The following is a 57,671-nucleotide window of genomic DNA, read 5'->3' on the forward strand; positions in this document are numbered from 1 at the left end:
CTTGGCGACCATAGCGTTTTGGACCCACCTGATTTCCATGCCGAACTCAGAAGTGAAACGAAATAGCGCCGATGGTAGTGTGGGGCTTCCCCATGTGAGAGTAGGACATCGCCAGGCTTTAAATTTAAGAAGCCCGCTCGAAAGAGCGGGCTTTTTTGCATCTATAGAGTTTTAAAATTAGCTCACTTTATACCTAAAAAGTGTTCATCTAAGGTGCGATATACTTGCTCTCTGCAACCTTCCAAAAGGCTTTAACAAGCGGATTTTCCAGCTGAGTTTTGTTGCAGCAAACACCAAGTTTAAAAGGTTTAATTGGTAAGACTTTTAAACGATTTATCTTTTCTCTTACCGGACTGTTGTTGATTACAACATCAGGTGCGATACCTACTCCACATCCCAATGCAACCATACTTACGATGGCTTCATGTCCGGAGGTTTGTGCGTAGATCTTTGGCTTTATTTTCATTTGTTTGAGCCAAGTATTGGCCCTGTCCCTTGCCGTTCCTGCTTCTGGGAGTATGAATGGAATGACCGACCAGTCTGGTTTTTCTTTTTGTAGCTCTTCAGCAAACGCACTAACCCCAACAGGTACGATGACAGAAAGTGGGATTTCACTGATCGTTTCAAATGCGATTTTATTTGGCATCTGTTCTGACTTGGCTGATATGGCAATATCGGCTTCATCTGCTAGTATTTTGTCGATCGCTTGAGCTGGATCGCCGGTTGATAGTTTGAACTCAATGAAAGGGTTCTGAATACGAAAGTCAGAGATTAGCTCCGGAAGATGGCTGTAGCTTGCAGTAACAGAACAAAAGAGACGGATTTCTCCTTTCAATTCATCCTCGGTTCCCTTCAGGTGACTCTGATACTGCTGCCATTCGCCAAGAATCTTTAAGGCGACTGGGACTAGCTTTTTACCTTGGATAGTTAAATCAACGCTACGGTTGTCGCGTAAAAACAATTGTTGGCTGGTTTCCTCCTCTAATTTTTGTATCTGTCGGCTTAAGGCTGAAGGGCTAATATGCATTGCCGCTGCGGTCTTGGCGAAACTTTTACTCTCACAGAGATGAATGAAAAGTTGCAGGCTTTTGATATTCATTAAATTTTTATTTCCATGTTGCATAAATTGCAATAACTAATTGTGAATATATCACTTTAAGCAATTTCATGTCTGTTTTAGTATGAAGTTATTCGGTAAGGCAATTACTGACCTCAATGGAAGAATCTCAAAGGAGCACCCAGATGGCTAATTATTTCAATACCCTAAACTTGCGCGAGCAGTTGGACCAATTAGGTCGTTGTCGTTTTATGGACCGCAGTGAGTTCGCTTCAGAAGCGGATTATCTGAAAGGTAAGAAAGTAGTCATTGTAGGTTGTGGTGCTCAAGGTCTTAACCAAGGTCTGAACATGCGCGACTCTGGTCTAGACGTTGCTTATGCGCTTCGCCAAGCCGCGATTGATGAGCAACGCCAGTCATTCAAAAACGCAAAAGACAACGGTTTTGAGGTAGGTAGCTACGAAACGCTAATTCCACAAGCTGATCTAATAGTAAACCTTACTCCAGATAAGCAGCACACAAACGTTGTTGAGACGGTAATGCCGCTAATGAAAGAAGGCGCAGCGCTAGGTTACTCACACGGCTTCAACGTTGTTGAAGAGGGCATGCAAATCCGTAAAGACCTAACAGTAGTAATGGTTGCACCTAAGTGCCCGGGCACGGAAGTTCGTGAAGAGTACAAGCGTGGTTTCGGTGTTCCAACTCTTATCGCTGTTCACCCAGAGAACGACCCAAAAGGTGAAGGTTGGGATATCGCGAAAGCTTGGGCTGCAGCAACAGGTGGTCACCGTGCAGGCTGTCTAGAGTCTTCTTTTGTTGCTGAGGTGAAATCTGACCTAATGGGTGAGCAAACTATCCTTTGTGGCATGTTGCAGGCTGGTTCTATCGTATGTTACGAGAAGATGATTGCTGATGGTATCGATCCTGGCTACGCAGGCAAGCTTCTTCAATACGGTTGGGAAACCATCACTGAAGCACTGAAGTTTGGTGGTATCACTCACATGATGGATCGCCTAACGAACCCTGCAAAAGTGAAAGCATTTGAACTTTCTGAAGAGCTAAAAGAGCTGATGCGTCCGCTATACAACAAGCACATGGATGACATTATCACAGGTCACTTCTCTAGCACTATGATGGCTGACTGGGCAAACGACGATGCGAACCTACTAGGCTGGCGTGCAGAAACGGGTGAAACTGCTTTCGAAAACTACCCAGAAACTGACGTAGAAATCTCTGAGCAAGAGTACTTCGATAACGGTATCCTGATGGTTGCTATGGTTCGTGCGGGTGTTGAGCTAGCATTCGAAGCAATGACGGCATCTGGCATCATCGATGAGTCTGCTTACTACGAGTCTCTACACGAGCTGCCACTTATCGCAAACACTATCGCACGTAAGCGTTTATACGAGATGAACGTGGTTATCTCTGATACGGCTGAATATGGTAACTACCTATTTGCTAATGTAGCAACGCCGCTACTGCGTGAAAAATTCATGCCTTCTGTTAGTACAGACGTCATTGGTAAAGGTCTAGGTGAAACGTCTAACCAAGTGGATAACGCGACTCTTATCGCTGTGAATGAAACAATCCGAAACCACCCTGTAGAATATATCGGTGAAGAACTACGTGGTTACATGACTGATATGAAGCGTATCGCGGTGGGCGGCTAAATTACTGGCCTTAAGGTTCCACTTCGGTGTCGAAGGTGCTCGTTTACTATCGTAAAGTCCGCGCCTTCTCCTAGAAATGAAACCTTAATACTGCGTAATTTACTTAGTCTCAAGTAACGCAGTAGATAAACTCCAGGCAGACTGGAGTGATAAATACAAAATAAAACACAACATCTAATCAAAAGGCTTGGTCGCCGTTGACCAAGCTTTTTCTTTTTAGCAACTTATGAAACAAGTCGGTTTAATCCTCATAAAGAAAACGCTCCTTTATGAGGAGCGTTTTAACACTTATTTTTCTGCAAGCTTCTCTTCAAGCTCCGCCAATTTCTGTTCCATTTCTGTCAGCTTTTGACGCGTACGCAGTAAAACTTGAGTCTGAACATCAAACTCTTCGCGGCTTACGACATCTAACTTATTCAGTTGGCCTTGGATTACTTGGCGAACCTTCTGATCAACATCAGAGCCCAACTCTTTTACAGGTTGAGGCATTGAGTCGTGAATCTGTTTAGCAATTTGCTCTAATTTCTTTGGGTCAAACATAGTGGCTAAAACTCCTTTTGATTTGTCCTCATTTTAAGTAAATGATACGTGAAAGTCGCCATTTAGATGGCAAAAAAGAGAGCGGCAATAAAAAAGGTCACCGAAGTGACCTTTTTGAATGCCTTAAAAGCTTATCTGTTATCCGCTAATTCACGGTGGGCTGCTTTCGCTTCATCAACTCGTGCCAACTTCTCCAAGTCTTTGTCTTCAACAAATACTGGCAGTGGTTTGTGTTTTTCTGCTAGGTAGCTGTAAATCACAGGTAGTACGAATAGTGTGAACAATGTACCAATTGCTAGACCAGCAACGATGACGATACCGATACTGAAACGTTGCGCGGCACCTGCACCTGTTGCGTACATCAGCGGGATCAGACCTGCGATCATTGCTGCGGTTGTCATTAGGATAGGGCGAAGACGCACTTTCGCAGCCTCCATCACCGCATCAATACGAGACAGTTTATTATGTAACTGCTCTTCTTTGGCTACTTCACAGATCAAGATACCGTGCTTGGTGATCAGGCCGACCAGCGTGATCAAACCAACCTGCGAATAAATGTTCATTGAGGCCGTACCCCACGCCAACGCGATCAAGGCACCACATATTGCTAGCGGTACAGATACCATGATGACAATAGGGTCGCGGAGTGATTCAAATTGAATCGCCAGAACGAGGAAGATGATCGCAAGTGCAAGACCAAAGGTTGCATACAAGGCACTACCTTCCGTTACAAACTGACGAGATTCGCCCATGTAATCGTGGTTATAGCCTGCAGGCAGTTTGGTTTGTGCGATGTCTTCAAACCAGTTAATTGCATCACCCATAGCAACGTTAGGCGATGGCACCGCACCTACCGTCGCGGAGTTTAACTGGTTGAAGTGTGGCAAAGAGCGAGGCTCTGCTATCACATCAATCGTAATCAAGCTGCTTAATGGGACGGCTTTACCATCAACAGAACGCACATAGTAGTTCTTCATCGACTCTGGGTTTAGACGCCATTTACGTTCAACTTGAGGAATCACTTCATATGAGCGGCCGTTAAGGTCGATACGGTTAACGTAACCATCAGCCATCATGGTGCTGAGAGTGATACCAATATCTTGCATGGTCACACCGTAGGCACCCGCTTTGTCTTTATCGATCTTAATCTTCATGGTTGCTGAATCGTAGTTCAGGTCTAGATCGGAATAGACAAACATTGGACTACTTGCAACATCGGTCAGGATATCGCTAGCGATAGTAAACAAGCTTTCGAAGCTATTTGGTGTCGTAATTACAAACTGGACAGGTAGGCCAGAGCCCGCACCAGGCAGTTCTGGCATTTGGAACGCAGTGACAGACATACCTGGGACACTTGAAACTAGGCCTCCCACACGTTTTGTGATTTCAGATTGACTTGCTTCTCGTTCACTCCATGGCTTCAATGTGGCTAGACCAAACGCTTGGTTTGAGTTCGGCACACCGTTAAATACCTGAGCGTATTCTACTTCTGGCTGATCAGAGAGAATCTTATTCACGTCATCCATGGTGTTTTGGATGTAGTCCAAGTTCGCGTTTGATGGTGCGGTACCCATCAGAACAACCACACCTTTATCTTCGGACGGCGCCAGCTCACTAGGAATAAACTTAAATAGAATCGGTAAGCTCGCAAATACAATTATCGCAAATGCAATTACAACAGGACGGTGAGCCATGACTGCTGTAAGCATTTTCTCATAGCGATTAGTCATGCCATCAAGGATATGATGAACTTTTTGCTCAAACTTGCTCGGTTTTTCATTCGCCTTCAGCATCTTTGAACACATCATAGGTGATAGCGTTAAAGCGATGATACCGGACACAAATACCGAACCTGCTAGCGTTAAAGCGAACTCTTTGAACAACGAGCCTGTAATACCGCCCATCAACGCGATTGGTGCGTATACCGCACCTAGCGTTAATGTCATCGCAATAACTGGCACTGCAATTTCACGCGTACCAATGATTGCTGCACGGAATGGTGACTCGCCTTCTTTGATATGACGATCCACGTTTTCTAGTACCACGATCGCGTCATCCACCACCAGACCGATGGCAAGTACCATCGCCAGTAGTGTCATCAAGTTCCAAGAGAAGCCCATTGCCTGCATAACCATCGCTACACCAATCAAAGAGAGTGGAATAGTGACGATAGGAATGATGACCGCACGGAACGAACCTAGGAACAGTGTGATCACTACAAGTACGATAATTGCCGCTTCAAGAATCGTTTTCACTACTTCGTGAATTGACTCGTTGATCGCAATGGTAGAGTCGTACATCACGTTCATTTTGATGTTACTTGGTAAGTTGCGCTCAAGTTGAGGTAATAATTCAAGTACATCAGCAGCGATGTTGATTGGGTTGGCACTTGGCGCGGCGTTGATTGCAGCAACCACGGCTTCTTGGCCGTTTGCACTTGCACGGTAAACGTCGTGGCTCTTCTCAAGTGTTACCTTCGCGATATCACCTAAGCGAATAACGTCCCCTTCACCCGTTTTTACGACCAACGCTTCAAGCTCAGCAACGTTTGATACCTGAGTATCCGCGCTGCCGTTATAAAGCACGAACTCACCCGTCGCTTGACCCGTCGCAGATTGGTAGTTGTTGGCGTTAAGAACGCTCATCACATCCGTTGCAGTCAGCTTTAATGCGCCCATTTTTGCTGGATCTAGCCATACGCGCAGCGCGTATTTCATACCACCGTAAAGGTCGACTTTTGATACACCATTTACAGTGAATAGCTGTGGGTTGATTACACGCTCAAGGTAGTCGGTGATCTGGCTGGAAGACAACTCGTCACTGGTAAAACCAATATACAATACCGCGGTAGTTGAACCAGTCGACATCGTTACAGTCGGGTCTTCAGCTTCTTTTGGAAGCTGGGAACGTACCGAGTTAGTTTTCGCTAAGATGTCAGCCAATGCCGCGTTCGGGTCGGTATTCAACTTCATGTTGACGGTAATGGTTGATTTACCTAACACCGATTGCGAGGTCATATAATCAATATTATCGGCTTGCGCCACCGCTTGCTCCAATGGCTGAGTAATAAAGCCCTGGATCAAGTTGGCACTTGCACCGTAGTAACTGGTGGTCACGGTGACCACTGTATTCGTCATTTCAGGGTATTCACGAACTTGCATTTTGAACACGGCTTGCAAACCAAGCAATGCAATCAAAAAACTGATCGATACCGCTAAAACTGGACGTTTTATAAAAACATCTGTAAAGCGCATGATGCCTCCAACTTAAAGCATTGGTGTTTCAGCAGGTGGGGTAGTTGCATCGCTTTCGACAATGCTTACTTTTGCGTGGTTACTTAAACGGACTTGACCCGATGTCACCACTACATCACCTGGCTTCACGCCTTCTAGAATGTGTGCGATATCTTTAGAGCGTTCGCCAACTTTTACCACATGCTGCTTAACGCGTTTCTCACCATCTTCTTCCGTTACGATGTAAACATTGTCGCCGTATAGCGTAAACGTGATCGCAGTTTGAGGCAGAGTGACCTGATTTTCTAATTTAGGCAGAATGATGTTTGCACGTGCGAACATACCACTACGCAGTTTGCCATCACTGTTAGGGATATCTGCTTGAACCTGAATCAAGCCACTTTGTACGTTAACCGCAGGCTCAATTGCAGAAATTGAACCTTTGAAGGGCTGATCTGGGTAGGCATCCACGAAGATATCCACTTCTTGGTCGATATTGATACGTGAAATATCGGTTTGCGGCACGGTAAAGCGTAAGCGCATCACGCTGGTGTCTTCCAGGCGAACAATATCGGTACCCGCTTGTAGGTACTGACCTAGGTACACGTTACGAATACCTACTACACCATCAAATGGCGCTTTGATCTCGCGTCGGTCGATGGTCGCTTTCAAGCTTTCAATGTCCGCTTTTAAGGAGAAGTAGTTCGCTTCTGCTTCGTCATACGCTTCTTTAGAAATAGAGCCTTTTTTAAATAGCCCTTGGTAGCGTTTGTATTTCGCTTCAGCTGCTGGCAACTTGGCTTGCGAGCTCTTTAAATTCGCTTTCTCAACGTCAGAGTCAAGCAGTACTAATGGCTGACCTGCTTTGACTTGAGTGCCGGAATCAAATGCGATTTTGTCGATAACACCACTGGTTTCGTTTGCGACCGTCACACCTTGGTTTGGTTCGATAAAACCGATAGCCTCGATCACTGGTACCCAATCAACCGCTTGTACTTCCGTCACGGTTACTGGGAACTCAGGTTCAGGACGGTTTGCCATGTATTCAGCAATCTTTTGTTGCTTAAATAAATTGAAACCTATCACGCTGCCGAACAAGAGAACGGCGATAAGTAACATAAAGAAAGTCCACTTTTTCATTCTATTAAGAACTCCAAGTTAGTGTTTAATAATTGCATCCCAACTGGCTTCAATAGCAGCTTCTAATGCCGCCTTATCCAGTTGATAAAATCCCAAAGCGTGTTTCCTAGCAAGTGCAACACTTGCCTCAAAACTCAATCCAGAAAGCACTTCGTTATCGAGAGGCTTGAATACGCCCTCTTCTTTCCCCTGATTAAAAAGAAGATCTACTTGGGCAAACATTTGTCTTTCAAGTTCCCGAGCTTTGCTACTATTTGAACAGGGTAGAGACTCATATTGAACTCGATTGCTGAGCGCATTTAAATTCGAGCTCGCTAGATTCCAAATATTGAGCCACATGGTTCGATATCGCTGTTTTAAAGGCATCTCTTCACTCACGCCCAGTTGCACAGCCGTAGCGACGCGCTTTGCAACGTTAAGGCGTAACTCCTCCAAAAGATGTTCTTTATCTGAGAAATAACGATAAATCGTTCCTGCTGCGACACCTGCTTCATTGGCGAGCTTTTGCATGGAAAGCCCTTGAAAGCCCGATTCAGCAATGAGTTGCTCTGCAGCGACTAAGATTTGTTCTCGCTTATCTACAGCAGGGTTATCCTTCATAATCCTACCACTAGTGAATGAACGTTCATTCATTATAGCTCAAATACCCGCCTTTTATGCAACAGAATGTTGCGCTTGTTGGTATGAAAATTACAAGAAATCAGCGTAGCTTTCACGAGGCCACCCCTTTATCATAGGCGCCACATTTATCACCCGCAGAGAATTTCTATGAAGCTGAACCCTAGTCAAGATGAAGCCGTGAAATACGTGTCTGGTCCATGCCTAGTGCTAGCTGGTGCTGGCTCGGGCAAAACTCGTGTTATTACCAATAAAATCGCTTATCTGGTTCAGCAATGTGGCTACAAAGCGCGTAATATTGCAGCGGTGACGTTTACCAACAAAGCGGCGCGTGAAATGAAAGAACGTGTCGGCCAAACGTTGGGGAAAGCCGAGTCTAAAGGTTTGATGGTATCAACGTTCCACACCTTGGGATTAAACATCATCAAACGCGAATACAAGCATTTAGGGTTGAAAGCGGGCTTTTCACTGTTTGATGACCAAGACCAACTGGCGCTACTCAAGGAACTTACCGAAAAGCAGCTTGATGGTGATAAAGATCTGCTACGTCAGCTTCTGAGTTGTATTTCCAATTGGAAAAACGACATGTTGACGCCAGAGCAAGCCAAAGCGCGTGCGCAAGGTGAGCAGCAACAATTGTTTGCGTTCTGCTTTGATATGTACCAAAAGCAAATGAAAGCCTATAACGCGCTCGATTTTGATGACCTAATTTTGATGCCCGTTTTACTTTTGCGCAATCATGAAGACGTTCGTCAACGTTGGCAGAACCGCATCCGTTATCTACTGGTTGATGAGTACCAAGATACCAACACGAGTCAATATGAGTTGGTGAAATTAATCGTCGGTGAACGTGGGCGATTGACGGTCGTAGGAGATGATGACCAGTCCATTTATTCATGGCGTGGTGCGAAGCCTCAGAACCTAGTCTTGCTGGGTGAAGATTACCCGAATTTGCGATTGATTAAGTTGGAGCAAAATTACCGCTCTACGAGTCGAATCCTGCGTGCGGCCAACATTTTGATAGCCAACAACCCTCACGTCTATGAGAAGTCCTTATTTTCAGAAATTCCTGACGGTGAAAAACTCAAAGTGTTGTTGGCTAAAAATGAAGAGCATGAGGCTGAGCGTGTCACGGGGGAGTTGATTGCACACAAATTCTTGAATCGAACCGACTATCGTGATTACGCAATTTTGTACCGTGGTAACCACCAATCACGCTTAATTGAAAAGTCTCTGATGCAAAACCGTGTGCCTTATAAAATTTCTGGTGGCACCTCGTTTTTTGCACGAGCAGAAATTAAAGACATCATGGCGTATTTGCGTGTTTTGGTTAATCCAGATGACGACAATGCATTCTTACGCATTGTGAATACACCACGACGTGAAATTGGCCCAGTAACGTTAGAAAAGCTAGGCAGTTATGCCAATATGCGTGGGAAGAGCCTGTTTGAGTCGAGTTTTGAAATGGGGCTCGAACAGCACTTAACGGGACGCGGTCTGGAAAACTTACGTCGTTTCACCCAATGGTTAGTGGCGATTGCTGACCAAGCTGAGCGTGGCGATACCGTCGAAGCGGTTCGCTCCTTGGTTCGCGATATCCATTACGAAGATTGGTTATACGAAACTTCAGCAAGCCCGAAAGCCGCTGAAATGCGAATGAAGAACGTTTCTGATCTTTACTCCTGGATAGTGGCGGACCTAGAAGGTGACAACTACGATCAAGAAGAGAAAACGTTAAAAGAAGTCGTTCAGCGTTTGACCTTGCGTGACATGATGGAACGTGGCGAAGAAGATGAAGACAGCGATGCAGTACAACTGATGACGCTGCATGCATCAAAAGGCCTTGAGTTCCCATATGTATACTTAATTGGGTCTGAAGAAGGTATTTTACCGCACCAAACCAGTATTGATGAAGATAACGTCGAAGAAGAGCGTCGTCTGATGTATGTTGGCATTACCCGTGCGCAGCGTGAACTGACTTTCACTATGTGCAAAGAGCGTCGACAGTTCGGCGAGTTGATAAAACCGACTCAAAGCCGATTTTTGGATGAGTTGCCATTTGATGACGTTGAATGGGAAGCCAATAAAAAGCCAGTATCAGCAGAAGAGCGTATGGCGAAAGGTCAGGCACACATTGCCAATATTCGAGCAATGTTTAAGAAATAGAGTAACCTTGTGCTCACTGACTAAAAACAAAAAGGCTTGCCAGTTGGCAAGCCTTTTTCGTTGATGTCTTTACTTATAGACCTTCAATCATGTGGTCGATTGCTGCGATGACTTCATCGTCAGAACAGTCCATACAGGTTCCTTTGGCAGGCATCGCATTGAAGCCTTCTAACGCGTGCTTCACTAACGTCTCTTTGCCTTGTGCAATACGCGGTGCCCAGTCATCGGCATTACCTGTTTTAGGTGCGCCGTTTACACCAGATGCGTGACAAGCAATACAAAAAGTACCATAAACTGTGGCGCCATCACGTGGACCGGTTGGTTCTTCTTTCACTGGCTCAGAACCCGCTAGATAAACATCACCGACAGGTTGGATGCGTTCTGCGATCGCATCGTATTCAGTTTGGCTGATGTCAGAAGCTAAAGCTGCCGTAGAAAACGTTAAGGCAGCGAACAAAACGCTAATCATTTGTCGAGACATATCCATTAAACCCACTTCACATTCCCGAGGTAAGTGACTTACCTATTTATATAGTTAGAGTATTAATGCCGAGCAGAGAAATCACTAAATTCCACTGAATGGCATAGAATGATTAGACAACTTGGTTGCAGCTGTTAAATCAATGTAAATAATGGGTGATTATATCCCGATAACTTGTTGCAATAAACAACAAGTTATCCATGACAGGGCGTGAATCACATCAAAAATTCAGTTTAAAGGAAGATAACTGTCGAAAAAGAGACCAAACGATAAAAAAAGTAAAAAAAGTACTAGACGGCATAGTGTGATATCCGTATTATTCCACTCCGCCGATAGGGCATGCGCCCGTAGCTCAGTTGGATAGAGCGTTGGCCTCCGGAGCCAAAGGTCGAAGGTTCGAATCCTTTCGGGCGTACCATTGCCTCGGAGGATACATCGGTAAAAATCAGTGGTGGCTATAGCTCAGTTGGTAGAGCCCCGGATTGTGATTCCGGTTGTCGCGAGTTCAAGTCTCGTTAGCCACCCCATTCTTTCTTTTTTAGATTGAATGCGGTAGCATTGCTCCCAATCTTGATTAAATCAAGATAAAACATCGTCGGTGAATAGCGCAGTTTGGTAGCGCATCTGGTTTGGGACCAGAGGGTCGGGGGTTCGAATCCCTCTTCACCGACCACTATTTAGTTTATGGCTGAGATAGCGGTAAACATGACAATTTGATGGTGGCTATAGCTCAGTTGGTAGAGCCCCGGATTGTGATTCCGGTTGTCGCGAGTTCAAGTCTCGTTAGCCACCCCATTCTTTATTTAAAGAATACATGCTCGGTGAATAGCGCAGTTTGGTAGCGCATCTGGTTTGGGACCAGAGGGTCGGGGGTTCGAATCCCTCTTCACCGACCACTATTAGAAAGCCTGCTTTTTAGCAGGCTTTCGTCGTTTTAGAGTTTATTACATCGCTTGGGCGACTATTAGTCGACAGTATTTCAAAGGATTTGAACCCAAGTGGGGTTCGCCTGAAGTTAGAATTCGGCTCTTCACCGACCGCTATTTAGAGCCCCAGTCGAAAGACTGGGGCTTTTTTGCATCTACCCTCTTAAAAGCATCTGCATTCGATTTCAATTTCACCAAAAGTGTACAGCTCTAGGGGCTTTTGACCACCTATGATCCAAATGCTTTTCGAGCGGACAAAATAAACCCCAGAACGACGTCTGGGGTTTTGTGTTTTTCTAATCCACTACTTTTATTGGGCGAGTGTTTTAAGGATTTCTCTCAGCTCTACCGTTTCTTGGATTTCAAAATTTGGCGTTATATCTGTTGAGTTACTTGCGCCTGTCGCATTTACCCACACACTCAAAATGCCCATATTGTTAGCGCCTGCTATATCTGCTGGTAAAGAGTCGCCAATGTGCAGGGCTTCTTCTGGTTTTACTTCGACCAAGTCGAGCGCTTTTTGGAAAATGCTCGCAGCGGGCTTCTCTTCAGGCTCTTCTCCCCCCACAATAATATGGTCCACCCAGTCGCTCATCTGTGTCGCACTGAGTTTAGGGTGTTGAGAAAAAATCGGGCCGTTAGTGATCACGACGAGTTTATAATGCTGACGAAGATCGCTGAGCATTTCTTTTACACCAGGGAAGAAAGTGAACGCACCCATACGTGCAGAGTCAAAGTAGTCTTGAGCTTGTTGAGCCTCTTCGGCATTAATGCTGACTCCGTGCTCCGCCAATATGTTTTGGATCAGGCCACAACGGAACGCGTTTTCATCAGGTAGCAGAGCCACAAGGTGAGGGAATTCCGCATTCAGCTTCTTGTATACACCCTGTAAGTAGCGCTGTAAAAAAGCTTGTGGTTCGGTAACTTGCGGGTAGGTCTTATGAATCCAAGTCGTAAACTTTTGTCCTGCAACTTTATCGGCTTGTGACGTCGCACATAAAGTCTCGTCCATATCAAAAAAAATCGCTTTAAGCACAGGGGCTCCTTTCATTTACAGCTTGGCTCTAACATTGATTATCTATTATCCCACTCTGAATTGTGCCGTAAAGGGTTAAAACCGACGTGTTTCACCTACAATGGGAGAGTGATGGTAACCGCACTTTCTTTTGTTTAGTCAACAAACCGCTTAAGCGGCGCATAATCGTCGTCGACAGAGGATTTGTGTGGTTTTGCTGTTGTGTTCACGTTTTAGCCTATCCTTTCTCTTTCTAAGTTTGGCTTTTTATATTTGCCGACTATTTTATTAATAGTTTTTTATGTTGAAAAATTGCTTTTCGCATACGATATTGTTTGTTAAATGTTAATAATTGCACATGAATAGTATGGTTAATGGTCCTGGTTGGCTCGTGCTTATTTTTAGAGCATTTTTCTAGTTTTATTGGTGCATGGCGCACAAAAATAGTGTGATATGAAAATGGTTAAATAATTGTTAATGCATTTTTATTCGCTCATTGTGCGTTTATTTAATGTTTTCTCGGCGGAATATACTTTAATTGTTGCTTTTTTGTGTGATTTTTGCCAAATTGTTTCCGCATTAAGATTTCAGAGTATTATTCTGAATTTGAACGGATTCATTCAGGTGATGAATGGTGCCTTTGGCGCGATTCGATACCACAGACAAGGCAGTAGAGGTCTGAAATGTCACTATTAGAAGTGAAAAACCTTCGTATTGAATACCCATCCCGACACGGCGTTCACGCTGCCGTGAAGTCACTTTCTTTTCATATTGAACGTGGTGAAATCGTGGGTGTTGTTGGCGAATCAGGTGCGGGTAAATCCACCGTTGGTAACGCCGTTATTGATTTGCTTAGCCCTCCAGGTCGCGTTGCTAGCGGCGATGTTTTCTTGGATGGAGAAAAAATTTCTGGTTTATCACCAGAAGCGATGCGTAAGGTTCGCGGATCGAAGATTGGTTTTATTTTCCAAGATCCAATGACCTCACTTAACCCACTTTTTACGGTTGAGCAGCAGCTGAAAGAGACGATCCACGCCAACATGAAAGTCTCTGATGAAGAGGCGTATCAGCGTGCGCTTTCTCTGATGCAGCAAGTTGGCATCCCGCAGCCAGAAAACCGCTTAAAACAATACCCACACCAATTCTCTGGTGGTATGCGTCAGCGTGTCGTCATTGCGATTGCTTTGGCTGGTGAGCCAGATCTGATCATTGCGGACGAACCAACTACGGCGTTAGACGTTTCTATCCAAGACCAAATCCTCAACTTGATCCGAGAATTGTGTATCAAGAACAATGTCGGCTGTATGCTGGTTACTCACGATATGGGTGTGGTCTCCAACGTCACTGACCGCGTCGCGGTAATGTATCGTGGTGACTTGGTGGAGTTTGGACCAACAACCAAAGTGTTGGGCGATCCTGATCACTCCTATACTCGCAGTCTAATTTCAGCCGTTCCACGTTCAGACAGAAAGCTAGATCGCTTCCCTTTGGTAAGCTACATCGAAGAGGCGGCAGAAATGGAGCCACTCGACGTCAAGAATCACTGGCTAGGACAAAGCCAGGATGAGCGCGAGTACACAGGCCCGCTTTTAGACGTGAAGAACGTTAATCTACGCTTTGTCACCAAAGACTCTTTATTTGAAAGCCGTCGCGAATACGTGCAGGCATCCAATAATGTGAGCTTTGAAGTGCATGAAGGCGAAACCTTTGGTTTGGTGGGTGAGTCTGGCTCTGGTAAATCAACCATTGCGCGAGTTATTGCTGGTTTATACCAACCTAACTCTGGTCAGGTGAAGTTTGAGGGTATTGACCTGACAGCTTTAACCTCTGAGAAAGAACGCCGCCCAATGCGTCGTCAGATGCAGATGGTGTTCCAAAACCCGTATACCTCAATGAACCCTCGTATGAAGGTATTCGATATTATTGCTGAGCCAATCCGTTTTCATAAACTGACGAAAAACGAGTCGGAAACTCGCCAAATCGTGAATGACCTATTGGATCATGTTGGTTTGGGTCGCATGGCTGGGCTTAAGTATCCTCATGAATTCTCCGGTGGTCAGCGTCAGCGTATTTCTATTGCGCGTGCGTTGGCGACTCGTCCTCGACTTTTGATTTGTGATGAACCGACATCGGCACTGGACGTATCGGTACAGGCACAAATTCTAAACTTGCTGAAAGATCTGCAAAGTGAGCTGAACTTGACTATGTTGTTTATCAGCCACGATTTACCCGTTATTCGCCAGATGTGTGACCGAGTAGGTGTGATGCAAATGGGTACACTGTTAGAAGTGGCACCAACAGAACAGTTATTCACGGCACCTCAACACGAATACAGCAAAAAATTGATTTCTCTGATGCCTGAATTTACAGGCTTGCGAGAAGAGATCGAGACGGCATAAACCAAGCCCCTCGCTTGGCTAACCTTTAGTCATAACAAAGACGCAAACACAACAACAAGGGATCCGTATCCCCGCATGAAGGAGTTATGCAAATGAAAACCATGAAAAGCAAATTAGCAGTGGCGCTAATGGCGGCGGGCCTAAGCTTTAATGCACTGGCAGCAGATATCAAAGTTGGCTACGCAGCTGACCCAGTATCGCTTGACCCACATGAGCAGCTATCAGGTGGCACACTGCAAATGTCACACATGGTATTTGATCCGTTGGTTCGCTTTACTCAAAAAATGGATTTCGAACCTCGTCTAGCAGAGAGCTGGGAGCGCATTAACGATACTACTGTTCGTTTCAAACTGCGTGAAGGTGTGAAGTTCCACTCTGGTAATACCCTAACGGCTGACGACGTTGTATGGACGTTTGAGCGTCTACAAAGTTCTCCTGATTTTAAAAACATTTTCGACCCGTACGAGAAAATCGTCAAAGTGGACGACAACACGTTCGATCTTGTAACCAAAGGTCCTTACCCACTAGTTCTGCAAACTGCAACGTACATTTTCCCTATGGACAGCAAGTTCTATACGGGTAAAACCGCAGACGGCAAAGACAAGTCTGAACTAGTGAAGCACGGTAACTCATTCGCATCGACTAACGTTTCTGGCACGGGTCCGTTCATCGTGACATCACGTGAGCAGGGCGTAAAAGTGGAATTTGAACGCTTTAAAGATTACTGGGACAAAGAGTCGAAAGGTAACGTTGATAAGCTAACGCTTGTTCCAATCAAAGAAGATGCGACTCGTGTAGCTGCGCTACTTTCTGGCGGCGTTGACATGATTCACCCGGTAGCACCAAACGATCACAAACGTGTGAAAGACGCAGACGGCATCGATCTAGTAACGCTACCAGGTACTCGTATCATCACGTTCCAACTAAACCAAAACAGCAACGAAGCACTGAAAGACGTTCGCGTTCGCCAAGCGATTGTTCACGCAATCAACAACGAAGGCATCGTTAAGAAAATCATGAAAGGCTTCGCGACAGCAGCTGGTCAGCAGAGTCCAACTGGTTACGTTGGTCACGATGACAAGCTAGTACCTCGCTACGATCTGAAGAAAGCAAAACAACTGATGAAAGAAGCGGGTTATGAGAACGGCCTGACGCTAACTATGATTGCGCCAAACAACCGCTACGTAAACGATGCGAAAGTAGCGCAAGCGGCAGCGGCAATGTTGTCTAAGATTGGCATCAAGGTTGATCTGAAAACTATGCCAAAAGCGCAATACTGGCCTGAGTTTGATAAGTGTGCGGCAGACATGCTGATGATTGGTTGGCACTCGGATACAGAGGACTCGGCAAACTTCAACGAGTTCCTAACCATGACTCGTAACGAAGAAACCGGTCGTGGTCAGTACAACTGTGGTCACTACTCAAACCCAGAAATGGACAAAGTGGTTGAAGCTGCAAACGTAGAGACGGACCCTGCGAAACGTGCAGCAATGCTGAAAGGTGTCGAAGCGACGCTATACAACGATGCTGCATTCGTACCGCTGCACTGGCAAAGTGAAGCATGGGGCGCGAAGTCTAACGTGAAAGCCGCAGACATCGTGAACCCAATGGTAATGCCTTACTTTGGCGACCTAGTTGTCGAGTAATCATACTTAGTCATGACAGAGAGGGGCGCCAGTCCTTCTCTGTTTTCGACACTTGGCTCGGTTTATTTCAGTCGGATTGAGCCAGTTTTACAGACTGAATTTTCTCTCTAAGTTTAGAGATCTATGGATAGTTAAGGGGCAAGGAATGTTTTCGTTTCTGGTCAAGCGCCTGTTTCAGGCACTGATAGTGATGTTTGTGATCAGTTTGGTGGCGTTTGCCATTCAGGACAACCTGGGTGATCCGCTGCGTGAGCTTGTAGGTCAGTCGGTTTCGGAATCGGAGCGCCAAGCGCTACGTGACGAATTGGGCCTGAACGATCCCTTTATCACAAAGTACACGCGCTTTGTGGGTAATGCACTGCAAGGTGATTTGGGTACATCATACTTTTTCAAGCGACCTGCGGTTGAGGTGATCCTCGATAAGCTGGTGGCAACATTAGAGCTCGTGTTTGGCGCGACGCTCATCATTATCGTTTTCTCTATACCGCTCGGGGTGTATTCCGCGATTCACCCGAAGAGTGTCTTTACCAAATTTGTTATGGCGATGAGTAGTGTCGGCATCTCGATTCCGGTGTTCCTAACCGCAATCATGCTAATGTACGTCTTCTCCATCGAACTCGGCTGGCTGCCTTCCTACGGGCGAGGTGAAACCGCTAACGTGCTCGGTTGGGAATCTGGCTTCTTTACCATCGATGGTATTAAGCACCTTATCCTGCCGTGTATTGCGCTAGCGTCTATCATGCTGCCGTTGTTCATCCGTCTTGTACGTTCAGAAATGCTGGAAGTACTGAGCTCGGAATACATTAAGTTCGCCAAAGCAAAAGGTTTGAACTTACAAAAGATTTACTACCAACATGCACTTAAGAACACCATGCTGCCAGTACTGACGGTAGGTGGCGTGCAGATTGGTACCATGGTGGCTTACACCATCCTAACCGAAACCGTATTCCAGTGGCCGGGTACAGGCTTTCTTTTCCTAGAGGCAATCAACCGTGTCGATACACCGTTGATCACAGCTTACGTTATCTTTGTTGGTCTGATTTTCGTGGTAACCAATACCATCGTTGATTTGCTGTACGGCATCATCAACCCAACTGTGAACTTAACTGGAAAAGGAGCTTAATCATGAGCCAATCAAATGTAACACCAGCTCCTGAAGCCGCTCCATCTGCATGGCAGCGTTTTAAAGAGTCGGACTTCTTGTATTACTTCAAGCGCGACAAAGTGGCGATGGCAAGTTTTACGGTCTTTATGATGTTCTTAGTGTTGGCATTAGCTGCGCCAATTCTAGCTCCGACTGACCCGTATGATCTAACGTCTATCGACATCATGGATTCAGAGCTACCACCGTCTTGGATGGAAGAGGGCGATGAGCGTTTTGTTCTTGGTACGGATGAGCAAGGCCGTGATATTTTATCGACCATTCTTTACGGTTCTCGTCTGTCTTTGACGATCGGCTTTTTAGCCGTCGGTCTTCAGTTGATTCTGGGTATCATCATTGGTTTGTCGGCGGGTTACTTCGGTGGTCGTATCGATAGCTTCTTGATGCGCTTTGCGGATGTTCAACTATCGTTCTCAACCATGATGGTGGCGATCATCGTATCGGCCATTTTCAAAGCCAGCTTTGGCAGCGATTTTTACAGCCAATACGCGGTGGTGATGCTGGTGGTGATCATCGGTGTGGCTGAATGGCCGCAATACGCACGTACCATTCGTGCTTCAGTACTGGCTGAGAAGAAGAAGGAATACGTAGAAGCGGCACGAGTGATGGGCTTTAAAGCGCCACGCATCATGTTCCGTCACATCCTGCCAAACTGTCTATCACCAATCTTGGTTATCTCGACGGTACAGGTAGCGAATGCGATCATGTCGGAAGCGGCACTGTCATTCCTAGGTTTGGGTCTTCCTGTTGATCAGCCGTCACTAGGTGCGCTGATCAGCATCGGCTTTAACTACATCTTCTCAGGTGCGTGGTGGATTACTGCCTTCCCAGGCATCGTGTTGGTTACACTGGTTCTGGTTATCAACTTATTGGGTGACTGGTTACGAGATGTATTCAACCCGAAACTGTACAAAGGTTAAGAATTTTCCCGCCAAGCGTTGTAAATTCGCTTAATTCCTTCCTAAACTGAGAGCCGGATGCAAATTCCGGCTCTTTTTTTGCTAGTTATTCTTTGTTCACATTTTTTTGGCGCTTTGCCGCCATAATGACCTTACCCACTAATTTAGAGTGAAGTGTATGGAAATGAAGAAGGCACAACACCCATCTCGTATCTTCCAAGCAAGCCTAGCTTTCGGCTTGTTGCTGGTATGCGCCCAGTTTTCTAGCCCAGTATCGGCGGAGGAGTTCCTTTGCCAAGCTACTCAAGCGAGCGAGAAAGAACTGCCGATGCTTGAGAAAACGTGCCCAATTGGTAACGGAGTATGGGGAAAGAAAGTGCCGCAAGGAGGCAACTACCTCTACTGGATTCAATGCGGATTACTACCAAAGCCAATGTCACTCGCGAAAGCAAAGCCGCTTTACAGCAAGATTACGACTGACGTGTGGATGAAGCCGGAGTCCAAAGGTTATCGCTGTTTGATTGGGCCTTACAAAGATCTGTCTGATGCGAGAGGGGATTTGCGAGGAGTCAAAACCTTGTCGAATTACAAAGAGGCGTTCATCCGCGTGGTTGGAAAAGAGAATAAACAGTCTACGACACCATCTAAACCTGCTGTGCCGTCGAAATCAGCCGCATCTTCGGTTAAGCCAACACCGACGGTGACCCCGAAATCCGCGCCAGTTCCTGCCGTGCGAGCTGATACCGACGCCTTTACAGCGCCGGCAGAGAAGTCAAAGACCAAGGTAAAAAATACACGTGATAATTCTTCGTCCAAGCCTGCTGCTAAGACCAAAGCGAAGCCAGTTGTGAGCGGGAATGATGACATTGAAGTTCGGTTGAGAACCTCCTTACAAGGCAAAACGTACGTGGTGCCGTACTTACTCGACCACCACAATCAGTTTTACATGGAATACGGCAAGCCGTGGAATCGTCTCAACTACGAAAACTCGCAAAAAGTATGTCAGCAACTGGGTATGAGCTTAGCCAGCCCTGCAGAATTCAAAGTGTTGAGGGCGTCTGGTGTGATGGAAAAAAATCAATGGCCACTGCAACTGCCGTATTGGGGCAAAGATAAGAAAGGTTTGTTCGCAGATCGTGAGCCAAACCAGCTCACCGGAACCTCATTATTGAACGTAGTGTGCGTGAAATAACGACTCAAATATTGCGGTCAAAAGATAGAAGAAAGCCCCGAGTTCGGGGCTTTTTTGCGGTCTCAAATATTATCGCTATTTGAGTGGCGTTTCTTTGTGACAGTTAGAGCAGATATACACTTCTTTTATGCCGACCAAGCGTTCCCAAAGCGTTCTGCGTCTTCTACGCAAATGCACGCTATCACAGCAAGGGTTAACGATGGTTGCTTTAGTCATCATCGCCAGGCTCCAAAATCGGGAGTGAACTCGCGATGCTTGTCATGGCTTCTTTGTTGTGAGAGTACAGACCATATTCCGGCGCGGATTCATGACCGTTTTGCTCTTTACTCCAACGAATACCGATGTAGAAGTCACCAAAATCACGGTTGATGTAACGATGACGAGTTTTGTAATCTGACTCTGAGCCTGTTTCTTTTAGAATCAGCAGCTCACGGCCTTCATCATTCTGGATTTCCCAATTACCTGGCGTTTGGAATCCTGTTGGCATGAACGACGTGTAGTTGTAAGTATCAGCGTCGTATTCGTACGTACCTGATGAGTATTTCAGGACTTTGTCGTCGCCCGAGCCTTTACTTTCTACCATCAAGTCATGCTCTACCGTGCTGTGTTTGATGTGTTCTGCAACCGAAAGGGATTCTGCGAATGGTGTATTGCTTGAATCCATCCAGAACAGCTCATCATCTGAGATTTTAACGATCATCTGAGTGCCGTTATGCTCGGTTGTGTGCTGGTACAGCATTTCATACTCTTCGCCGTAGCTGTTGTATAGCTTGCCGTCTTTCAGCTCGACGTCTTCACAGTCTTTATTGTGGTATTCCGCGTAACCAGTTTGTTGGTCCAGATCGGCAAGAATAGCGTAGGCATCGTGTTCCCATGTGTTTTCTAGGAAGTCGCTGATGCTCGCTTTGTACTCTTGATTCATCTCATCATGGTTTGAGCCCCAGCAGAATAGTAGGCCTTCAGAGTCTTGCATCAACATGGCATAGCCAATTTCACCGTCTTTTTGTGCAAAGCTACCCATTTTCCACTCTTGACCGTTGAAGTGCTCGTGAGTGAAGCCCAAAGTCGGTACTACTGGTGGTGGCGTTACGCCTTCGATAACCGTTGGCATGCTAAGCGCAATCTGTACCGCGGTATGGCCATCTGTTGCGCTAATCGCAAGTGCTGCACCAGCTTCGCTCGCTTTTGTCGGTGTGCCTTTAATGGTGACAATCGCATTGCCATCCTCAGATACTGTTAGACCTTCAATGTCCACATAGTCCGCTGAGTAGTCGGTGATATGACCGTCTTTATCTTGGAACAAGCTAGAAATATCGAGCGTTTGTTCAAATACTTCACCTTGTTGTAGGTACCAACCATCAACGATGGACTGTAGATGCGCTTGTTCTGTTTCTACAACCATTGGTGGTAAGTTTGCCGATTCGATTTCGAACTTAAATACGGTGCTTACCGTACCCAAAACCTTACCTGAAGAATCAATGTCTTGCGCCGTTAGGACGATCTCAAAATCACCAGCTTTTTCTACGATAGCAGTCGGATATAGAACAATCAGGTTGCCAGTTTGCGCAACTTCAATGCCTGTGCCTGCTAAGTTGTGCGTCAGTTTGGTTGTCACAAGGTTTTGGTCTTTGTCTGTGAAAAGACCTTCGATGTTTAGTTCAACGCCATCAAAGCCTGCGCCTTTTACGATTTTTGGTAATTTGCCAAGCTTATCTTCAGCCGCCTCTTCGACGGTTTCGTTTACGGTTAGCTTGTTATTGATTGCCGTTTCAGGTGCTAAGTTGTCGCTATTTGGGGTCGCGTCAGTGATGATTGGGCGTAGGCTTGCATCATTGATGTTTTCGCCGGATGCGATAAGACGATCGACTTCTTGGTTTGCCGCTTGAGCAAATTCAGTGGCCTTTTTCTCGTAGTTAGCTGGGTTTTGCGCTTTTGAGTCGGTCAGAATCTGAGCGGTTTTATGTAGTTCGGCGTTTTTTGTCGCACCTTCAACAAAATCACTGTACAGATCAATTGGTGCTTCTTCTGAGCCTCCTAGCGCTTGGTTTACCTTGGCTTTTGCGTCTTCTTCACTAATGGATGGATCTTTTGCCATTTCAATAGCAACAAGGTCCGTGATAGGTGAAATCACGTTTGACGATGTTGGTGCACGGAACACGATTTCGTGGGCCATGGCTTGGCCTGGATGATCCATATCAACCGTGTATTTGCCAGCGTACTCTTTAGCATCCAAAGCGATAAGCTGTTTCTGCTTTGCACCGTTTGGTGTAATGGTCTGCAGCGCTAGAGTGCTTTCTGGTTTTGCATCCAATTTAAGCTGACCTTTCTCATCGGTCAGACCAAGGAATGTTTCTTGAGTGTCCCATTGGCCGTTGTTGTTCGTATCTTCAAAAACAACTGCATGTTTGAAGTAGCCGTCAAAGCCAGTGATCACAACACCGTTGTTAGCACTGTTTGAACCACCATCTGAACCGCCACAGCCAGTAAGAGCGATAGCCACTGACGCTGCTAATAAACTCACCTTATTCATTATTCATTTGTCCTTGTTTCGTTTCCGAATGAGAAAGTCGCTTTTTTATTGTTTTTATCTTTCAATCTCACTAGTGAGATTGAAGAGAGTGGTGTCTTTTTAATGACTATTGAGCCTAGGTTCAAGACACGAAAAACCGCACAAAACCCGTAAAATTTATTTCTATTTTTTGTCTATGATGGAAAATTGATAATTTGATCACGGTTCCAGTTTTGTTTTTGGGATGATTGTTTTGTCAAAATAACCATCTGTAAAGAAAGGTTTATTGGGTGTTAGTAAGGACTGGGGCGTGATAAATCATGTTGATCTTAAATTCCTCAACGCGATCAGCAAATTGAGGGTGAGGTTTAAGCACATAACTGTAGACTTCGCCTGGAATGAATATGTCGTAATCTGTGTATTCAAGGTTGTAAAACATAAATGTCCGTTGCCAGTAATCATCTGGCCATTCAGCACAATGTATTGGACTTACGCCGTCAAAATCCATTGAGCTAGAGATAATATCGGCAAACTCGCCTCGCCCCGCTACGATAGAGCTGTACCAGTAAAATAAATAATCATGACAAAATAGGTCATGTTGATTTGATTTCATATTGAGATCAGAGTCCAGTTTGTGCACTGGTTCGTTACCCTGAACACTTCTATCAAATATGTAGTTGCTAGCAGTCCCGTTTATGTAACCCCCTCCTGAAATGGGAAAGAGGTAGTCAAACAACGTTCCTTGATATTCGTACTCACCAGTGTGGACATTGATGCGTTTTTCCATCGATTGCTTGTTTTTTTGCATGGTGTAGCTTTCGAATTGTTTGCCATCAAACACGGTGGTGAAATAGTTCTGAGTCTCTTTATGAACCTGAGATGCGTATACCTTTTTGGTGGTCCAAATTTGGCGTACGCCGTGGACATAAACAATCAACGAGTCATCACTGATTTTGTACTCACCCACCTTTTTTAAGTCTCCCTTTTCAGGACACTGGTGTTTGTTGTTTGAGGCGGCATAACGTACCTCGTCATCCTCAAACTGAAACGCTTCGCAATACACCACTTCATACGCGTACGCGGTACCGCCAAGGTTTTGCGTCGTCTCCAAGCGATAGACAGTGTCGCCAATTAACGGGTGTTCCGTGTCATTGTGACCTGGAGTGACAACAGGCAACTCAAAACGTGTTGTGACCCACGCATGGTCGCTGTCGCCGTGGTAATCATCACGCGCCGCTACCGCCAGGTATGTGGTGGTTTTAATGTTCTCTGGTGCACCTAGTACCATCATTTGTCCTTGGTTTAGCACCCTTAATCCATTGGCGTTTTCGAGCCAAATCCGAGTGGTGAGGAGATCACCACCCGGGTCTTCAAACAGTTGGTTAAGATTGAGCGAATAGCTAATCGGAGAGTTTTGGTTGAGCTCCCAAGCATAAATAATGGTTTGTAGCTGTTGTTCCACCGTGAGGTTGATGATGGGTTTATTGTTCTCTGATGGGTCCTCTTTTGAGCGGCTGTCTTCATAACCCACAGACGAGTCGTAAAAAGAGCCGTCTTCTGTAGTATGAAATGGGTTCGTAATTGGCCCTGGTTGTCCTAAAATGGCAGAGTTGAAGGCGTCATCACCGTCTTTTTTGTGGGCGTTCTCCAACGCAGAACCTGTCAACGCTTGCTTTACTTCAACTAAAGATGTGCGTTCATATTGCCGATGTGTTCGCTCGGTTGATTGGCTCGTGCTGTCTGATGAGTTCGCCGCGGATGCTAAGCTGGTTTCGTCTGACATGCAGTATACGCCGAGCAAACCAACGCAGATGGCGCCGATTATCCAAAACTTTTTGCTTATCATTACGCGTGCGCCATTCGTGATTGCAACCAACTGCGAGAGAATTTTAGGTCTTTCTCTATTAAGCTCGCGCTGCACTCGAGCAGTTCACTGATTTCTTGGTTTTTCATTCCCATTAAATACTTGAGTTTGAGTGCACTTGATTGGCGTGGGTAACGGCTACTGAAGTTATCCAGCGCTTTATCCATGATGATCAATTGTTCGAAGCGATCATCTTCATCTCTCATCAATGTGATGTGTTGACGCTTTTGTGCTTGGTGCGAGCGTGCGTTATCGATCAAGATTTGACGCATCACTTTGGCGGCCATCAAAAAGAAATCACGTTTTGTTTCAATTTCACTCATGTCGCAGTTGGACATCTTCAGGTAAGCATCATGAATTAATGCTGTGGTGCTGTTGACGCTATCGGCCAATACTTTGTTGTCGGTGCCGTACTTTTCCGCGTTTCGTTCACGCTCGTGTTGGGCGATCTTACGTAACTGCAAATACGCAAATTGGTAGAGCTCACTCTCAGCTTGTTTATCACCAGATTGCCATTGTTGAATGATTTGTGTCAGTGCTACTGCTGTTGCCATGGTTATACATCCTCGCTCACTTTGACAAATTCAGAAATGGTGTGGGTTTCAATGCGATCGGAGCCGTCTCGGTTGCGGAGAACATCTTGTTGATAGCGATATAAAATGCCTTGTTCCCAAGTTGCGCCAGCGGGCAAATATTCCCAAGTGGTGTAATTGATTTCGGCTGGGGTCGTTGACCAACGTACCATGACATTCATTTGCGCAAGCTCGGCTTTGGGTTCGTCATTGTTGACCCACCACATGTCCGCATACTCTTGGGTGACATCTTGTGTGTATAGGCTTGCGTCGGTTGGACAGGTGTCTGCATTGTGCGGCAGTCGCATGACTTGTTGGTGGCGCATCAATAGGCACGATTGTGTCATGGACTGCTGGTGGTATTGGGTCTGCTGCCATACCCCGAGGTAGTCGATGTCGTGTTCGTTCGTGTTGGGGTAGGTAAACCACAGCATTTCTGTACGATTGTGGTGGTGGATGTTTTTTTTACGCCCAAGGCCTTGTACTTTTTCCATCAGTAGCTCAGTGCTTGGATCAAAGTTGAGTGCAACGGAGCGGTATTTCCAGTCGCCTTCATCATCAAAGTCTTCGAGAGAGAAGCCATTCAAATCGTTGCGGGTGCATCCAGTGATTGAGCAACCGACGATATTAAACCAATCCGCAAATTTGCTTATCGGCTCGACAATGTCTTCCGTGATAGGGCGCTTCATCGAGAGGAAACAGCCTTGAAAATGGTCGCCAACGCTTGGATGTTCAATCAATGAATCTTTGGTGATGGTGAATCGAGTTTCACCAAACGGAGGGCGATATTTAGGATGATGTTGATAACGTAAATCGTAAGCACAAGCGCGGCCTTGCCAATCTTTCTTTTTGATCACGATGTTTTTGAACGTCATGCCGCGAGGTTCGAAGATGATCTCATCAGAGGCAAAGTTTTTCTCAATGTACAGCTGGCTTTCGTTTAAGTGCTCAATTGCCTCATCGACAGACACCCAGTCGAGATTGAGGTGACGTTTGGCGTCATCCAGATAATTGAGGTCAAGGCCCTTGAGCTGGTTTTGAAAGCGAGCATCAGACAACACGCGGTTGGCTAAGACAATTTCCTTACGATTCTCAGGCGTGCTGTCGAGAGAGAGCAGCAGGCGCGTCATATTGATGCTACGACTGGGTTTGGTTGTTGCCATCGTCGGTGTAAGCACTTCTTGGCTCGATAAGGTTGTCAGCAGATAACCCTTCTCATCGTTGCCAAGGAAGAAACTAATCACATCACCAGGTTGGTAGTGAAATGCCCCTTGTTGGGTAACGCCAGTGATATTGGAACTGGTTTTGTAATACAAGCCAGTCACCGGCGCATCGATAAAGTAGCCTTGCTTCAAGGATGAAGTGGGCGGGTGTGAAGTGGCAGCAGAAGTGTCTGCTGCTAACGTGGAGGTAGCCGTCAGTGCAGACAGCCAAAACACCACTGAACGTGTATACATCTTGTTTTAAGCCTTATTGGTTGGTGCTGTCCTCAGACGCACAATTTGGCTGACAACTCATTGGAGTAGTTAGGTGCTTCTTTGGCACCGGTGTCATCATCGCCAACAACATTTTTTGTTTTATGTGTTTGGGGATATCTGGATTAGAGAGTATCCGCCTTCGTGTTAACTCCATCATGGAGCTCACCGAGAGGTGTTCGACATTCTGCCCCTTCGCGTGGAAGATAAGGCGAGTCATTTCGTACATCATATCTTCTGCAATCTTCTTCTCTTGTTGCAGTTGGATATTCTTTTGCATCATGGCGCTGCCAAATAGCACACCTGATAGCACGATGATGCCTGACAATGCAGAAGCAAGAGGGCGCCGTTGCACCAAGCGAAAGGCGCTATACAAAGGCCAGTGTTTTTTCTGCTCGATAGGGCGACGTTCGATAATTCGCTCGATATCAATGCGTAGCGCTCGTACATCTGAGTATCGCACTTGGGTGGCTGGACGCGTCGCCCGTCTTGTCACCCAATACACATCAGACCAAACCGCTGGTGACGGAAACATCAAAGCGAGGATTTTGCCCAATGAATAAACATCGCTTTGCTCTGTCAGTACTTGTCCTGCCTGCTGCTCAGGGCTGGCAAAATTTTGGCTAAACGCAATCAGTGCCGAGGGTGAGCCCTCTCGGGTGGAGTGCGCTTTTTGAGTCAAGTTGAAGTCGAGCAGTTTGGGTCGTTTGCTACGATCGATCAGTATATTTTCTGGTTTTAGATCGGCATGCAAAACATGATGCTGGTGGGCGTGCTCCATCGCCTGACAAATCTGCTTAAACAGCAGCAGTTTTTCCGTCTTTTCCAGCTTATTTTCTGACAGGTATTCATCTAAGGTTTGACCAAATACCCGCTCCATCACGATGTAAACTGAATCTTGATGAAGGCCGCCATCAAACACTTTCGCTATGTACGGATGGTTTAGGCGCGCGAGCAGTTGTGCCTCATCGAAGAGTGCACGTTGTCCCAGCACATTACTCAAATTGCTTTGAATAAACTTGATGGCCAGATCTTGTTCGAACGTTTCATCTGCACGTAGAGCGGCGTAAACGACACCCATGCCACCGCGACCCAACTCATGAGTTAGGCGATACTTACTGATGACTTCTCCGCTTAGATCGACGTCTCGGTTCGTAGCCTGGTGAGCACCAAAGTAAAGTAACTGCGTTAGTTGTTCTTCAGGTGTCTCGTGGGCTAAAAGAGGAACGAGTTGTTGATACAGCTCAGGTTGACTTTGTTGCAATGCTTGGAGGTATTGCTGCTTTTGGGAGTCGTCCAGATCAAGCAAGTGATAGTAAATCTGGGTTTCGCTAGAGCCTAACTGCACTGTGCCTAATGTCTTATTCTTTTAGGTACGGCATTTTATAAGAACTTTGATATAAATGTCATTTATTTATTCGGCTTTGACTCACAATGTATGAAACGCAATTTGGTGGCTAATAGAATAATAACGTCATGATTTTGCGAATTATTTTCACTGAGCTTGTCGACAGAGAGTCTATTCGTCATAATGTTACTTGTAACATTACTGATAAATCACATATTTATGGCTCAACAGAATAAGAAAACTCGCACGACATTGCAGGATGTCGCAGACCAAGTTGGCGTCACGAAGATGACGGTTTCACGTTATATGCGTAACCCTGAATCGGTGGCAGAAAAGACTCGGGCCAAGATTGCGACTGCGATTGAAGAGATGGGATACATCGAAAACCGCGCCCCCGCTATGTTGTCAAAGTCGTCCAGTAAAGCCATTGGTATTTTACTGCCCTCATTGTCCAACCAAATTTTTGCTTCCTTTGTTCAGGGCATCGAGATGGTGACCAAAGCCAATGGCTATGAGACGCTTTTAGCGCATTTTAGCTACGATGAGCTTGAAGAAGAGCGCAAGATCGCGTCATTACTCTCTTATCAGGTCGATGGACTTATTCTAACTGAAAGCCATCACACGCCGCGTACATTGCAAATGATAAAAAATGCAGGGATCCCTGTAGTGGAAACCATGGAACTACCACCAAAGCCGATTGATATGGCGGTTGGGCTAGATCATGAAGATGCCTCGTACACGGCGGTTAAGCAGATGCTAGATTCAGGTAAGCGTACAATCGTTTATTTTGGGGCGCGTTTGGATACGCGAACCAAGCTGCGTATGCAAGGTTATGATCGCGCGATGACGGAAGCAGGGCTAGAACCTAAGCACGTATTAACGGGTGACCACTCTAGCTTCTCTTTAGCCCATGATTTGCTTGAACGCGCGCTAGAAACTCACCCAACGCTTGATGGCGTATTCTGTACCAACGACGACATCGCGATAGGGACCATGCTGAGCGCGCAACAACGTGGCATTCAAGTCCCGCAGCAATTAGCGGTGGTGGGTTATAACGCCTTGGATATCGGTCAGACCATCAGTCCGAAGCTGACCAGCGTTGATACGCCGCGTTTCCAAATTGGTGTAAAGAGCGCAGAGCTTTTGATCGCGCGTCTGAAAGGCGAAGCGCAAGAAGAAAAAGTGGTTGATATGGGGTATCAAATTACCTCCGGAGAGAGTGTTTAACTCGCAGTTAACCGCTCTCTGTATTCGCTCATCAATGGTATTGGCAGGTTAGGGTATGGCACATCAGCTGGATGCATTGGATCTCAACTTAATGCGTTTATTAAAGGCCGTGGTGGAAAACCGCAGCATCAAGCTGGCCGCGATGCAGTTGGGCATTTCTCAACCGAGCGCCAGTCGCGGCGTGATGAAGCTCAAGCAAGTGTTTGATGACCCGCTGTTTGTGCGTAAAGCGCATGGGGTTGAGCCGTCACCGATGGCGATACGCCTCGCCGCCGAGTTCGACAACATGATTGCACCACTGGAAAAAGTGGTGCAAGAGTTTGAAGTGTTCGACCCACTGCAATACCAAGGGCAGATCGCGATTGTGACCGACCCTTATTTGATGGATGAGCAAGGGCAGCGATTGCTAACTGGCTGTCATCGAGCCTTTCCCAAAGCGCACTTTGCCTTTTCCAGTTGGAACAGTTACTCGCACGATGAAATGCTAGAGGGCGAGCACGATTACTGCATTCTTGACCAAGAGACCGAGCTGTCGAAAGACATTTATATGCGTCCGTTGTTTGTTGAAAAACGGGTGATTTTGGCACGTAAAAACCACCCGACTTTATCGAAAGTCAGTAATGATTGGGACACGGTGTCCAAGCTGCCTCTGGTGTCTCTGCCTGCGCCCGCTTCGTATAAACCTCTTTGTACCGTGGAGTCTGAGTATCGCCGCATGGGCTATGAGCCTGTGGTGTTATTGAAATCCTATAATTTGCGCGTGGCTTGCCAAATGCTGCAAGAAACCGACGCGATTATGTATGCCAGTCAAAGCTCGGCAGTATTGATGCCGGAGCTGGACTCTTACGCGATGCCTTTGGTCAACCGTGAGTTTAGCCAGTTTGTCGTCTCTGGCGGTTTCTTACAAACCAATCGTAACCATCCTTTGCACCGACACTTACATAAAGTGGTACGCCAAACCCTGAAGACGCCATTAATTTTCGCACAGTGATGACGGATTATTGTCTCGCGTCACCGAGATTCTCTGCATAAGATAACCATGAAGAAAATATGTGATTACATAGACAACTCGATCCTATAGATATTCAAAAATGAATATCTCAATTACCTGTCTCTTTTTCCTGCTCAGCGCTAACCTTAGCTCAAATAGTCAGGAGAAGTGGCTCATTTTTATCTTTTTAACTTTTTGAATGTCGATACAGATGCGTGACATTCACCATTCTCCGTTATGCATTTTTTTAATTTCTGATGGAGGATTCATCATGCTAGTTGCACGTCTATTTTTATTGCTCGCCATCGTTGCCGAAGTAGCAGGCACCAGCACCATGTCTTTTATCGGACAAGGTCATGGATGGTTGGGCTACATCGTGATGTACGTATTGATTGCGGTGTCGTACTACTTCCTCTCGATTGCAGCGAAAAAGATTTCTATCGGCGTGGCATACGCTGTTTGGGAAGGGTTGGGTATCTCATTGATCACGGTCGTTTCGATCGTGTTGTTTGATTCTGACTTAAATACCCAAGAGCTGCTTGGTTTGATGTTAGCTGTCATCGGCATCGTTTGTGTGACTTTAGGTGAGTCACACGGTCAATCTAACACCAAGAAAAACGCCGATAAACTGGCAAAAGAACGTTCATTTTCTACAAGTGTAAGGTGTGAATCATGAGTCAATTTTTTACGATGTCATTTGGATTTGTCGTGATGGCTGCCTTGGTCGATATAGTGGCGAACATGGCGCTCACACGTTCTCACGGCTTTAAATACAAAGGCTGGGGCATTACCGCGATTGTGTTGGTACTGACAGCATTCACGCTGTTGGCACAAGCGGTTAAAGAGATCGACTTAGCCATTGCTTACGCCTCTTGGGGCGCGATCGGTATCTTGGGTACCGCAGTGGGTGGAGCCTTGCTGTTTAAACAGAAACTCAAGCCAATCGGCTGGTTTGGTATCTTTGTGGTGATTGCTGCGGTCGTGGTGATGAAAACCGCTTAATGCAATCCTCTGAGCCCCAGATACCTTCATTCGGAACAGCGAGGGACGAGCGTGATTCAGAATCTACCGACAGCAAAGTTCTGTGGGGTGTTTTCTCTGGCTTTACAGCACTTTGATAGTTGATTCCTGATCTCGCCTAGGCTCGTCGAAATGACGGAGTCATTCATTTTTAAGAAGAACAGTGACCAACCCCAAAGCTCGTCATTCTGAACAGCGAGGGACGAGCGTGATTCAGAATCTACCAACAAAAAAGTGCTGTGGCAGAGGTGTTTTCTCTGGCTTCACAGCACGTTGATATTAAATTCCTGATCTTGCTTAGGCTTGTCGAAATGACGAGGTTTTTCTTCTCGCCTTAAACAATGAAGCTTGCGCCTTCTTCTGCACTAGAGACGTTTTGGCGGATCACGCTAAACAAGCCTCGTCCCCATGTTTGTTGGGTGGATTCGGTATCGAAATGAATCAACTCGCGACCAGTGGTGTCGCTTAAGTTGTTCAGTTCGCCCGTTTGGCAATCAAGGTGAATCAAATCGCCATTGCGCACCAAACCAATCGCGCCGCCACGAATGGCTTCTGGAGAAACATGGATCGCAGACGGAATTTTACCTGACGCGCCAGATAAACGACCGTCAGTAACCAGCGCCACTTTAAAGCCCGCTTTTTGCACGTTACCTAAAATGGGCATCAGCTTGTGCAGTTCAGGCATGCCGTTTGCCGCTGGGCCGTTGTGTGTGACCACAACGATGCAATCTTGGTTTAGCTCACCGCGTTTGTACGCCGCTTCCACTTCGTGTTGGCATTGGAATACGATCGCAGGCGCTTCGATGATGCGCTGATCTTCTTTCACCGCAGAGACTTTCACCACTGCTTTACCCAAGTTGCCAGTCAGCACGCGAGTGCCGCCAGTGTTTTGGAACGTGGCGTCTGGTTTGGCGATCACGTCACCGTCTTGGCTGCCTTGGCACGGTGTCCAAGTCAGTTGTCCATCGACAAGACTCGGTAGCGTCATTTGGTCTTCAAATTCACCAAACACGGGTTTCACATCGCGATGCAAAAGCTCGGATTCGTTCAAGCGGTACAATAACGCTGGCACGCCACCCGCATCTTGGAACGCGTTCATATCGGCTGGGCCGTTCGGGTAAACGCGAGCTAACAAAGGAACCACATCCGACAGATCGCTGATGTCTTGCCACGTGAGCAAGATGCCAGCAGCACGCGCCACGGCGATCATATGAATGGTGTGATTGGTACTGCCGCCAGATGCGAGTAGAGCGATGATGCCGTTGACCAAGCTCTTTTCTGTGACCACTTCTGCCAACGGACGGAAGTGTGCAGAACCCGCCGTCATTGAGGCGATTTTCAGAGCCGCGTGATCGGTTAACGCTTTACGCAGTTGGGTATGGGGGTGGATGAATGCCGAACCTGGCAGCATCAAGCCCATGGCTTCGAACACCAACTGGTTGGTGTTGGCTGTGCCGTAAAACGTGCACGTCCCCGCAGAATGGTAAGCGCGACACTCCATATCCAGCAGAGCGTCTTTGCCGACTTCTCCCGCTGCGTATTTTTGGCGCACGTCGACTTTCTCTTCGTTGCTGATGCCTGTTGCCATCAGACCCGCTGGTACAAACGCAGTCGGTAGGTGCGCGTAAGACAGTGCGCCCATCAGTTGCCCCGGGGCAATTTTGTCACAGATGCCAAGCAGTAATGTGGCATCAAAGACATTATGGCTCAAAGACAACGCCGTTGATTGCGCAATTAAGTCACGCGAAAACAGTGACATATCCATGCCTGCTTGACCTTGAGTCACCCCATCGCACATCGCTGGCACACAACCTGCGACTTGCGCTGTATGGCCGTAGTCCGCCAGCACTTTTTTGATTTGTGCTGGGTAGTCTTGGTACGGCTGGTGGGCGCTCAACATGTCGTTGTAAGCGCTGATCAGCGCGACATTGGCATGAGTAAAATCGAGAATATTTTTCTTTTCAGAAGAGCAAGAAGCGGCGACTGCATGGGCTAAGTTACCACAAGATAAGCCAATACGGCCTTTGCCCGCTTCGGCTTGCACTTCGGTGCGAGCAAGAAACGCAGCGCGCGCTTCACGGCTGCGCTCGGTCAAACGTTGTGTGACCTCAAGAACAACAGAGTGAGTCATTACGCCACCTCGATCGCTTGCATTTTGATTAGCTCAGCGGCAGAGCGTTCCACCACGTCGCTGATGTCTCCGTCGATACTGACGATCAGAGTTTGAGGCTCGTTGTCTGGGCGCTCTAGCGTCTCGAATTGGCTCTTCACCATGTTTTCTTTCATGAAGTGGCCTTTGCGCATACGCATGCGATTAAGGATCAACTCCATATCACCATCAAGGAACAGGAAGGTCACGTTGTCGTTGCCTTCGCGGATCTGATCGCGGTAAATCTTTTTCAGTGCTGAACAGACAATAATGCCGTGTTCGTTTTTGCTTTCTAGGCTGTACGCCGCATCACGAATGCGTTCTAGCCATGGCTTGCGATCATCATCGTTCAGAGGCTGGCCCGATGCCATTTTCTGAATGTTCGCTCGTGGATGAAGATCATCACCATCAATGAATTTACGCCCTAGCTTTTTCGCTAGATGCTCACCAATTGTGCTTTTACCACTAGCACAAACGCCCATAACGATGACACTACTACCAGCCATAACTTATCCTCATAACCAAATTTGCGCGTGATCTCAATTTTTGAATTCACTTTAAAATATGGGTTTATCTTATTCATGTTACCGGTAACATGTTACCGGTAACTGAAATAAATGTGAACCATAACACAAACAATAATTCTTAAAGGTGAACCTATGGAGCAATTAACCCAAGCCCCAGATCCTACGTTCCTACTGACGATTGCAGGCCTTGCCATAGCAGCGTTACTCGTTCTGATCATTAAACTGAAAGTCCATGCTTTTGCTTCCCTTACGATGGTGAGTTTAGGCACAGCAATCGCCACTGGCGTTCCTTCTGAGAAAGTCGTATCGACCATGATGGGCGGCTTCGGCGGCACACTGGCTTCCGTGGCATTGCTGGTTGGTCTTGGTGCGATGATCGGTAAAATTCTTGAAGTGACTGGCGGTGCGAAAGTGCTGGCAGACACTTTGATTGGTCGCTTTGGTAAAGAGCGCGCACCATTTGCTTTGGGCGTCGCTTCATTACTGTTTGGCTTCCCAATCTTCTTCGATGCTGGCCTTGTAGTGATGATGCCAATCATCCTAAGTGTGGCGGCTCGTTTTGGTGGCTCACCAATTAAATATGCGTTGCCTGCTGCCGGTGCTTTTGCGGTTATGCACGCGTTTGTTCCACCACACCCTGGCCCGGTTGCAGCGGCAGAATTCCTTGGCGCAAACATCGGTCTGCTATTGGTGGTGGGTATTTTGGTTGCTATTCCAACTTGGTACCTTGGCGCTTACTTATTTGGCTTGTACGCGGGCAAAAAATTCGATATTCCACTATCTAAAGCCTTCTTTAATGGCGAAGCGATGGTGGATGAGCGCAACGCACCAAAATTTGGCACGGTTATGACCATCCTTGTGCTGCCAGTCCTGCTAATCTGTTTGGATACGGTATTGAACACACTGGCGGTTGCGGGTGTGATTGATGGTAAAACGGCACTGGTTGAGTTCCTACGTATGCTAGGTAAAACCCCAGTCGCGTTGCTGATTACTTTGATTGTCTGTCTGGCTGTGTTTGCCAAAGACTACGGCATGGCAAAACTAGAAAAATTGTGTGGTGAGTCATTGGCTCCTATCTGTGGTGTTATCCTAGTAACGGGTGCAGGTGGCATGTTTGGCGGCGTACTGCGTTCAAGCGGTATTGGTGATGCACTGGCTGACGTTCTTACAGACACAGGTATGCCTGTGATTGTGGCGGCGTTTGTGATTTCAACCTGTCTGCGCGTTGCTCAAGGCTCAGCAACCGTGGCACTAACGACAACTGCAGCACTTATCGCGCCAGTTGTGGCAGCATCAACAGGTTTGAGTGAACTAGACCTTTGCTTTATCGTAATCGCGATTGCGGGTGGTGCAACGGTATTGTCTCACTTCAATGACTCTGGTTTCTGGTTGGTATCTCGTCTCCTTGAGATGGATGAGAAAACCACATTAAAAACTTGGACGGTAATGGAAACGTTACTTGGTGGTATCGCGTTTATTATCGTCGCAACATTAAGCTTTATTCTTTAGAGGTTCCCCATGACAACACTTGAACAACGATTAAGAGAAATCAAAATCGTCCCAGTTATCGCAATCAACGACGTAGCACACGCTCTGCCACTGGCAAAAGTGTTGGTAGAAAACGGTTTACCATGTGCTGAAGTAACATTCCGCACAGAAGCGGCGGCGGAGTCGATTCGCATCATGCGTGAAGCGTACCCAGAACTGTTGATTGGCGCGGGCACCGTTCTGACCACAGAACAAGTCGACATCGCAATCGAAGCGGGCGTGGACTTTATCGTTAGCCCAGGCTTCAACCCAACCACAGTGAAATACTGTCAGCAACGTGGCGTGACTATCGTACCGGGTGTAAACAACCCAAGCTTGGTTGAGCAAGCGATGGAGATGGGTCTGCGTACGTTGAAGTTCTTCCCTGCTGAGCCATCAGGCGGCGTAAACATGCTGAAAGCACTCACTGCGGTTTACCCAGTGGAATTCATGCCAACAGGTGGCGTAAGCCCATCCAACGTGGAAGATTACCTAGCGCTGAAATCGGTTGTAGCTTGTGGCGGTACTTGGATGGTGCCAACCGCAATGATGGACAACGGCGATTGGGAAGGTATTGCTGAATTGGTTCGCGCAGTTAAGTAAAACGCACAAACGGCTCCGAAATACCCCCGAACGTTAGAAAACGTGATACGAAAAAGGGTCATCAAGTTACTTGATGACCCTTTTGCTTTTTGGAATGAAACCGCTTTAGAAGTGATGCTTCATAAAGCGCTTAATAAAGCGAATGAAATCTGCTTCGGCTAGCTTCGCGCACTTCAATGTTTGGGCGTGAGACAATTCTACATCTCCCAAGCCTTCTGCCATGTTGGTGATCGCACACACTGCCAATACGGGTAAGCCGCAATGCGCCGCAGAAATCACTTCTGGCACGACCGACATGCCCACCACATCACCACCGATGATTTGCATCATGCGGATTTCGGCTGCGGTCTCAAAGTTGGGGCCTGTGTAAGAGACAAACACGCCTTCATTGAGGTGAATGCCATTGGCTTTTCCGACTTCAAACGCTTCTGCGCGCAGGTCTTTGTCGTACGCATTGGCGAGGCTGAAGAACCTCGGGCCGTACTCTTCATCATTCGGACCGATCATTGGCGATTCAGGCATGGTGTTGATGTGGTCATGAAATACCACCAGAGAGCCGACATCAATACGCTCAGGGCGAAGTGAGCCTGCCGCGTTGGTGACGAGCAGAAACTCACAGCCCAGCTTTTTAAAGGTGCGTACGGGCGTGGTCATGACCTTCATTGAGCCGTGTTCGTAGTAGTGACCGCGACCTTTCATGCACACTACGTCTACGCCGCCCATGCTACCAAGTACCAACTCACCAGAGTGGCCTTGCACGGTGCTAACCGGAAAGCCTTCGAGCTCTTCGTATGGAATGACCACTTTGTCTTGTAGCTCGTCTGCCAATACGCCTAAGCCAGAGCCTAAAATAAACGCCGCTTTAGGTTGGAAGTTTGGTTTGCGTTCGCGAATGGTTTGTAGCGCGCCGATTACTGGGTCGTGATTCATGTTAGTCACCTTCTGGTTGTGTGTTGATTCCATTGTGTGACTTTCTGCGCTGGTTATCTTTGCTTTATTCGCTACTATCATCCTTAAAAAGAGGATGATGAAATTCGCTAGGACTCAATGCATGAAGTCAGAACCATTTGAGCGCGTGACGCTGAAGATGCTGCGTTACTTTTACGAGGTCGCACAAACCAAGCATTTCACTAAGGCGGCCGAGAACCTCAATATCACCAATTCGCCGTTGAGCAATCGCATCAAAGAGTTGGAAGAGGTACTTAACGTCAAACTGTTTGAGCGTGATTCAAGAAACGTCATGCTAACGGAGGCCGGGCGATTGTTGGAGTCCAAATGCCAACTGATTTTTCAGACCTTAGATGTCTCGCTCAGTCAAGTGCAGCAAGTGGGTTTGAACCAGAGAAACATCTTGCGAGTTGGTGTGGTAAGTAGCGCATTTTGGGGCGGATTTGATCGTCTGTTACAGCGCTTCCATGCTGAGCATGACACTTATCACGCCGACATTTTTGACCTTAACCCAGAGACGCAAAAGAAGCATCTGAGCGAGAAGAAAATCGATGTGGGCATTGTGCGTTTTGCCGATGCACTCAACATTTATCCGTATCAGTCGGTGTCTTTGGGCAAAGATGTGTTTGTGGTGGCGGTGTCGGAGCAACATGAGTTAGCCAGCAAATCTTTGCTGCGGCTCCAAGATTTAAAGACGTGTGAGTTTGCGTTTATGAGTTTGGCGAATTCTGCCTCGGCAAACTTCATCATCAATGCCTGTCTGCAAGAAGGCTTTTCACCCCATATTGGCAAACAAGTGGTGGAGCCAAGCACCTTGATGGCGTATGTGGCAAACAGCAATACCGTGACGTTGGTGCCGTCGACGTTTTCTCAACATCATTGGCATGGGATTCGTTTTATTAAACTGAAAGAGTCACTGCGTGCAGACTTGTGTCTGATTCATGACGGTAAGCAGGAGAGTGCTATCAAAGCCGAGTTTATTCGCACGTTATTGGAGAATGCGAGTTAAGCATGGGCTAACAAAAAAAGGTCACCCTAAGGTGACCTTTTCAAATGATTCGCTGAAATCAGCAATGCGATTGGCGCGTAATTAACGCATCGTTACGAACTCTTCAGAGCCCGTTGGGTGGATAGCCACAACAGAGTCGAAGTCTGCTTTGGTTGCGCCCATCTTCATTGCTACGCCGAAGCCTTGGATCATTTCATCTACCGTGAAACCGATGCCGTGTAGACCAACAACCGTTTCTTCTTCGCCCGCACATACAAGCTTCATCTTACATGGTTGACGGTGCTTAGTAACAGCGGTGTACATCGCAGTAAAGCCAGATGTGTAGACTTTGATGTTGTCTTTGCCGTACTTCTCTTCCGCTTCTTGCGTTGTAAGACCGATAGTGCCGATTGGTGGGTGGCTAAATACCACAGTTGGTACCAAATCGTAGTCCATCTTCGCGTTTGGTTTATTGTTGAACAAACGCTCAGAAAGTTGACGACCCGCCTTCACTGCTACTGGAGTTAGCTCGATACCGCCTTCCATGATGTCACCCACGCAGTAGATGCCTTTCACGTTGGTTTCTTGGTATTCGTCTACCTTAATGTAGCCTTTTTCGTTCGTTGCCACGCCAGTTGATGCTAGGTTGATAGCGTCTGTTGCTGGGTGACGACCGATTGCCCAAATCAGTTGGTCAACGTTTTGGCTCTCACCGTTTTCTAGGTGCAGAGTTAGGCTGCCATCGGCTTCTTTTACCACTTCTTTTGGTACAGAATGGGTGTGCAGTGTTGGGCCTTCTGCGTCCATCACTTCAACCAACGTATCGATGATCATTGGATCGAAGCTACGTAGTGGTGACTCTTTACGTACGAACAGGTGCGTTTCTGTACCTAGCGCGTGCAGTACGCCAGCAATTTCAACTGCGATGTAGCCTGCGCCCACAACCGCAACGCGTTTTGGTTGCTCTGCTAGGTCGAAGAAGCCGTTTGAATCGATGCCGTATTCAGCGCCTGGAATGTTTGGAATAGTAGGACGACCACCAACCGCGATCAGGATGTGATCCGCAGTATAATGTTCACCGTTTACTTCTACGGTTTTCTCGTCAACAAACTTAGCAAAGCCTTTAATCACGTTTACTTTGTTGTTGCCAAGAACGCGATCGTAAGATTGGTGAATACGACCAATGTACGCCTGACGGCTCTCAACCAGTTTGCTCCAGTCGAAACCTTTCACGTCGACATCAAAACCGTAATCTTCTGCGTACAGGTTCATTGCTTCTGCGATTTGCGCGCCATGCCACATCACTTTTTTCGGTACACAACCTACGTTTACACAGGTACCGCCAAGGTCTTGAGCTTCGATTAGCGCAACTTTCGCGCCGTACATCGCCGCACGGTTTGCAGATGCGATGCCGCCACTGCCGCCACCGATACAGATATAGTCAAAATGAGTCGCCATTACTTTCTCCAAGAGCTTATAAATTTTATCTGGTACATAGATAGATTGGGATGACCTTGCCCGAACTCAATGCCACCGTTATCCCACTATCATAAATCGAATGTAACGAATTCCTAAATGGGAAAAAGCGACATTACTTATGACAAATAGCGATGAGAGGCACAAAAAGAAGAATAAGCGCGATGAGAGGGCAAAGTTGAGAGTATAAAAAAGCGCAACGAAAATGTCGTTGCGCTGAGAGGTTTCGGTGCAGATGAGCTTACTCTGGCACAATCCAGTCCACCTTCCAGTGGCCGGTGGCTGGTGCGATCGCGTCTTGCAGGAATGGCAGAATATCTTTCATCTGGCTTTCCAGTTTCCACGGCGGGTTAATCACAATCATGCCGGATGCCGTCATGCCGCGCTCGTTGGTATCGGGTGCGACACCTAACTCGATTTGCAGAATTTTACGAATGCCCAGTGCTTCCAGGCCTTCGATCATATCTTCGATGTCGTGACGGTTTACCACTGGGTACCAAATCGCGTAGATACCGGTTGCCCAACGCTTATGGCTCTGATGAATCGCGCGCACTACATCGCGGTACTCTTTCGCGAGCTCGTATGGTGGGTCAATTAGTACCAAACCCCTGCGTTCTTGTGGCGGTAAGCTTGCTTTTAGACGCTGGAACCCGTCCTCTTTGAAGATACTCACTTGGCGATCGCGATGGAATTCTTGCTCTAACAACGGGTGATCGGCTGGGTGCAGCTCCGTCAGCACCATGCGATCTTGTGGGCGGATTTGCGCGCGCGCCACACGTGGTGAGCCTGGGTAGTAACGCAGCTTCTCGCCGTTGTTGAGCACTTTGATGGCATCGATGTAGCTTTTGATGTCTTCAGGAATATTTGGGTTATCCCAAATACGCGCGATGCCTTGTTTGTATTCGCCCGTTTTTTCAGACCATTCGTGAGTCAGATCGTAACGGCCCACACCCGAGTGGGTATCGTGATAAACGAATGGTTTATCTTTTTGTTTCAGCGCATCAAGAATGAGGCTTTGAACGATGTGTTTGACCACGTCGGCATGGTTTCCGGCGTGGAAGCTGTGGCGGTAACTTAACAAATTAAACTCTCGAAACACTCTTTGGCTGAGTGTGGTCTGTGATTTTCACTCTATGGCGGTATTATACTCAAGTAACTTAAAGATGTAGAACTTCCAATCAAATCCGTTCCTCTGATAAGGGGACGCTATTGAAATTTCTTTAAGTCACCCACACTTACTATTGGTAATCGAATTGAACTAGGTGAGTTTCTCGTGCTCAAAGAGTGTGAAATCTCATTTAGGTATAACAAGACTCAAGGACAGAGTAGCGCTCGTTGACTATATGGTCATCGCAGCATAGAGAAAGGGAACGGAGCTCCCCCAATCCATGTTGCTGGCTCGTCTGTACATTGAGTTGGCCTATCTACACAAAATAGACAGGCAATCACAGAGTCAAAACACAAAAGGAATTATTCATGTCTAATCCTCTTCTGACGTTTACGGACTTACCTCCGTTTTCTCAAATTAAACCAGAACACATCAAGCCAGCCGTTGAACAAGCGATTGCTGACTGCCGAGCGAAAATCGATGAAGTTCTAAAAGATAATGCTCACCCAACTTGGGACAGTGTGATTGCGCCAATTGAAGAAGCGGATGACCGCTTAAGCCGCATTTGGTCGCCAGTGGGTCACATGAACTCCGTGGTGAACAGCGAAGATCTGCGTGAGGCGTACGAAAGTTGTTTGCCAATTTTGTCAGAGTACGGCACTTGGGTTGGTCAGCACAAAGGCCTGTACGAAGCGTACAAAGCGATTAAAGCCAGTGATGCATTCGCAACGCTGACTCGCGCTCAACAAAAAACCATCACCGATGCGTTACGAGACTTTGAGCTATCGGGTATTGGTTTACCATCCGATGAGCAGCACCGTTACGGCGAAATCAGCAAGCGCATGTCTGAGCTCAGCTCTAAATTCTCTAACAATGTACTGGATGCCACCATGGGTTGGACCAAGCACATCACGGATGAGAAAGATCTCACGGGCATGCCAGAATCGGCGCTGGCAGCAGCGAAAGCCGCGGCAGAAGCAAAAGAGTTAGATGGTTACCTCATTACGCTGGATATCCCATCTTACCTACCTGTCATGACGTACTGCGACAACCAAGAGTTGCGTAAAGAAGTGTACGAAGCGTATGTAACACGCGCCTCTGATCGCGGTCCAAATGCTGGTAAGTGGGACAACTCAGAAATCATTACTGAGCAACTGAGACTGCGTCACGAAATTTCACGCATGTTGGGTTTCAATACTTACAGCGAGAAATCGTTAGCAACGAAAATGGCCGAAACGCCAGATCAAGTGTTGGGCTTCTTGAATGACCTAGCGACACGTGCGAAACCGCAAGGTGAACGTGAAGTCGAAGAGTTGCGTCAGTTTGCGAAAAGTGAGTTTGGCGTTGAAGAATTGCATGTGTGGGATATCGCTTACTACAGCGAGAAACAAAAGCAGCACTTGTTCCAAATCTCGGATGAAGAACTGCGCCCGTACTTCCCTGAGTCTAAGGTTGTCAGTGGTCTGTTTGAAGTGCTAAACCGCGTGTTTGGCATGACAGTTACTGAGCGCGAAGGCGTGGACACTTGGCACGAATCTGTGCGTTTCTTCGATATCTTTGACGCTGAAGGCGCACTGCGTGGCAGTTTCTACTTAGATCTCTACGCACGTGAGCACAAACGTGGCGGCGCGTGGATGGATGACTGTCGTGGTCGTCGTATTACGCTCTCTGGCGAACTGCAAACGCCGGTGGCTTACCTAACGTGTAACTTCAACCGTCCAGTGGGCGACAAGCCAGCACTGTTTACGCACGATGAAGTTGTGACACTTTTCCATGAATTTGGTCACGGCATCCACCACATGCTGACGCAAGTAGAAACTGGCGCGGTATCAGGCATTAATGGCGTACCTTGGGATGCGGTTGAATTGCCAAGTCAGTTCCTGGAAAACTGGTGTTGGGAAGAGGATGCTCTGGCGTTCATTTCTGGTCATTATGAGACAGGTGAGCCGCTACCGAAAGCGATGCTAGATAAGATGCTCGCGGCGAAGAACTTCCAGTCGGCGATGGGCATTTTGCGTCAGCTAGAATTCGGTTTGTTCGACTTTACTCTGCACACCGAATACGACCCAGAAGTGGGTGCACGCGTTTTAGAAACGCTGGCGAAAGTGAAAGAGAAAGTCGCGGTGGTTCCAGCCGTTGAGTGGGCGCGCTTCTCGCACAGCTTTGGTCACATCTTCGCTGGAGGTTACAGCGCGGGTTACTACAGCTATCTGTGGGCTGAAGTGCTGTCGTCAGACGCGTATTCTCGCTTTGAAGAAGAAGGTATCTTCAACAAAGAAACGGGTCAAAGCTTCCTGAACAACATCTTAGAAATGGGTGGCAGTGAAGAGCCAATGGAGCTGTTTAAGCGCTTCCGTGGTCGTGAACCACAAATTGATGCGCTATTGCGCCATTCTGGTATTGCAGCGTAAGCGCACGCTGTCTTTTAAAAAATACTAGGGCCAACCATTCGGTTGGCCTTTTTTTGTCCATTTTTTATAAAAAATTCACGGATTCACACTGCGGTTAATTGGGTTCTGCAGCGATATCAATGTCTCCGTAGACTGAACCTCATCAATGGCTTGCAGCTTATCAATCAGCACAAATTGCAGTTCTTCAATCGATTTGCACATCAATTTGACGAATATGTTATACGCGCCCGTGGTGTAGTAAGCTTCAACGACCTCGTCGAGCGCGTTGAGTTTTTCTAGCGCGGAATGGTAATCGCGAGCTGCGTTTAGGTTAATACCAATGAAGCAGCACACATCGTAGCCGAGCTTTTTGGTATTTACGATCACCTCCGTTCCTTCGATGATGTCAGCCGATTTCATCTTCTCAATACGCACATGGATAGTGGCAGGGCTGACATCGAACTGCTTTGCCATTTCTGCGTAGGGCGTTCTGGCGTCAGCCATCAGTGTTTTTAATATTGCGCGGTCAAGGTCGTCGAGTTTCGGCAGGCTCGCATTCATACTATTATTTCCGTTAGGGATAGAGTTTTACCTCCCTTTTATACTCATAGCGGATAGGATTCACAAGGTTTGGCAGGAGTAACTGCGGGTTAACTCCGAGCTATGGAGATAATGTGCAGCGTTTTCTGGTTATTGTCGCGCTATGTTGGAGCGCGTTTGCCGCGGCCTCAGATCCGAAAGTTTTGGTCGTGCACTCCTATCATCAAGGTTTTTTCTGGACGGATTCCATACAGCGAGGTATCGAGCAGCAATTGGGTGATCGATCGCTGGATATGCGCGTGCTCTATTTAGACTCGAAACGTAACCAGAGTGAGCAGTTTTTCGCTCAGCTTGAATCCTTATATCGTACGAAATTAAGCAAAGAACGATTCGATGCCATTTTAGTGAGCGACAACAACGCGCTTGAACTGATGCAGCGTTTGGCGCTAATCATCAAAGACACCCCGGTTATATTTAACGGCATCAACAATTATCATCCTTCTTTGCACCAATCCCTGAACGCAACAGGAGTAACAGAAGATGTCGATTTGGAGGCAAATTTAGCCCTCATAGAGCGCCTACACCCTGATTACACTCAAATTCTTATTGTCAGTGACCATTCCGTAACGGGAGAGGTATTACGCTATCAAATCGACGATTTTGTACATGAACATCCGCAATATCGCGACAAAATCGTGCAAGTTATTCCCGATAGTATCATTGACTTAAAGCAACAAGTGGCGAAGCTGAATAAAGATAAAGTCGTCCTGTTTTGGACCTATTACCGAGATAAACAAGGTGTGGTTGGCAGTGAACGTGACTGGATTGGCGTCAACAGAGCCTCAAATGCGCCGCTGTTTATGGTGCACGACATTGGCTTAGGGCATGGTGCGGTTGGTGGCGTGATCCAAAGTGGTTATCGGCATGGCATTGAGAGCGCTGAGATACTTGAGTTTGTGTTGGATAACCCTGACCAAGCTCTGCCAGCCGTGAAGAAAAGTGATTCTGAAATCAAGCTAGATTATCAAGCTGTAGTGCGCTGGGGGCTGGGGGCTGAGCAAGAGGTCTCTGCGGTATTTTTTAATAAACCGATGAAGTTTTCTGAGCGTTTTGCCAAAGAAATTCGCTTGTTTGGTAGCCTGTTTGTGGTGATGTCGGTGGTCATTTTGTTGATGGGTTACTATTTACAGCGGATGCGTCGCAGCGAGAGTGCCGCGCGAGAAAGCCAAGCCATCTTAGAATCGATTTTTGATCAGAGCATGCAGTATATGGGCATTTTGGATGCCAACGGTGTACTTAAATCGGGCAACGATCACCTGCAATCTTTGCTGTATCACCAAGGGCTGCGTTTAGATCGACCACTTTGGTTTCATCCCAATTGGAGTGAGAAAGCGCAAGCGTTGCTTGAGGCGTATTTCCACGCGCCTCACCATCAAGTGTCGACGTTTGAGGCTGAAATTTGGAGTAAAGAGCACGGTACATTGGTGTTGGAAATTTCACTCAAGCCTTTTTCTCAGCAAGTAGGAAATCAAAAGCAATACTTGTTTGAAGCGCGCGATATCACTAGTCGTAAGTTGATGGAAGATAAGCTCTATCAACGCGAATCAACCCTGCGTAACTATTATGAGCAACAGCCAGTCATGATGGTTACGCTCGACAGCAACAATCGCATTCAAGAAGTGAATCGATTTGCTCAGCTACTCCTAGGCTACAAACCGATGGACATGCTCGGACACCGCCTAAGGGAGTTTTATTTTGATGACAAGGTACTGTTTCCTCGCCAAGTGCTATTGCAACCCAATCAACAGGTGCATGGGGTCTGGCGAAGGGAAGTCGAGTATCGCCATGCAAATGGTCATCGTGTTTGGGTACGTGAGAACATTCGTCCACTGAGTGAATCTGATCAGCTGTTGATTGTGGGTGAAGATATTACAGAAACCAAACAGCTTTCCGAGAAACTGGAATATCAAGCGCGCTATGACTTACTGACAGGGACTTATAACCGAAACCACTTTGAACTAGAGCTCAAGACCGCACTGCGTGAGGTGGACAGCCATCGTCGCGTCCACGCCATGCTGTACCTCGACTTAGATCAGCTAAAAGTCCTCAATGATACGGTTGGGCATGATGCGGGTGACGCGGCGATTCAATTTTGCGCCAGCATGTTAGAGGAAGTGCTGCCATACAATTCCATCTTGGCTCGAATGGGAGGCGATGAGTTTGCGGTACTACTCAAAGATTGCGACGAATACGGCGCGATTAATATCGCTAAACTGATCATCTCGACGTTGAGTGAACATCTCTTTATTTGGGAAGATACACGCTTGTTCATCAGTTGTTCTATTGGTATTCGTATCATCGACCATACGGCAGAGACGCCGCAAATGGTGCACGCTCAAGCAGACTCTGCGTGTCATGCCGCCAAGGAGCAAGGCCGTAACCGCTACAATCTGTTCAGTTTAGATAACGAAGAGCTACAACGTCGCCAGATGGAAATGCAGAGCGTCAATTTGGTGCATGAGGCATTGTCGAATCAGCGTTTAGAGCTGTTTGCTCAACCGATCAAAAGCTTACAACAGCACGATGCTCAGATGTATTTTGAGATTTTAGTGCGCATTCGCAATGGATATGGTGATTATGTTTCTCCTGCATTGTTTATTCCTGCTTCCGAGCGCTACAACATTGCGCATTGGATTGATAAACAGGTCATTACTCAAACGCTAGAATGGTTTGAGCAACGCCCGGAGGTGGTTGAAAAACTCGGTCGTTGTTCGATAAACCTTTCAGGTCAATCTATGGGGAATCAAGAGTTTATCGATTTCTTATTGGAACGACTGGAACGTTCGTCCATGCCGTGTGAAAAAATCTGTCTAGAAATCACCGAGACAGCAGCGATGAGTAATCTTGAGCAAGCCATTGAGCTCTTCACCAAGCTCAAAGCGTTGGGTTGTATGATTGCATTGGATGATTTCGGCTCGGGCTTGTCTTCATTTGGTTACTTAAAGAAACTTCCCGTTGATATCGTGAAAATTGATGGCCTTTTCGTGCGAGATATCAACGTAAATGAAATGGACCGTGTAATGGTTCGCTCGATCAATGACTTGGCAAAACAGCTAGGCAAAGTGACGGTGGCGGAGTTTGTCGAAAATGACCAGGTCATGCAGCATTTGATAGACCTCGGTGTGGACTACGGCCAAGGCTACGGTATTGGGCATCCTCAACCGCTTTCTGAGTTAGTTGAGCGACTGACGGCTGAGTAGTCCTGTCATATCAAGCTCAACCTAGCATTGAGAGGTAACTTAGGTATACACTCAGCGCCAGTTACCGCGATTTTTTATTGGAGCCTCCTTTTGCAACTGCAATTGATCTGTGAAGACCCGTCTCAACAACCTCATCTGGATGAACTGGCAGCGCGCTGGCAGCTTTCTCACACTGACGAGAGCGATTTTGCTTTGGTGCTGACCACCGAGCGTTTAGAGCTGCGTAAAGTGGATGAGCCAAAGTTGGGCGCTATTTTTGTCGATTTAATTGGTGGCGCAGTGGGACATCGCCGAAAATTTGGTGGTGGTAAGGGCCAAGCCATCGCAAAAGCCGCAGGTTTGAACAAAGGGGCAACGCCAACCGTTCTAGACGGCACTGCGGGGTTGGGACGTGACGCATTCGTTTTGGCTTCGCTCGGCTGTAAGGTACAGATGGTGGAGCGACACCCGGTAGTCGCAGCGTTGCTGGATGACGGCTTAGCGCGTGCGAAACAAGACCCTGAAATTGGAACTTGGGTATCAGAGCGTATGTCGCTGATCCATGCCTCCAGTCATGATGCATTGGAACAGCTGGCACAAGATGAAGACTTTGTTCAGCCAGATGTGGTGTATCTCGACCCTATGTATCCGCACCCAGAAAACAAGAAGAAATCGGCGCTCGTAAAAAAAGAGATGCGCGTTTTCCAATCGTTGGTTGGCGCCGATTTGGACGCCGATGGTTTGCTAGATCCTGCCATGGCGTTAGCCACAAAACGCGTGGTGGTGAAGCGCCCAGACTATGCAAACTGGCTGAACGAGCAAAAGCCGACTATGGCGATTGAAACCAAAAAAAATCGCTTTGATGTCTACGTTAAAGCCTCAATGGCATAACTTCCTGACCGCTCAACTTTTCTTGTCACAGTACGGTGTATCGTGCTGTGATCAAGCCTCTCTTTCTGAATCGTTACTGATAGTTTTCTCTTGCTAATTCTCCTCCCTGACTGTATATCTAACTAAGAATTATTATTATTTCACTTGTTGTGATGCGGTCGATAATTGGGAAGCTGGAGTAGTAGAATGGCTAAACGCTTATGTAAAATGAGTCGTAAACAGATCGCGGCGGAGCTTGGCGACATCCATCGTTTAGTTGTCGCACCAAAGTTTGTTTGTCGCTCTTGCGCACGCTCTTCAGCGGCCAAAGATACCTTGTGTAAGCCAGCCGTTATTCCGCCGCAAAAATGCCAAGACAAGCCACTGAACGAGCAACAATCATGTGGCTTATTGGCTGAAGCGCTGCCAGTACAACCGATTCCTGTGACAACAAAACAAAGCAACGAAAAAGCAGCAATTGTGAAGCGTGTTGTTGAGCGCGTGAAAGAGAAAAAGCAAGCCGAAAAATCCTTGGAGCCAGTAAGAACCGACGCACCAGTATGGTTTGATTTAGCGGATAAAAAATCGCTTAAGAAAGCGAAAAAAGCACTGAAAAAGCACTATAAGCAGCAGAAGAAGTTGTTAAAAGTAGCGAAAAAACAACAAAAGTTACTTAAGCGTCAGCGCAAGCTGGAAGCGCGCAATGCGAAGCTAGAAGTGTTGTTGCCAACGTCGCCCAAGGTGTTGATGAGCGCAAGTTCGCAAATGAAAGTGCATTAATCTAATCCAAAAAAACGCTCTCCAACTGGAGAGCGTTTTTTATTGTCGGTATGTGTGTTGGGAGCGGTTGCGTTACTTCTTGGCGTAGCTCATTTCGACGCGCTTTTTCACCCAGGTTTCGTTAATCCATAGCGATAGCATGATGATCGCACCGCCAATGGCGAGTCGCATGACATCAACATCGCGGTTCCAAATCACAATGTTCACAATCAAACCTGCTGGCACTAACGCGTTGTTCATTACTGCAAGTGCTCCTGCGTTCACCATGGTTGCGCCTTTGTTCCACGCGAAGTAACCAAAACCGGAAGCAATTAAACCAAGGTACGTCAGAATGCCCCATTGCGTTGCGGTGGTGGGTAGTTTTTCGAGGTTGCCCATCAGAGCGAAAGCCACGGTTGCTACACAAAGCGCACCTAAGTAGAAGTAACCAAACACGGTGTGTTGTGGCAAATCAACCGGTTCACTTTCCATGATGTATTTGTAGCCTACCTGACCAATGGCAAAACAGAGGTTTGCTCCTTGTACGACCAAAAAGCCCAACAGGAAGTCTTCATTAATGCCTGCAAACTTAATCCAGGCTGCGCCAAATACAGCAATTGCCGCGGTAACCAAATACCAAGGTGAAAAGCGACCTTTCAAGAAGTCATAGATAAGCGTGACGTAAATGGGTGTGAATACGGTGAACAGCAATACTTCTGGCACGGAAAGGAGCAAAAAAGATTGGTAGTAGAAGCAGTACATCAGACCAAGCTGAAAGCCACCGACCGTCATCAGTTTCGCGATTAGGGATTTGCTAACGCCACGGAATTTTAAAAAGGGAATGAAAACCAGACTCGCCAGTGCCACGCGCATGAACACCGAGAACCAAGAATCAACCTGACCAGCGAGGTAAACGCCGATCAGGCTAAATGAGAATGCCCAAAGTAGGGTAACTGCGGATAGATAAGCCATGGATGAGAATCTTTATCAACAACAAATGTGCCCGCAGTCTAACCAAGTTTTAACGTCGCGCCAATCAGTCTTTTAGCGGTACGACCAGCATATCGACTGGAGAGCAGTTAATCAGTTGTCGAGTCGAAGACAGAATCTTGCTCCAGAAATCTTGGTGATGACCACAAACCACCAAGTCAATACTGTAATCTTGAATGGTATCGCACAGCTCATTACTCAAATCGCCACTACCGACCAACGTATGGGCTATTGGGTATTGCGCATATTCTGCGAAATTCGCCAATTGTGTGCGCGACGCTTCCATTGCTTGATGTTGCGCTTCTGCCATATTGATGTCGATAAGCCCGGTGTAGAGCTCTGCGTAGTTCACGTCGATGTGAATAAAAGAGACTTTCGCATCCAGAGGTTTAGCCAGTGATACAGCTTTTTTAATCAACACTTTACTGTCGTCTGACAGGTCGACTGCCACAAGTATGTGTTTGTAACTCATATTGCTATCTCCTTGTAAGGTCATAGTTTTAGATTAGCACTAACCCCCAAAAAAATTTGCTGAAGTGATCTCATATCAGTGTCGTAGGTACAAAGTCTTGTCTCAGTAATCATGTTATAGTGGCGTTATACCCAAGTGACTTTGAGATGCGGAGTCCAGCGCTCCGTTACTGACTATAGTTCAAGTAAAACCTTGCCTCTGATGTAGAGCAAGTCAATCTCGCGGCGTCGTTTATTTCGAGGTTACTTGGGTATATTGCATGCACATTAATAGGAGTTAACATGCTGTCTCAAACTATGGTCGAACAATTGAATGAGCAAATTAACCTAGAATTTTTCTCATCCAATCTATACTTACAAATGAGTGCTTGGTGTGAAGACAAAGGTTTTGAAGGTGCGGCTGAATTTTTACGCGCTCACGCCGTAGAAGAAATGGAGCACATGCAACGATTATTCACCTACGTAAGTGAAACTGGCTCAATGCCAATCTTGGGCGCTATTGATGCACCAAAGCATGATTTTGCAAGCTTAGGTGATGTTTTCCGCGAGACCTTCGAACATGAGCAAATGATCACGGAAAAAATCAATAAATTGGCGCATGTTGCATTTACTAGCCAAGACTACTCAACGTTTAACTTCCTACAGTGGTACGTGTCTGAACAGCACGAAGAAGAGAAGTTGTTTAAAGGGATTTTAGATAAGATCGAATTGGTAGGTGAAGATGGTAAAGCATTGTTCTTCATCGACAAAGATCTAGCACAAATGGCGAAAGAAGGTTCATCTTCAATCATGGATGCTCCAGCTGCGTAAACGCGTTTTTTGACGCTATAAGTAGCGGGTAAAGACGAAGCATTGATAGTCTTTTTCTCTTGAGCATTGTTGAAGATGTAGGGAGGAAAAGATGATCAGTGGAGACACAATCTTATTTGCGCTAATGGTGGTAACTGGAGTCAACATGATCCGGTATCTCACCGCTCTTCGTTCTCTAATTTACATCATGCGTGAAGCGCATCCGTTGTTATATCAGCAAGTTGATGGCAATGGCTTTTTTACCACCCATGGAAATGTCACCAAACAGGTGCGTTTGTTCCACTACATCAAAAGTAAAGAATATCACCATCACCACGATGAGATTTTTACTGGTAAGTGCGAAAGGGTGCGTGAGCTATTTGTTTTATCGACCGCTTTGCTCGGTGTAACCCTACTCGCGGCCTTCATTCTTTAACGAATCAATAATCTAGCGAGTTAATCTCCTAGGATTGCACGGGCATGCATAGCGCTTACCGTTTAAGCGCTTTTCCCCTTCGAGATTTGTCGGTAGAATGTCGCGCCTAGAAAGCAAGGATGTGCAATGTGCACATCCTTTTTTATTTCGATTCGATACCAATCAGTCTAAGAGCTACCGATGAGTAAGAAATTTGATGTTGTTGTAATTGGCGCAGGCGCAGCGGGTTTGATGTGTGCTGCAGAAGCTGGCAAGCGAGGCCGCCGTGTTTTGGTGCTCGATCATGCTAAAAAGCCAGGACGTAAAATCCTTATCTCAGGCGGTGGCCGTTGTAACTTCACTAACTACGATGTTTCAGCCAGCAACTACCTATGCCAAAACCCGCATTTCGTTAAGTCTGCGCTTTCCCAATACACTAACTGGGATTTTATCTCGATGGTGTGTAAGCATGGTATTGAATTTGAAGAGCGCGATCACGGTCAGCTGTTTTGTGTCGATGCGTTTACGGCGAAAGACATCGTGAAGATGCTGCTGGCTGAATGTGATATGCCGAATATCGAGCAGCGTTACCAATGCGATGTTCACTCAATTGAGAAAATCGATGAAGGCTTTCGTTTGCATGCTGGCACTGAGATTGTTGAGTGTGAGTCTTTAGTTATCGCAACAGGTGGCTTGTCGATGCCAAAACTGGGGGCGACACCATTTGGCTATAAAGTCGCGGAACAATTTGGTCTTCGAGTTACCCCAACTACGGCAGGGCTGGTGCCATTTACGTTGCATAAAGAAGACAAAGAAGATTTTGCTGAGTTATCTGGTATCGCGGTACCTGCGGAAATTACAGCTGAAGATGGCACCATGTTCAAAGAAGCCCTGTTGTTCACACATCGTGGTTTATCTGGCCCAGCCGTTTTACAGATTTCATCATTCTGGCGAGCGGGGCAAAAGGTGTCGATTAATCTGGTGCCAAACGATGATGTTGCCGAGTTATTAGAACGCAGCCGTGAAAAGCATCCGAATCAGTCGCTCAAAAATACGCTCGCTAAAGTGCTACCAAAGCGCTTGGTTGAAGTCTTGATTGAACGTAAAGAGCTGGTCGATAAACCGCTAAAGCAGTTCAATCAAAAGGAGCTTGCGGCGATTGTGGCGCGCTTAGAACATTGGGATATCGCCCCGAATGGCACTGAAGGCTACCGAACCGCGGAAGTGACACTAGGCGGTGTGGATACCGATCACTTATCTTCGAAAACCATGGAATGCAAAGACATCAAAGGGCTGTACTTCATTGGCGAAGTGATGGATGTGACTGGCTGGTTAGGGGGCTACAATTTTCAGTGGTGCTGGTCGAGCGGCTTTGTCGCGGGTCAGTGGGTGTAATCAAACGCTGCACATCCACATAAAAGATAAGATAAAAAAGAGCACTGAATCGTATTCCGTGCTCTTTTTATATTCTCATTGTATTCCCACAGCGAGTTACTCGTCTTGATACTTTTCGAGTTTGTTGTAGAGCGTTTTCACGCTAATGCCTAACTCTTGCGCAGATTCCGTTTTATTGCCTTGATTCTCTTCAAGCGTATTGAGAATGGCGGCTTTTTCTAGCTCTTCTAGCGAAACGCCCGCTGGAACAAGGTCTTCGATGCTGGTGCCTGTTTCCAATGGTGGCGTATCGAAGATCAGGTGTTCATCTCGGATAGTGTCATCAGCCAAAATAAACGCGCGCTCGATCGTGTGTTTGAGCTCACGGACATTACCTGGCCAATCGTGTGCAGCGATTTTTTGGATGGCAGAATCAAGAATGGTTTTGGTTTTAGCCTCATTTGCGTTGCGGTGCGCGATAAAGTGCTTAGCCAAACCGACGATGTCACCGCCTCGCTCTCGCAGCGGCGGTATCGTTAATGGAAAGTGCGATAAGCGGAAAAACAGATCTTCACGCAGGAACTGCTCTTCAATGGCGACTTTAGGATCACGGTTGGTGGCGGCAATGATGCGAGTGTTGGCGATATGCACCGTATTACTGCCCACTGGGCGATACTCTCCGGTTTCCAAAACACGCAATAGCTTCACTTGATGCTCGATAGGCATCTCGGTGATTTCATCTAAAAACAGCGTGCCGCCTTCTGCCTGTTTAAATACACCTTGGTGAGTTTTATTCGCTCCGGTAAAGGCGCCTTTTTCATGGCCAAACAGTTCACTATCGACCAATTCTGGGCTAATCGCACCACAGTTAATCGCGATAAAGGGTTGTTGCTTGCGATCACTGGCTAAATGAATGGTCTGTGCCACTAACTCTTTACCCGAACCGCTTTCACCGACAATGAGGACGTTGGCTTCTGTTTTTGCGACGCGTCGGATCATGCGATAGAGCTGATGCATTGGTGATGAGGAACCCACCAAAAGGCCAAATTGGTCGAGATCGCTAGTGGACACTTTACGTCCTTGATCTTGTTTTTGCTGATAGTACTGGCTGACTTCGCTTAGGGTGTCCGTCAAAATGGCAATATCGACGGGTTTTCTGTAGTGAAAAATTGCACCTAAGTTCATTAGCTTATCCAAATTTTCGTTTGGAGCACCAGAGCTAATGATGATCAAGTCCATATCGTAGATGTCTTCGATATTAGAAAGGCGCTGGTAATCTGCGCTAGTAAAGTGGGCGACTTCAACAATCGCAACTTCCGGTTTGAGTTGTAGGAAATCTTCAATCCAACCATCTGCGGCATCGGTATTATGCAGACGAAATTTGTTCAGTTCCTGGCAAGAGGCAATAGCATCTTTAAGTGTCGGGTCTTGTATTCGTAGAAACAGGCTTGGCAACGACATAGAAATGTCCTCTTTACTATGACAGAAACAATGTACGTGGATTATTCTAAGTGCACAAGACAAAATATTGTCAGCAGAGATTTAAGGGTCTGTAGGCTATTTTAATTTTGTTTAACCTATCTTGGTATATATCAGTAATAATTCTGATAAATATTGCTTTTTTATTCGGGTGTCTCACGCTTTAAATAATAATTCTGCGATTAAGTGAAGTCGAAGAAATAATGTCTCATCTTTTGTTGGCGTATTATGTGATTGATTGCGAAATTATTAACGATTAAAAATTACATTTCTTCTGTGTAAATAATTCATACTTATATTGTCTTGTTCGTCTTATTTTTATGTCTTGTTTTTATTATTCCTTTAAAAATAATAAGTTACAAACTTGGCACATGGTTTGCTCCTATGGAAATACAACGTCAATAAAGGAGAATTACCATGAATAACATCGCAGCTAAAATTGTACTTACGTCAGTTCTTGCTACTTCATCTACAGCAGTCTTAGCGAGTGATAAATGGGAAAAAGAATCCATGGACGCTTGGCTAGATGGTAAAGCTGAAACGACGCTGCTGCTAAACAGTAACCTTAACTCTTTTGATATCAACACCGATGTTGAAAATCAGGTAGTTACCCTTTCTGGTTCGGTAAACAATGACCTTGAAAAATCGCTTGCCGAAGAGCTTGTAACAGGTCTTGATGGTGTGAAAAAAGTAAACAACGAATTGTCAGTGGTGAATGAAGGTAAGAAAGAAACCGATTCAGAGGCATTAGCCACACTGACCGACTCTAAAATCACGACTATAGTTAAAACTCGCCTACTGATGGATACCAATGTAAGTGGTACGGACATTGATGTAACGACGGAACGTAAAACGGTAACGTTGGCAGGTAAGGTTAATTCAGATGCGGAGCATGATCTTGCACTTTCAATTGCAAATAATACCAATGATGTAAATAAGGTGATTGATAAGCTAGAAGTGGTTCAATAATAACGAGCCGAGTGACCTAACCCAATTTTATTAGGAGGTAACACTATGGTTCGTTGGATGTTTATTTTTCTGGCTTTGGCACTGATTTCTGCACTACTAGGTTTTACTGGTATTGCAGGGGCGGCGGCCTCTATCGCGCAGGTGATATTTTACCTATTTCTATTGTCATTAATTGTATCAATAGTGATTGTTCTGCTAGGAAGAAAAAACGTAAATAGATAGGAGATTTCATGCGACTTACGTCATTAATTTACCGTATCGCCGCAGTATTTGGTTTGGTGTTCGCACTGGCTGCTTGTAGTGAAGAAGGGCCAATGGAACAGGCAGGCAAGAAGATAGATGAAGCCGCCGAAGAAACTCAAAATGCGATTGAAGATGAGTGTGAAAATATTAAAGAGAACTTGAACGCAGAAGACCAAGATTGTTAGTCGAGTCAGGTCAGCTTTTTGTTCACAGCAATGTAAGAGAAGGGCGGTCAATCACCGCCCTTCCTTTTATCCCAAGTGTTTACAATCAGATGAGGAGTCAAAGATGAAAAACATATTTGATGTACTAAAAGAGAGTCATGAAAAGCAACGCCTTTTACTCGATGCTCTGATGGAAACGTCTGGAGATTCCCCTGCACGCGAAGAGTTTTACCACAATCTGAAGGATGAACTCGAACAGCACGCCGTCGCAGAAGAGCGCTTTTTCTACGCGCCTTTAATCGAGAGCGATAAAACCATCGATCTTACTCGTCATGGCATCGCAGAGCACCACGAGATTGATAAAGTGATTGCGCAGCTTGATGCAACCGACATGAGCTCGCCAGCATGGCTCAACCTCATGAAAACTTTGCGTCACAAAGTATTGCACCACCTCGAAGAAGAAGAGCAGCGTTTTTTCCAATTGGCCGGTAAGGTGATGACCGATCAGCAGAAAATGAAACTAGCGGATAGCTACGTCGAAGAAATGTCTAGCTAGGTGGAGTATTGGTCCTTTTCGTGCCATTTCGGTACGGGAAGGGGCCCAATCAAAGCGTTTACCAAGCTAATTAGCCTAAACTAAAACCAGCTTATTCTCACTTTCACTAAAAAAGCGCACTCGCTGAAGGCAAGGAGAGCGAATGTTTATCATCAAATATTATATTCTTGGCGCTCTGATCAGTTTATTGGCCGCTATTTATATTCCCCAAATCATGGTTAGCCTGTTGTTCTTGTGGGTATCTCTTTCTTTAGCATTAGTCAGCGTAGCCTACGTTTTCGACATTCCCTCCATTTTTAGAAAAAACCAAGACGGTAAGATTGTCAGGTGGATCCGCTGGGCATTCATCCCCTTTTTGCTGGGCGCTAGAGCGTATAATGCCTGGGAAAGACGGCGCGATACTGTGCCTCCAATCCAAAAAGTCAGCGATAATTTATACCTCTCCCGTCGGCTATTTCAGAGTGACTTAGATTTTCTCGAATCCAATGACATCTCTTGTATTGTCGATGTCACCGCAGAGTTTGCTGGGCTTGAAAGTGCGATGACCGACAAGCAGTTTCATTACCTTTCGATTCCGGTACTCGACCACAAAGCCCCAACGCTAGAGCGCCTTCGCCATGCGATTAACTGGATTGATACGCAAATCTCGTGCTCGCGAGCTGTGGTTGTGCATTGTGCGTTAGGGCGTGGTCGATCGGTGTTTGTTGTTGCGGCGTATCTACTGAGCAAAGATCCGTCGCTGACGGTTGAATCTGTGATGAAAAAAATCAATGACGTGCGCAGTACCGCGAGATTGAATAAATTGCAGATCAAAACGTTACGAGCGATAAGTGAAAAAGGCGTACTGTGTCTGGATCAGTCCACTTGGATGGTGGTTAACCCTGTTGCAGGTGGCGGAAAATGGGAGGAAAACGAACAGTACTTGATTCGTGAACTAACCAAAAAATATCGCTTGAGTATTCATCAAACCACCACAAATCTCAGCGCTGAGCAGCTCACGCTGCAGGCAAAAGAAAGTGGTGCTAAGCAAATTATCGTAGCGGGTGGCGATGGCACAGTGACGGAAGTGGCGAGCCAGCTGGTAGGTACCGATATCAAACTCGGTATTGTTCCGCTCGGAACCGCCAATGCGTTATGTCATGTGCTCTATGGAGTTGGCGCAAAATTCTCACCAGTCGAAAAAGCGTGTGAAGCATTGCTAGCAGGTCACTGCCAACGTATTGATACGGCTGAGTGTAATCAGAGGCTTATATTGTTAGTCCTAGGTATTGGCCTAGAGCAGAAAATGATCGAGCATGCGCAGCGAGAAGAGAAAAACACCTTTGGACAATTGGCCTACTTAACGGGCTTTTTTAACGCGGTGGTGGCGGAAGAGACGCAGACGTTGACTGTTGCGATGGATGCGCCATTTGAAGATGGAAACCGCGAAAATGGATCACAAACGCTAGAAGTTCATAGCTTTGTCGTTGCGAACATCGCTCCTTTTAGTACGTTGCTCGCGCAAGGTGGTGGTGCTCCGCAGCCTGACGATGGCAAGCTGCATATCACGTATTTAGATAACACCGAATCTTTAGGCGGACGCCTCATCGCATTGTCTGATCTGACATTAACCAGCGTAGGTGCGCAGGAGGAATCGACTCATTTTCAATACGCGACGGCTCAGAATGTCACTATTTCTGCGAACAAACCGATTGAGTATGTGATTGATGGTGAGCTTTATTCTGATGAGCAATTAGCGATTAAGCTTCGTCCAAAATCGTTGAATGTATTTGTCCCAAGCGGGAGAAGTAAATCGGCTTAGCTTTAAAACAGATAAGCAGTGGATAATGCGCGATTTGCCTAGTGCTTTATAGCGCGCCTTTGTTTACCGGTTTAGTCATAGTTTTGAGGGAACCAATAAGGTCGCTGCGTAGGTGCAGCGGCTTTTTTATATCGGCATTTTTTGTA

48 protein-coding genes, 5 tRNA genes and 1 rRNA gene are annotated in these 57,671 nt (G+C 46.5%); 32 read left to right on the forward strand and 22 right to left on the reverse strand.

Annotated features, from left to right (window positions below):
- A 5S ribosomal RNA gene (gene rrf / locus L3V30_RS14650) occupies positions 1-117 on the forward strand.
- Positions 118-208: 91 nt separating this feature from the next.
- Here the strand turns inward: rrf and ilvY are convergent.
- Positions 209-1,099 (reverse strand): HTH-type transcriptional activator IlvY, encoded by an 891-nt coding sequence (gene ilvY, locus L3V30_RS14655; protein WP_005379097.1) that lies wholly within the window; start codon positions 1,097-1,099, stop codon positions 209-211.
- Positions 1,100-1,242: 143 nt separating this feature from the next.
- On the opposite strand from ilvY, the gene ilvC reads away from it, so the two are divergent.
- Positions 1,243-2,727, forward strand: a complete 1,485-nt coding sequence (ilvC, locus tag L3V30_RS14660; RefSeq protein WP_237309192.1) for a ketol-acid reductoisomerase — start codon at positions 1,243-1,245, stop codon at positions 2,725-2,727.
- Positions 2,728-3,015: 288 nt separating this feature from the next.
- Here ilvC and L3V30_RS14665 read toward each other — a convergent pair whose 3' ends face one another.
- The 4 genes from L3V30_RS14665 to L3V30_RS14680 all read right to left on the reverse strand — a co-directional run bounded on the left by L3V30_RS14665 (position 3,016) and on the right by L3V30_RS14680 (position 8,240).
- Positions 3,016-3,267, reverse strand: coding sequence for an accessory factor UbiK family protein (locus L3V30_RS14665; RefSeq protein ID WP_005398178.1), 252 nt, complete (start codon positions 3,265-3,267; stop codon positions 3,016-3,018).
- Positions 3,268-3,398: 131 nt separating this feature from the next.
- Entirely contained in the window at positions 3,399-6,521 is a 3,123-nt protein-coding gene (gene vmeD / locus L3V30_RS14670; protein WP_048624578.1) for a multidrug efflux RND transporter permease subunit VmeD, read from the reverse strand.
- 12 nt (positions 6,522-6,533) lie between these two features.
- A complete protein-coding gene (gene vmeC, locus L3V30_RS14675; RefSeq protein ID WP_005398173.1) occupies positions 6,534-7,640 on the reverse strand; it encodes a multidrug efflux RND transporter periplasmic adaptor subunit VmeC in 1,107 nt (368 codons plus the stop codon).
- 18 nt (positions 7,641-7,658) lie between these two features.
- Positions 7,659-8,240 carry a TetR/AcrR family transcriptional regulator gene (locus L3V30_RS14680; protein WP_005398171.1) on the reverse strand — a complete coding sequence of 194 codons (582 nt, stop codon included), beginning with the start codon at positions 8,238-8,240 and terminating at the stop codon, positions 7,659-7,661.
- Positions 8,241-8,408: 168 nt separating this feature from the next.
- Between L3V30_RS14680 and rep the strand changes: the two genes are divergently transcribed.
- On the forward strand, positions 8,409-10,424 hold the full coding sequence (gene rep / locus L3V30_RS14685) for a DNA helicase Rep (protein WP_109168649.1): 2,016 nt from the start codon (positions 8,409-8,411) through the stop codon (positions 10,422-10,424).
- A gap of 73 nt (positions 10,425-10,497) precedes the next feature.
- On the opposite strand, the gene L3V30_RS14690 is transcribed toward rep, so the two are convergent.
- Positions 10,498-10,911 carry a cytochrome c5 family protein gene (locus L3V30_RS14690; RefSeq protein ID WP_237309193.1) on the reverse strand — a complete coding sequence of 138 codons (414 nt, stop codon included), beginning with the start codon at positions 10,909-10,911 and terminating at the stop codon, positions 10,498-10,500.
- A 335-nt stretch (positions 10,912-11,246) separates the two neighbouring features.
- On the opposite strand from L3V30_RS14690, the gene L3V30_RS14695 reads away from it, so the two are divergent.
- The 5 genes from L3V30_RS14695 to L3V30_RS14715 all read left to right on the forward strand — a co-directional run bounded on the left by L3V30_RS14695 (position 11,247) and on the right by L3V30_RS14715 (position 11,801).
- A tRNA-Arg gene (locus tag L3V30_RS14695) sits at positions 11,247-11,323 on the forward strand.
- Between the two features lie 33 nt (positions 11,324-11,356).
- Positions 11,357-11,432: transfer RNA gene (locus tag L3V30_RS14700), tRNA-His, on the forward strand.
- 69 nt (positions 11,433-11,501) lie between these two features.
- Positions 11,502-11,578, forward strand: a tRNA-Pro gene (locus L3V30_RS14705).
- Between the two features lie 46 nt (positions 11,579-11,624).
- Positions 11,625-11,700 (forward strand) — tRNA-His (locus L3V30_RS14710).
- Positions 11,701-11,724: 24 nt separating this feature from the next.
- Positions 11,725-11,801: transfer RNA gene (locus L3V30_RS14715), tRNA-Pro, on the forward strand.
- Positions 11,802-12,141: 340 nt separating this feature from the next.
- Here L3V30_RS14715 and L3V30_RS14720 read toward each other — a convergent pair.
- Positions 12,142-12,867 carry an HAD family hydrolase gene (locus tag L3V30_RS14720; RefSeq protein ID WP_005394354.1) on the reverse strand — a complete coding sequence of 242 codons (726 nt, stop codon included), beginning with the start codon at positions 12,865-12,867 and terminating at the stop codon, positions 12,142-12,144.
- Between the two features lie 662 nt (positions 12,868-13,529).
- Between L3V30_RS14720 and L3V30_RS14725 the strand changes: the two genes are divergently transcribed.
- The 5 genes from L3V30_RS14725 to L3V30_RS14745 all read left to right on the forward strand — a co-directional run bounded on the left by L3V30_RS14725 (position 13,530) and on the right by L3V30_RS14745 (position 20,144).
- Positions 13,530-15,245, forward strand: coding sequence for an ABC transporter ATP-binding protein (locus L3V30_RS14725; protein WP_237309194.1), 1,716 nt, complete (start codon positions 13,530-13,532; stop codon positions 15,243-15,245).
- A gap of 92 nt (positions 15,246-15,337) precedes the next feature.
- Positions 15,338-16,891: an ABC transporter substrate-binding protein gene (locus L3V30_RS14730; RefSeq protein ID WP_005394355.1), complete on the forward strand. Its 1,554-nt coding sequence runs from the start codon at positions 15,338-15,340 to the stop codon at positions 16,889-16,891.
- A gap of 145 nt (positions 16,892-17,036) precedes the next feature.
- Positions 17,037-18,014 (forward strand): ABC transporter permease, encoded by a 978-nt coding sequence (locus L3V30_RS14735; RefSeq protein WP_031780394.1) that lies wholly within the window; start codon positions 17,037-17,039, stop codon positions 18,012-18,014.
- A gap of 2 nt (positions 18,015-18,016) precedes the next feature.
- Entirely contained in the window at positions 18,017-18,973 is a 957-nt protein-coding gene (locus L3V30_RS14740; protein WP_005394358.1) for an ABC transporter permease, read from the forward strand.
- Between the two features lie 157 nt (positions 18,974-19,130).
- Entirely contained in the window at positions 19,131-20,144 is a 1,014-nt protein-coding gene (locus tag L3V30_RS14745; RefSeq protein WP_114323178.1) for an SPOR domain-containing protein, read from the forward strand.
- A 75-nt stretch (positions 20,145-20,219) separates the two neighbouring features.
- On the opposite strand, the gene L3V30_RS14750 is transcribed toward L3V30_RS14745, so the two are convergent.
- The 6 genes from L3V30_RS14750 to L3V30_RS14775 all read right to left on the reverse strand — a co-directional run bounded on the left by L3V30_RS14750 (position 20,220) and on the right by L3V30_RS14775 (position 27,912).
- Positions 20,220-20,363 (reverse strand): hypothetical protein, encoded by a 144-nt coding sequence (locus L3V30_RS14750; protein WP_012841245.1) that lies wholly within the window; start codon positions 20,361-20,363, stop codon positions 20,220-20,222.
- Entirely contained in the window at positions 20,353-22,674 is a 2,322-nt protein-coding gene (locus tag L3V30_RS14755; protein WP_237309195.1) for an acid phosphatase, read from the reverse strand. Before L3V30_RS14755 ends, L3V30_RS14750 begins: the two co-directional genes overlap by 11 nt.
- A 262-nt stretch (positions 22,675-22,936) precedes the next feature.
- Positions 22,937-24,496 carry a hypothetical protein gene (locus L3V30_RS14760; RefSeq protein WP_237309248.1) on the reverse strand — a complete coding sequence of 520 codons (1,560 nt, stop codon included), beginning with the start codon at positions 24,494-24,496 and terminating at the stop codon, positions 22,937-22,939.
- A 2-nt stretch (positions 24,497-24,498) separates the two neighbouring features.
- On the reverse strand, positions 24,499-25,071 hold the full coding sequence (locus L3V30_RS14765; RefSeq protein WP_237309196.1) for a sigma-70 family RNA polymerase sigma factor: 573 nt from the start codon (positions 25,069-25,071) through the stop codon (positions 24,499-24,501).
- Between the two features lie 2 nt (positions 25,072-25,073).
- Positions 25,074-26,546 carry a chromosome partitioning protein ParA gene (locus L3V30_RS14770; protein ID WP_237309197.1) on the reverse strand — a complete coding sequence of 491 codons (1,473 nt, stop codon included), beginning with the start codon at positions 26,544-26,546 and terminating at the stop codon, positions 25,074-25,076.
- Positions 26,547-26,559: 13 nt separating this feature from the next.
- On the reverse strand, positions 26,560-27,912 hold the full coding sequence (locus tag L3V30_RS14775; RefSeq protein ID WP_237309198.1) for a serine/threonine-protein kinase: 1,353 nt from the start codon (positions 27,910-27,912) through the stop codon (positions 26,560-26,562).
- 219 nt (positions 27,913-28,131) lie between these two features.
- Between L3V30_RS14775 and L3V30_RS14780 the strand changes: the two genes are divergently transcribed.
- The 4 genes from L3V30_RS14780 to L3V30_RS14795 all read left to right on the forward strand — a co-directional run bounded on the left by L3V30_RS14780 (position 28,132) and on the right by L3V30_RS14795 (position 31,132).
- Entirely contained in the window at positions 28,132-29,139 is a 1,008-nt protein-coding gene (locus L3V30_RS14780; RefSeq protein ID WP_237309199.1) for a LacI family DNA-binding transcriptional regulator, read from the forward strand.
- 55 nt (positions 29,140-29,194) lie between these two features.
- Positions 29,195-30,130, forward strand: coding sequence for a LysR family transcriptional regulator (locus L3V30_RS14785; protein ID WP_048624586.1), 936 nt, complete (start codon positions 29,195-29,197; stop codon positions 30,128-30,130).
- Between the two features lie 271 nt (positions 30,131-30,401).
- Entirely contained in the window at positions 30,402-30,806 is a 405-nt protein-coding gene (locus tag L3V30_RS14790) for an SMR family transporter (RefSeq protein ID WP_012841241.1), read from the forward strand.
- Complete coding sequence (locus L3V30_RS14795) at positions 30,803-31,132, forward strand: SMR family transporter (protein WP_005394379.1); 330 nt, start codon at positions 30,803-30,805, stop codon at positions 31,130-31,132. Before L3V30_RS14790 ends, L3V30_RS14795 begins: the two co-directional genes overlap by 4 nt.
- A 352-nt stretch (positions 31,133-31,484) precedes the next feature.
- Here the strand turns inward: L3V30_RS14795 and edd are convergent, their stop codons facing one another.
- Both edd and L3V30_RS14805 read right to left on the reverse strand, forming a co-directional pair.
- Positions 31,485-33,281, reverse strand: a complete 1,797-nt coding sequence (gene edd, locus L3V30_RS14800; protein ID WP_237309200.1) for a phosphogluconate dehydratase — start codon at positions 33,279-33,281, stop codon at positions 31,485-31,487.
- Positions 33,281-33,805 (reverse strand): gluconokinase, encoded by a 525-nt coding sequence (locus L3V30_RS14805; protein ID WP_005467756.1) that lies wholly within the window; start codon positions 33,803-33,805, stop codon positions 33,281-33,283. The genes edd and L3V30_RS14805 overlap by 1 nt, the downstream gene beginning before the upstream one ends.
- Positions 33,806-33,958: 153 nt before the next feature.
- Between L3V30_RS14805 and L3V30_RS14810 the strand changes: the two genes are divergently transcribed.
- Positions 33,959-35,335, forward strand: coding sequence for a GntP family permease (locus tag L3V30_RS14810; RefSeq protein ID WP_012841240.1), 1,377 nt, complete (start codon positions 33,959-33,961; stop codon positions 35,333-35,335).
- A gap of 9 nt (positions 35,336-35,344) precedes the next feature.
- Positions 35,345-35,956: a bifunctional 4-hydroxy-2-oxoglutarate aldolase/2-dehydro-3-deoxy-phosphogluconate aldolase gene (locus tag L3V30_RS14815; protein ID WP_005394384.1), complete on the forward strand. Its 612-nt coding sequence runs from the start codon at positions 35,345-35,347 to the stop codon at positions 35,954-35,956.
- A 105-nt stretch (positions 35,957-36,061) separates the two neighbouring features.
- Here L3V30_RS14815 and xapA read toward each other — a convergent pair whose 3' ends face one another.
- Complete coding sequence (gene xapA, locus L3V30_RS14820) at positions 36,062-36,886, reverse strand: xanthosine phosphorylase (RefSeq protein ID WP_237309201.1); 825 nt, start codon at positions 36,884-36,886, stop codon at positions 36,062-36,064.
- Between the two features lie 121 nt (positions 36,887-37,007).
- Between xapA and L3V30_RS14825 the strand changes: the two genes are divergently transcribed.
- On the forward strand, positions 37,008-37,913 hold the full coding sequence (locus tag L3V30_RS14825) for a LysR family transcriptional regulator (protein WP_237309202.1): 906 nt from the start codon (positions 37,008-37,010) through the stop codon (positions 37,911-37,913).
- An 81-nt stretch (positions 37,914-37,994) separates the two neighbouring features.
- On the opposite strand, the gene gorA is transcribed toward L3V30_RS14825, so the two are convergent.
- Positions 37,995-39,350: a glutathione-disulfide reductase gene (gene gorA, locus L3V30_RS14830; RefSeq protein ID WP_031818769.1), complete on the reverse strand. Its 1,356-nt coding sequence runs from the start codon at positions 39,348-39,350 to the stop codon at positions 37,995-37,997.
- A 259-nt stretch (positions 39,351-39,609) separates the two neighbouring features.
- On the reverse strand, positions 39,610-40,449 hold the full coding sequence (locus L3V30_RS14835; RefSeq protein ID WP_237309203.1) for a 23S rRNA (adenine(2030)-N(6))-methyltransferase RlmJ: 840 nt from the start codon (positions 40,447-40,449) through the stop codon (positions 39,610-39,612).
- A 395-nt stretch (positions 40,450-40,844) separates the two neighbouring features.
- Between L3V30_RS14835 and prlC the strand changes: the two genes are divergently transcribed.
- On the forward strand, positions 40,845-42,887 hold the full coding sequence (prlC, locus tag L3V30_RS14840; RefSeq protein WP_225461813.1) for an oligopeptidase A: 2,043 nt from the start codon (positions 40,845-40,847) through the stop codon (positions 42,885-42,887).
- A 75-nt stretch (positions 42,888-42,962) separates the two neighbouring features.
- Here the strand turns inward: prlC and asnC are convergent, their stop codons facing one another.
- Complete coding sequence (asnC, locus tag L3V30_RS14845) at positions 42,963-43,427, reverse strand: transcriptional regulator AsnC (protein ID WP_005394393.1); 465 nt, start codon at positions 43,425-43,427, stop codon at positions 42,963-42,965.
- Between the two features lie 113 nt (positions 43,428-43,540).
- Here asnC and L3V30_RS14850 point away from each other — a divergent pair, with 113 nt between their 5' ends.
- The 3 genes from L3V30_RS14850 to L3V30_RS14860 all read left to right on the forward strand — a co-directional run bounded on the left by L3V30_RS14850 (position 43,541) and on the right by L3V30_RS14860 (position 48,295).
- Positions 43,541-46,666, forward strand: a complete 3,126-nt coding sequence (locus L3V30_RS14850; RefSeq protein WP_237309204.1) for an EAL domain-containing protein — start codon at positions 43,541-43,543, stop codon at positions 46,664-46,666.
- Positions 46,667-46,756: 90 nt separating this feature from the next.
- Complete coding sequence (locus L3V30_RS14855; protein ID WP_005394395.1) at positions 46,757-47,536, forward strand: class I SAM-dependent methyltransferase; 780 nt, start codon at positions 46,757-46,759, stop codon at positions 47,534-47,536.
- Positions 47,537-47,722: 186 nt separating this feature from the next.
- Positions 47,723-48,295 (forward strand): hypothetical protein, encoded by a 573-nt coding sequence (locus L3V30_RS14860; RefSeq protein WP_237309205.1) that lies wholly within the window; start codon positions 47,723-47,725, stop codon positions 48,293-48,295.
- Between the two features lie 72 nt (positions 48,296-48,367).
- On the opposite strand, the gene L3V30_RS14865 is transcribed toward L3V30_RS14860, so the two are convergent.
- Positions 48,368-49,246, reverse strand: a complete 879-nt coding sequence (locus L3V30_RS14865; protein ID WP_237309206.1) for a carboxylate/amino acid/amine transporter — start codon at positions 49,244-49,246, stop codon at positions 48,368-48,370.
- 64 nt (positions 49,247-49,310) lie between these two features.
- On the reverse strand, positions 49,311-49,736 hold the full coding sequence (gene uspA, locus L3V30_RS14870; protein WP_005379165.1) for a universal stress protein UspA: 426 nt from the start codon (positions 49,734-49,736) through the stop codon (positions 49,311-49,313).
- Positions 49,737-50,017: 281 nt separating this feature from the next.
- Between uspA and ftnA the strand changes: the two genes are divergently transcribed.
- From ftnA to L3V30_RS14885, 3 genes are all read left to right on the forward strand, one after another.
- Complete coding sequence (gene ftnA, locus L3V30_RS14875) at positions 50,018-50,545, forward strand: non-heme ferritin (protein ID WP_005379167.1); 528 nt, start codon at positions 50,018-50,020, stop codon at positions 50,543-50,545.
- Positions 50,546-50,636: 91 nt separating this feature from the next.
- Positions 50,637-50,960 (forward strand): universal stress protein UspB, encoded by a 324-nt coding sequence (gene uspB, locus L3V30_RS14880; RefSeq protein WP_005394407.1) that lies wholly within the window; start codon positions 50,637-50,639, stop codon positions 50,958-50,960.
- A gap of 180 nt (positions 50,961-51,140) precedes the next feature.
- On the forward strand, positions 51,141-52,334 hold the full coding sequence (locus L3V30_RS14885) for an NAD(P)/FAD-dependent oxidoreductase (RefSeq protein ID WP_237309207.1): 1,194 nt from the start codon (positions 51,141-51,143) through the stop codon (positions 52,332-52,334).
- A gap of 96 nt (positions 52,335-52,430) precedes the next feature.
- Here L3V30_RS14885 and L3V30_RS14890 read toward each other — a convergent pair whose 3' ends face one another.
- On the reverse strand, positions 52,431-53,774 hold the full coding sequence (locus L3V30_RS14890; RefSeq protein WP_104970018.1) for a sigma-54 dependent transcriptional regulator: 1,344 nt from the start codon (positions 53,772-53,774) through the stop codon (positions 52,431-52,433).
- Positions 53,775-54,209: 435 nt separating this feature from the next.
- On the opposite strand from L3V30_RS14890, the gene L3V30_RS14895 reads away from it, so the two are divergent.
- The 5 genes from L3V30_RS14895 (at position 54,210) to L3V30_RS14915 (ending at position 57,525) form a co-directional block, all read left to right on the forward strand.
- Positions 54,210-54,761, forward strand: a complete 552-nt coding sequence (locus tag L3V30_RS14895; protein WP_012841234.1) for a BON domain-containing protein — start codon at positions 54,210-54,212, stop codon at positions 54,759-54,761.
- Between the two features lie 45 nt (positions 54,762-54,806).
- On the forward strand, positions 54,807-54,983 hold the full coding sequence (locus L3V30_RS14900; RefSeq protein WP_005379177.1) for a DUF1328 family protein: 177 nt from the start codon (positions 54,807-54,809) through the stop codon (positions 54,981-54,983).
- An 8-nt stretch (positions 54,984-54,991) separates the two neighbouring features.
- Positions 54,992-55,189, forward strand: coding sequence for a hypothetical protein (locus L3V30_RS14905; RefSeq protein ID WP_048624594.1), 198 nt, complete (start codon positions 54,992-54,994; stop codon positions 55,187-55,189).
- Positions 55,190-55,292: 103 nt separating this feature from the next.
- Entirely contained in the window at positions 55,293-55,724 is a 432-nt protein-coding gene (locus L3V30_RS14910) for a hemerythrin domain-containing protein (protein ID WP_237309208.1), read from the forward strand.
- Between the two features lie 142 nt (positions 55,725-55,866).
- A complete protein-coding gene (locus L3V30_RS14915; protein ID WP_237309209.1) occupies positions 55,867-57,525 on the forward strand; it encodes a diacylglycerol kinase family protein in 1,659 nt (552 codons plus the stop codon).
- Positions 57,526-57,671 lie beyond the last annotated feature (146 nt).

This window comes from Vibrio sp. A1-1 (genome assembly GCF_021728175.1).
GTDB lineage: Bacteria > Pseudomonadota > Gammaproteobacteria > Enterobacterales > Vibrionaceae > Vibrio > Vibrio diabolicus.

Excerpts from the sequence above, each read along its gene's own strand:
- ilvY (WP_005379097.1), bottom strand. The coding sequence starts at position 1,099 with ATGAATATCAAAAGCCTGCAACTTTTCATTCATCTCTGTGAGAGTAAA.
- ilvC (WP_237309192.1), top strand. The coding sequence starts at position 1,243 with ATGGCTAATTATTTCAATACCCTAAACTTGCGCGAGCAGTTGGACCAA.
- L3V30_RS14665 (WP_005398178.1), bottom strand. The coding sequence starts at position 3,267 with ATGTTTGACCCAAAGAAATTAGAGCAAATTGCTAAACAGATTCACGAC.
- vmeD (WP_048624578.1), bottom strand. The coding sequence starts at position 6,521 with ATGCGCTTTACAGATGTTTTTATAAAACGTCCAGTTTTAGCGGTATCG.
- vmeC (WP_005398173.1), bottom strand. The coding sequence starts at position 7,640 with ATGAAAAAGTGGACTTTCTTTATGTTACTTATCGCCGTTCTCTTGTTC.
- L3V30_RS14680 (WP_005398171.1), bottom strand. The coding sequence starts at position 8,240 with ATGAAGGATAACCCTGCTGTAGATAAGCGAGAACAAATCTTAGTCGCT.
- rep (WP_109168649.1), top strand. The coding sequence starts at position 8,409 with ATGAAGCTGAACCCTAGTCAAGATGAAGCCGTGAAATACGTGTCTGGT.
- L3V30_RS14690 (WP_237309193.1), bottom strand. The coding sequence starts at position 10,911 with ATGGATATGTCTCGACAAATGATTAGCGTTTTGTTCGCTGCCTTAACG.
- L3V30_RS14725 (WP_237309194.1), top strand. The coding sequence starts at position 13,530 with ATGTCACTATTAGAAGTGAAAAACCTTCGTATTGAATACCCATCCCGA.
- L3V30_RS14730 (WP_005394355.1), top strand. The coding sequence starts at position 15,338 with ATGAAAACCATGAAAAGCAAATTAGCAGTGGCGCTAATGGCGGCGGGC.
- L3V30_RS14735 (WP_031780394.1), top strand. The coding sequence starts at position 17,037 with ATGTTTTCGTTTCTGGTCAAGCGCCTGTTTCAGGCACTGATAGTGATG.
- L3V30_RS14740 (WP_005394358.1), top strand. The coding sequence starts at position 18,017 with ATGAGCCAATCAAATGTAACACCAGCTCCTGAAGCCGCTCCATCTGCA.
- L3V30_RS14745 (WP_114323178.1), top strand. The coding sequence starts at position 19,131 with ATGGAAATGAAGAAGGCACAACACCCATCTCGTATCTTCCAAGCAAGC.
- L3V30_RS14750 (WP_012841245.1), bottom strand. The coding sequence starts at position 20,363 with ATGATGACTAAAGCAACCATCGTTAACCCTTGCTGTGATAGCGTGCAT.
- L3V30_RS14755 (WP_237309195.1), bottom strand. The coding sequence starts at position 22,674 with ATGAATAAGGTGAGTTTATTAGCAGCGTCAGTGGCTATCGCTCTTACT.
- L3V30_RS14765 (WP_237309196.1), bottom strand. The coding sequence starts at position 25,071 with ATGGCAACAGCAGTAGCACTGACACAAATCATTCAACAATGGCAATCT.
- L3V30_RS14770 (WP_237309197.1), bottom strand. The coding sequence starts at position 26,546 with ATGTATACACGTTCAGTGGTGTTTTGGCTGTCTGCACTGACGGCTACC.
- L3V30_RS14780 (WP_237309199.1), top strand. The coding sequence starts at position 28,132 with ATGGCTCAACAGAATAAGAAAACTCGCACGACATTGCAGGATGTCGCA.
- L3V30_RS14785 (WP_048624586.1), top strand. The coding sequence starts at position 29,195 with ATGGCACATCAGCTGGATGCATTGGATCTCAACTTAATGCGTTTATTA.
- L3V30_RS14790 (WP_012841241.1), top strand. The coding sequence starts at position 30,402 with ATGCTAGTTGCACGTCTATTTTTATTGCTCGCCATCGTTGCCGAAGTA.
- L3V30_RS14795 (WP_005394379.1), top strand. The coding sequence starts at position 30,803 with ATGAGTCAATTTTTTACGATGTCATTTGGATTTGTCGTGATGGCTGCC.
- edd (WP_237309200.1), bottom strand. The coding sequence starts at position 33,281 with ATGACTCACTCTGTTGTTCTTGAGGTCACACAACGTTTGACCGAGCGC.
- L3V30_RS14805 (WP_005467756.1), bottom strand. The coding sequence starts at position 33,805 with ATGGCTGGTAGTAGTGTCATCGTTATGGGCGTTTGTGCTAGTGGTAAA.
- L3V30_RS14810 (WP_012841240.1), top strand. The coding sequence starts at position 33,959 with ATGGAGCAATTAACCCAAGCCCCAGATCCTACGTTCCTACTGACGATT.
- L3V30_RS14815 (WP_005394384.1), top strand. The coding sequence starts at position 35,345 with ATGACAACACTTGAACAACGATTAAGAGAAATCAAAATCGTCCCAGTT.
- xapA (WP_237309201.1), bottom strand. The coding sequence starts at position 36,886 with ATGAATCACGACCCAGTAATCGGCGCGCTACAAACCATTCGCGAACGC.
- L3V30_RS14825 (WP_237309202.1), top strand. The coding sequence starts at position 37,008 with ATGAAGTCAGAACCATTTGAGCGCGTGACGCTGAAGATGCTGCGTTAC.
- gorA (WP_031818769.1), bottom strand. The coding sequence starts at position 39,350 with ATGGCGACTCATTTTGACTATATCTGTATCGGTGGCGGCAGTGGCGGC.
- prlC (WP_225461813.1), top strand. The coding sequence starts at position 40,845 with ATGTCTAATCCTCTTCTGACGTTTACGGACTTACCTCCGTTTTCTCAA.
- asnC (WP_005394393.1), bottom strand. The coding sequence starts at position 43,427 with ATGAATGCGAGCCTGCCGAAACTCGACGACCTTGACCGCGCAATATTA.
- L3V30_RS14860 (WP_237309205.1), top strand. The coding sequence starts at position 47,723 with ATGGCTAAACGCTTATGTAAAATGAGTCGTAAACAGATCGCGGCGGAG.
- L3V30_RS14865 (WP_237309206.1), bottom strand. The coding sequence starts at position 49,246 with ATGGCTTATCTATCCGCAGTTACCCTACTTTGGGCATTCTCATTTAGC.
- uspA (WP_005379165.1), bottom strand. The coding sequence starts at position 49,736 with ATGAGTTACAAACACATACTTGTGGCAGTCGACCTGTCAGACGACAGT.
- ftnA (WP_005379167.1), top strand. The coding sequence starts at position 50,018 with ATGCTGTCTCAAACTATGGTCGAACAATTGAATGAGCAAATTAACCTA.
- uspB (WP_005394407.1), top strand. The coding sequence starts at position 50,637 with ATGATCAGTGGAGACACAATCTTATTTGCGCTAATGGTGGTAACTGGA.
- L3V30_RS14885 (WP_237309207.1), top strand. The coding sequence starts at position 51,141 with ATGAGTAAGAAATTTGATGTTGTTGTAATTGGCGCAGGCGCAGCGGGT.
- L3V30_RS14890 (WP_104970018.1), bottom strand. The coding sequence starts at position 53,774 with ATGTCGTTGCCAAGCCTGTTTCTACGAATACAAGACCCGACACTTAAA.
- L3V30_RS14895 (WP_012841234.1), top strand. The coding sequence starts at position 54,210 with ATGAATAACATCGCAGCTAAAATTGTACTTACGTCAGTTCTTGCTACT.
- L3V30_RS14900 (WP_005379177.1), top strand. The coding sequence starts at position 54,807 with ATGGTTCGTTGGATGTTTATTTTTCTGGCTTTGGCACTGATTTCTGCA.
- L3V30_RS14905 (WP_048624594.1), top strand. The coding sequence starts at position 54,992 with ATGCGACTTACGTCATTAATTTACCGTATCGCCGCAGTATTTGGTTTG.
- L3V30_RS14910 (WP_237309208.1), top strand. The coding sequence starts at position 55,293 with ATGAAAAACATATTTGATGTACTAAAAGAGAGTCATGAAAAGCAACGC.
- L3V30_RS14915 (WP_237309209.1), top strand. The coding sequence starts at position 55,867 with ATGTTTATCATCAAATATTATATTCTTGGCGCTCTGATCAGTTTATTG.